The 57,671-nt window shown below is 71.0% G+C and carries 43 protein-coding genes, 1 tRNA gene and 1 pseudogene (1 of these 45 only partly in view); 21 read left to right on the top strand and 24 right to left on the bottom strand.

Translation table 11 applies throughout. The features are described 5' to 3' along the window. Positions 1–91, top strand: partial view of a glycoside hydrolase family 48 protein gene (locus tag ACFYPR_RS12695; RefSeq protein WP_355066806.1) — the 3' portion only. 2,816 nt of this gene lie to the left of the window's left edge; the window shows 91 of its 2,907 coding nt (coding positions 2,817–2,907); its start codon lies beyond the left edge, outside the window; the stop codon is at positions 89–91. A gap of 285 nt (positions 92–376) precedes the next feature. Here the strand turns inward: ACFYPR_RS12695 and ACFYPR_RS12700 are convergent, their stop codons facing one another. Then, complete coding sequence (locus ACFYPR_RS12700; RefSeq protein ID WP_387185512.1) at positions 377–1,141, bottom strand: DUF3159 domain-containing protein; 765 nt, start codon at positions 1,139–1,141, stop codon at positions 377–379. An 83-nt stretch (positions 1,142–1,224) separates the two neighbouring features. Here ACFYPR_RS12700 and ACFYPR_RS12705 point away from each other — a divergent pair, with 83 nt between their 5' ends. Together ACFYPR_RS12705 and ACFYPR_RS12710 are read left to right on the top strand one after the other, a co-directional pair. Further along, complete coding sequence (locus ACFYPR_RS12705) at positions 1,225–2,112, top strand: phosphatase PAP2 family protein (RefSeq protein ID WP_354858533.1); 888 nt, start codon at positions 1,225–1,227, stop codon at positions 2,110–2,112. Between the two features lie 8 nt (positions 2,113–2,120). Continuing rightward, entirely contained in the window at positions 2,121–2,789 is a 669-nt protein-coding gene (locus tag ACFYPR_RS12710; protein WP_355066805.1) for a maleylpyruvate isomerase N-terminal domain-containing protein, read from the top strand. A 116-nt stretch (positions 2,790–2,905) separates the two neighbouring features. Here the strand turns inward: ACFYPR_RS12710 and ACFYPR_RS12715 are convergent, their stop codons facing one another. Next, complete coding sequence (locus ACFYPR_RS12715; protein ID WP_354858538.1) at positions 2,906–3,769, bottom strand: DUF1028 domain-containing protein; 864 nt, start codon at positions 3,767–3,769, stop codon at positions 2,906–2,908. A gap of 38 nt (positions 3,770–3,807) precedes the next feature. After that, positions 3,808–5,025, bottom strand: coding sequence for a low temperature requirement protein A (locus ACFYPR_RS12720; RefSeq protein WP_354858540.1), 1,218 nt, complete (start codon positions 5,023–5,025; stop codon positions 3,808–3,810). Positions 5,026–5,179: 154 nt separating this feature from the next. On the opposite strand from ACFYPR_RS12720, the gene ACFYPR_RS12725 reads away from it, so the two are divergent. Together ACFYPR_RS12725 and ACFYPR_RS12730 are read left to right on the top strand one after the other, a co-directional pair. Next, positions 5,180–6,163: an LLM class F420-dependent oxidoreductase gene (locus tag ACFYPR_RS12725; RefSeq protein WP_354858600.1), complete on the top strand. Its 984-nt coding sequence runs from the start codon at positions 5,180–5,182 to the stop codon at positions 6,161–6,163. After that, positions 6,160–6,951 carry an SDR family oxidoreductase gene (locus ACFYPR_RS12730; protein WP_354858542.1) on the top strand — a complete coding sequence of 264 codons (792 nt, stop codon included), beginning with the start codon at positions 6,160–6,162 and terminating at the stop codon, positions 6,949–6,951. Before ACFYPR_RS12725 ends, ACFYPR_RS12730 begins: the two co-directional genes overlap by 4 nt. Positions 6,952–6,975: 24 nt before the next feature. Here ACFYPR_RS12730 and ACFYPR_RS12735 read toward each other — a convergent pair whose 3' ends face one another. The 6 genes from ACFYPR_RS12735 to ACFYPR_RS12760 form a co-directional block, all read right to left on the bottom strand. Then, positions 6,976–7,779, bottom strand: a complete 804-nt coding sequence (locus ACFYPR_RS12735; protein WP_354858545.1) for a class I SAM-dependent methyltransferase — start codon at positions 7,777–7,779, stop codon at positions 6,976–6,978. Positions 7,780–8,022: 243 nt separating this feature from the next. Further along, positions 8,023–10,473 carry a DUF3488 and transglutaminase-like domain-containing protein gene (locus ACFYPR_RS12740; RefSeq protein WP_387259887.1) on the bottom strand — a complete coding sequence of 817 codons (2,451 nt, stop codon included), beginning with the start codon at positions 10,471–10,473 and terminating at the stop codon, positions 8,023–8,025. Beyond that, positions 10,470–11,633, bottom strand: coding sequence for a DUF58 domain-containing protein (locus ACFYPR_RS12745; protein WP_354858546.1), 1,164 nt, complete (start codon positions 11,631–11,633; stop codon positions 10,470–10,472). Before ACFYPR_RS12745 ends, ACFYPR_RS12740 begins: the two co-directional genes overlap by 4 nt. 14 nt (positions 11,634–11,647) lie before the next feature. Beyond that, a complete protein-coding gene (locus tag ACFYPR_RS12750) occupies positions 11,648–12,643 on the bottom strand; it encodes a MoxR family ATPase (protein ID WP_354858549.1) in 996 nt (331 codons plus the stop codon). A 27-nt stretch (positions 12,644–12,670) separates the two neighbouring features. Further along, positions 12,671–15,295 (bottom strand): fibronectin type III domain-containing protein, encoded by a 2,625-nt coding sequence (locus ACFYPR_RS12755; protein WP_354858551.1) that lies wholly within the window; start codon positions 15,293–15,295, stop codon positions 12,671–12,673. Positions 15,296–15,503: 208 nt separating this feature from the next. Continuing rightward, positions 15,504–17,894 (bottom strand): tetratricopeptide repeat protein, encoded by a 2,391-nt coding sequence (locus ACFYPR_RS12760; protein WP_387259891.1) that lies wholly within the window; start codon positions 17,892–17,894, stop codon positions 15,504–15,506. A 231-nt stretch (positions 17,895–18,125) separates the two neighbouring features. Here ACFYPR_RS12760 and ACFYPR_RS12765 point away from each other — a divergent pair. Beyond that, positions 18,126–18,209, top strand: a tRNA-Leu gene (locus ACFYPR_RS12765). A gap of 378 nt (positions 18,210–18,587) precedes the next feature. Here ACFYPR_RS12765 and ACFYPR_RS12770 read toward each other — a convergent pair. After that, entirely contained in the window at positions 18,588–19,649 is a 1,062-nt protein-coding gene (locus ACFYPR_RS12770) for an integrase core domain-containing protein (RefSeq protein ID WP_387259894.1), read from the bottom strand. Positions 19,650–19,749: 100 nt separating this feature from the next. Here ACFYPR_RS12770 and ACFYPR_RS12775 point away from each other — a divergent pair, with 100 nt between their 5' ends. Further along, on the top strand, positions 19,750–20,364 hold the full coding sequence (locus ACFYPR_RS12775) for a suppressor of fused domain protein (RefSeq protein ID WP_355066800.1): 615 nt from the start codon (positions 19,750–19,752) through the stop codon (positions 20,362–20,364). 204 nt (positions 20,365–20,568) lie between these two features. On the opposite strand, the gene ACFYPR_RS12780 is transcribed toward ACFYPR_RS12775, so the two are convergent. The 5 genes from ACFYPR_RS12780 to ACFYPR_RS12800 all read right to left on the bottom strand — a co-directional run bounded on the left by ACFYPR_RS12780 (position 20,569) and on the right by ACFYPR_RS12800 (position 25,516). Beyond that, entirely contained in the window at positions 20,569–20,898 is a 330-nt protein-coding gene (locus tag ACFYPR_RS12780) for a hypothetical protein (protein ID WP_387259896.1), read from the bottom strand. Positions 20,899–20,908: 10 nt separating this feature from the next. After that, positions 20,909–21,667: an ISAs1 family transposase gene (locus tag ACFYPR_RS12785; protein ID WP_354858560.1), complete on the bottom strand. Its 759-nt coding sequence runs from the start codon at positions 21,665–21,667 to the stop codon at positions 20,909–20,911. Positions 21,668–22,604: 937 nt separating this feature from the next. After that, positions 22,605–23,312 carry a recombinase family protein gene (locus tag ACFYPR_RS12790; RefSeq protein ID WP_387260021.1) on the bottom strand — a complete coding sequence of 236 codons (708 nt, stop codon included), beginning with the start codon at positions 23,310–23,312 and terminating at the stop codon, positions 22,605–22,607. A 16-nt stretch (positions 23,313–23,328) separates the two neighbouring features. Beyond that, positions 23,329–24,279 carry a Fic family protein gene (locus tag ACFYPR_RS12795; protein ID WP_387259899.1) on the bottom strand — a complete coding sequence of 317 codons (951 nt, stop codon included), beginning with the start codon at positions 24,277–24,279 and terminating at the stop codon, positions 23,329–23,331. A 106-nt stretch (positions 24,280–24,385) separates the two neighbouring features. Beyond that, the gene (locus tag ACFYPR_RS12800; RefSeq protein WP_354858565.1) at positions 24,386–25,516 is read right to left on the bottom strand and encodes a LacI family DNA-binding transcriptional regulator; all 1,131 of its coding nucleotides are present in this window, start codon (positions 25,514–25,516) and stop codon (positions 24,386–24,388) included. Positions 25,517–26,081: 565 nt separating this feature from the next. Between ACFYPR_RS12800 and ACFYPR_RS12805 the strand changes: the two genes are divergently transcribed. After that, positions 26,082–28,790, top strand: a complete 2,709-nt coding sequence (locus ACFYPR_RS12805; protein WP_387259902.1) for an RICIN domain-containing protein — start codon at positions 26,082–26,084, stop codon at positions 28,788–28,790. 1,268 nt (positions 28,791–30,058) lie between these two features. On the opposite strand, the gene ACFYPR_RS12810 is transcribed toward ACFYPR_RS12805, so the two are convergent. Next, on the bottom strand, positions 30,059–30,556 hold the full coding sequence (locus tag ACFYPR_RS12810; protein ID WP_354858568.1) for a hypothetical protein: 498 nt from the start codon (positions 30,554–30,556) through the stop codon (positions 30,059–30,061). Positions 30,557–31,507: 951 nt separating this feature from the next. On the opposite strand from ACFYPR_RS12810, the gene ACFYPR_RS12815 reads away from it, so the two are divergent. Continuing rightward, a complete protein-coding gene (locus ACFYPR_RS12815) occupies positions 31,508–32,365 on the top strand; it encodes a hypothetical protein (RefSeq protein WP_387259905.1) in 858 nt (285 codons plus the stop codon). A gap of 592 nt (positions 32,366–32,957) precedes the next feature. Here the strand turns inward: ACFYPR_RS12815 and ACFYPR_RS12820 are convergent. Then, the gene (locus ACFYPR_RS12820) at positions 32,958–33,368 is read right to left on the bottom strand and encodes a hypothetical protein (RefSeq protein ID WP_387183165.1); all 411 of its coding nucleotides are present in this window, start codon (positions 33,366–33,368) and stop codon (positions 32,958–32,960) included. A 23-nt stretch (positions 33,369–33,391) separates the two neighbouring features. Between ACFYPR_RS12820 and ACFYPR_RS12825 the strand changes: the two genes are divergently transcribed. The 3 genes from ACFYPR_RS12825 to ACFYPR_RS12835 all read left to right on the top strand — a co-directional run bounded on the left by ACFYPR_RS12825 (position 33,392) and on the right by ACFYPR_RS12835 (position 35,230). Next, entirely contained in the window at positions 33,392–33,610 is a 219-nt protein-coding gene (locus ACFYPR_RS12825) for an integrase core domain-containing protein (protein WP_387183770.1), read from the top strand. 180 nt (positions 33,611–33,790) lie between these two features. Further along, positions 33,791–34,417: a maleylpyruvate isomerase N-terminal domain-containing protein gene (locus ACFYPR_RS12830; protein ID WP_354858576.1), complete on the top strand. Its 627-nt coding sequence runs from the start codon at positions 33,791–33,793 to the stop codon at positions 34,415–34,417. 246 nt (positions 34,418–34,663) lie between these two features. Next, positions 34,664–35,230, top strand: a complete 567-nt coding sequence (locus ACFYPR_RS12835) for a hypothetical protein (protein ID WP_354858579.1) — start codon at positions 34,664–34,666, stop codon at positions 35,228–35,230. A 566-nt stretch (positions 35,231–35,796) separates the two neighbouring features. Here the strand turns inward: ACFYPR_RS12835 and ACFYPR_RS12840 are convergent. Beyond that, positions 35,797–36,294 (bottom strand): YfbM family protein, encoded by a 498-nt coding sequence (locus tag ACFYPR_RS12840; RefSeq protein WP_354858607.1) that lies wholly within the window; start codon positions 36,292–36,294, stop codon positions 35,797–35,799. 794 nt (positions 36,295–37,088) lie between these two features. Beyond that, complete coding sequence (locus ACFYPR_RS12845) at positions 37,089–37,607, bottom strand: hypothetical protein (RefSeq protein WP_354858581.1); 519 nt, start codon at positions 37,605–37,607, stop codon at positions 37,089–37,091. A gap of 171 nt (positions 37,608–37,778) precedes the next feature. Between ACFYPR_RS12845 and ACFYPR_RS12850 the strand changes: the two genes are divergently transcribed. Further along, positions 37,779–37,994 (top strand): hypothetical protein, encoded by a 216-nt coding sequence (locus ACFYPR_RS12850; RefSeq protein ID WP_354858584.1) that lies wholly within the window; start codon positions 37,779–37,781, stop codon positions 37,992–37,994. Between the two features lie 559 nt (positions 37,995–38,553). On the opposite strand, the gene ACFYPR_RS12855 is transcribed toward ACFYPR_RS12850, so the two are convergent. The 4 genes from ACFYPR_RS12855 to ACFYPR_RS12870 all read right to left on the bottom strand — a co-directional run bounded on the left by ACFYPR_RS12855 (position 38,554) and on the right by ACFYPR_RS12870 (position 42,825). After that, positions 38,554–39,135, bottom strand: a complete 582-nt coding sequence (locus tag ACFYPR_RS12855) for a DUF5317 family protein (protein ID WP_354858586.1) — start codon at positions 39,133–39,135, stop codon at positions 38,554–38,556. A gap of 149 nt (positions 39,136–39,284) precedes the next feature. After that, on the bottom strand, positions 39,285–40,697 hold the full coding sequence (gntF, locus tag ACFYPR_RS12860) for a guanitoxin biosynthesis pre-guanitoxin forming N-methyltransferase GntF (protein WP_387259907.1): 1,413 nt from the start codon (positions 40,695–40,697) through the stop codon (positions 39,285–39,287). Then, on the bottom strand, positions 40,694–41,200 hold the full coding sequence (locus tag ACFYPR_RS12865) for a pyruvoyl-dependent arginine decarboxylase (protein ID WP_354858590.1): 507 nt from the start codon (positions 41,198–41,200) through the stop codon (positions 40,694–40,696). The genes gntF and ACFYPR_RS12865 overlap by 4 nt, the downstream gene beginning before the upstream one ends. Further along, entirely contained in the window at positions 41,197–42,825 is a 1,629-nt protein-coding gene (locus ACFYPR_RS12870; RefSeq protein WP_387259911.1) for an AMP-binding protein, read from the bottom strand. Before ACFYPR_RS12870 ends, ACFYPR_RS12865 begins: the two co-directional genes overlap by 4 nt. A gap of 174 nt (positions 42,826–42,999) precedes the next feature. Between ACFYPR_RS12870 and ACFYPR_RS12875 the strand changes: the two genes are divergently transcribed. The 8 genes from ACFYPR_RS12875 to ACFYPR_RS12910 all read left to right on the top strand — a co-directional run bounded on the left by ACFYPR_RS12875 (position 43,000) and on the right by ACFYPR_RS12910 (position 56,692). After that, positions 43,000–46,506 carry a BTAD domain-containing putative transcriptional regulator gene (locus ACFYPR_RS12875; protein ID WP_387259914.1) on the top strand — a complete coding sequence of 1,169 codons (3,507 nt, stop codon included), beginning with the start codon at positions 43,000–43,002 and terminating at the stop codon, positions 46,504–46,506. A 63-nt stretch (positions 46,507–46,569) separates the two neighbouring features. Continuing rightward, complete coding sequence (locus ACFYPR_RS12880) at positions 46,570–47,289, top strand: IS6 family transposase (protein ID WP_387259916.1); 720 nt, start codon at positions 46,570–46,572, stop codon at positions 47,287–47,289. Between the two features lie 304 nt (positions 47,290–47,593). Continuing rightward, the gene (locus ACFYPR_RS12885) at positions 47,594–48,748 is read left to right on the top strand and encodes a glycosyltransferase family 39 protein (RefSeq protein WP_354857585.1); all 1,155 of its coding nucleotides are present in this window, start codon (positions 47,594–47,596) and stop codon (positions 48,746–48,748) included. A 109-nt stretch (positions 48,749–48,857) separates the two neighbouring features. Further along, complete coding sequence (locus tag ACFYPR_RS12890) at positions 48,858–50,756, top strand: glycosyltransferase family 2 protein (RefSeq protein ID WP_387259919.1); 1,899 nt, start codon at positions 48,858–48,860, stop codon at positions 50,754–50,756. Further along, a complete protein-coding gene (locus tag ACFYPR_RS12895; RefSeq protein ID WP_363940435.1) occupies positions 50,744–51,901 on the top strand; it encodes a glycosyl hydrolase in 1,158 nt (385 codons plus the stop codon). The genes ACFYPR_RS12890 and ACFYPR_RS12895 overlap by 13 nt, the downstream gene beginning before the upstream one ends. Positions 51,902–52,013: 112 nt before the next feature. Continuing rightward, entirely contained in the window at positions 52,014–53,462 is a 1,449-nt protein-coding gene (locus tag ACFYPR_RS12900) for a glycosyltransferase family 39 protein (protein WP_387259923.1), read from the top strand. 479 nt (positions 53,463–53,941) lie between these two features. Continuing rightward, positions 53,942–54,445: a hypothetical protein gene (locus ACFYPR_RS12905; protein WP_387259926.1), complete on the top strand. Its 504-nt coding sequence runs from the start codon at positions 53,942–53,944 to the stop codon at positions 54,443–54,445. A gap of 393 nt (positions 54,446–54,838) precedes the next feature. Next, positions 54,839–56,692, top strand: a complete 1,854-nt coding sequence (locus ACFYPR_RS12910) for a hypothetical protein (protein ID WP_387259929.1) — start codon at positions 54,839–54,841, stop codon at positions 56,690–56,692. A gap of 140 nt (positions 56,693–56,832) precedes the next feature. Here the strand turns inward: ACFYPR_RS12910 and ACFYPR_RS12915 are convergent. Beyond that, positions 56,833–57,049: pseudogene (locus tag ACFYPR_RS12915) on the bottom strand (transposase); the annotation flags it as partial. Positions 57,050–57,671: the final 622 nt, after the last annotated feature.

Consider the following 57,671-nt stretch of genomic DNA (forward strand, 5'->3'; position numbering starts at 1 on the left):
GGAGCCCAGCTTCAACTACCACCGCTTCTGGGCGCAGGCCGACGTGGCCATGGCGTACGCCGACTACGGGACCCTGTTCCCGAACGGCTGAGAGCCACCCGGGGTGGGTGGAGTGCCCCGCCCACCCCGGGGTTCGGCCGGGTCCGGGGGAACGATGGGACCCGGCCGGCGGACGGCCTGACACCCACGGTCAGGCCGGGGTGGGCCGGTCATCTGGCCAACGCAGCGGGTCGACCGGCCCACCCCACCGCCCGGACTGAAGACTGCCGCGAAAAAGCCCAGAAATTCGGGCTGTCGCGGGATCACACCAATGAGGATGACGGAGTAACGTACGTCACCGGAGAGGCCGCTCCCCCCGTGGCGGCCTCTCCACTTTTTATGCCCGCCGAGGCCCCTTCCCGGCCGGCTCGTCGGGCCGGATGTCCGGGTCGCCGGTGACCGGGTGACGCAGCCCCGGGTGCCCGGTCGGCAACGACCGGCGCAGCACCACCCAACTCACCGCGAGCGCCGCCGCGACCAGCGGCCAGGTCAACGCGATCCGGGCCACCACGAGCGCGAGCACCTGCCCACTCAGGTACAGCGGGACGAACACCGCCACCCGCACCACATAGGTAGCCGTCCACACCCAACTCGCCCGGCCGTACCCGCGCAGCAGCGCCGGATCCCGCCGCCACCGGGCCCGCTGGCCCAGCGCCGCGCCGACCAGCACGCCCAGCAGCGGCCAGCGCACCACGATGCTCACGGCCCAGGCCAGCGCGCTGGCGGCGTTCGACAGCAACTGGATCAGAAAGAAATTCTCGGCCCGGCCGGTCCGCACCGCGATCAGCGCCGCGACGCAGACGGCGAGCAGCCCGATCAGCACTGAGCGCGGCCGGTCGCCCCGCCGCAGCCGTACGCCGGCCACCACGACGCCCACGGCGAGCGCCGCGCCCACCCCGGCCCACAGCGACTCGCCGCCGATCAGCCAGCCCAGCGCGAACGCCACCGGCGGCAGGGTGGCGTCCACCGCTCCCCGCCGCCCACCCAGCAGGTCCGCCAGGGACTCGGCCGGGGCCGCTCCGCCGGCCTGCCGACCGGCCGTCGTCGCCCGGTCCGGGCCGGGCTCGACCTGGCCGGACTCCCGCTCCGGTGTGCCGCCCACCGCCACCTCCTCGCCTCCGCCTCAACCTAACCGCCGGGAGCCGGTGGGCCACCGGCCGACCGGCCGGCGCCGGCCGCTACGGTGTGCGGATGCGCGCGACGGCACGGGGTTGGACCGCGGTCTGGTTGGTCGTACTGGCGCTCGTCCAGGCGGCCGCCTTCCTTGCCGTCTGGCGGGTGGCCGTGCACACCGAGATCGGTCAGTGGGTCGACACGGTCGCCCTGACCGGCAACGAGATCGGCCACGACCGCATCGACGGGCCGGTGGACCGGATCCTCAACGCGATGTCGGTGGTCTCCCTGCTCGCCGCCACCGCGATGATCGGCTTCATCGCGCTCATCCGGGGGCGGATCGCCCTGGCCGTCACCGCGACCCTGCTCATCGCCGGGGCGAACGTCTCCACCCAACTGCTCAAGTACGGCCTGAGCCGGCCCGACCTCGGCCTCGACCCGGAGCGCGCCGCGGTGGGCAACAGCCTCCCCAGTGGGCACACCGCCGTGGCCGCGTCGGTGGCGGTCGCGCTCATGCTCGTCCTGCCGCCCAAGGTGCGGGCCGTCGGCGCCTTCGTCGGCGCGAGTTACGCCGCCATCGCCGGGGTGGCGACCCTGTCCGCCGGTTGGCACCGACCCAGCGACGCGGTCGCCGCCTACCTGGTGGTGGGCGTCTGGGCGGCGCTGGCGGGACTGGTCCTGCTGATCACCCAACGCGAGCAGGCCCAGATCGCGCCCGGTGACGCCCACCGCGTCGCCGCGGTCGTGCTCGGTGTGGCCGGCGTGCTCGCCCTGATCGCCTCCGGACTGGCCCTCACCTGGCTGGTGGACCTGCGCGGGACCGGCCCGGAGGAGTTGAGCCGCCGCCCGCTCTTCGTCGGGTACGCGGGCAGCGCCGCCGGCATCGCCGGCACAATGGCGCTGGTGATGGCGCTGGTGCTGACCGTCGTGCACCGGCTGGTGCCCCGGGTCAAGGGTTGAGCCGACCGGTGGACCCGGTTCGCGCGGCGTTCCGTGCCGAGTGCGTACGGCTCACCGAGATCCTGGCCGAGGTGGACGCCGTCGACCTCGACCGGCCCACCCCCTGCCCGCCGTGGACCGTCCGGGAGTTGCTCGCGCACGTGCGCACCGGCGCCGGACGGCTGGCCGACATGCTCGCCGCCCCCGCCCCGCCGCGCGCCGAGGTGGACGCCGCCCGGTATTTCGGCGCGGCGAAGTTCACCCCGCAGGTGGACGCCGACCGCATCGCCGGCGGCCGCCGCGACGCGCGGCAGGTGCACCGGGAGGCGTTGGCGACCGGGTTCGAGCGGGCCTGGCGGGCCGCCGACGCGGCGGTCGCCGTGGCCCCGCCCGATCGGGTGGTCCGGACCCGGCACGGCGACGCGATGCTCCTCACCGAGTTCCTGCGGACCCGGGTGGTCGAGGTGGGCGTGCACGGCCTGGACCTGGCGGCGGCGCTGGACCGCCCGCCGTGGCTCACCCCGCGTGCGGCCGCGGTGATCGCCGACCTGCTCACCGCAGGGCGACCCGCACCGGCCGCGTTGGGCTGGGACCGGCTGACCCTGATCCGCAAGACCACCGGCCGTGCGGCACTGACCGTCCCGGAACGGGCCGCGATCGACGCCGCCGGTTTCCGCTGGCTCGCCTTCGGCCGCTGACCCCGACCGCCGTCGCGAGTCGCCCGCGCTGGCTCGTCACCGGGTGCCGCTGACGCCGCCCCGGCCGGTCAGCCCGCCGAACGGGGCGCGGGAACGTGCGGGGCCGGCCCGGCCGGTCAGCTCGCCGGTCGGGGCGCGGGAACGTGCGGGGCGACGCCCCGCAGGTGCGTGAGCACCACCGGGTCGATGCGCCCCGGCACCAACCGCTCCTCCAGGTTTTCCAGCCCTGCCCAGGAGACCAGCGCCGCCTCCGTCCCGGCGTCGCCGACCGGGTGACCGAGCGCGGTGAGCAACGTCGCCACCTCGTCGGCGACCGCGCCGCTCAGGTCGAGCAGGGTCGCCGGGTCGGGCCGACTGAACAGCATGGTGTGCACGGCCAGCAGCCGACCCAGCTCGGTGACCGGGTCCGGATGGTCGTCCACCCGCAGGTCGATCAGCACGTCGCTGGTGCCGCCGTACCCTCCGCCGCGCTCGACCACCAGCAGGCCGGCGCTCTGCCGGCCGCGCCGGTCCCCGCCGGCCTCGTCACCGGCGCGCAGCGCCGCGACCAGCCGCTCGGCGAACGGCAGCGCCGAGGAGGCCAGCCACGCGTCGCCCAGCGCGTCGACGACCTCCGGGCCGGTGAGGACGTTGCCCTGCGCGGCCCAGCCGTCGCCGGTCCGCCCGCCGGCCCAAGGGTGGCAGGCCGGGCCGGTCCAGCTCGCACCCGGGCCGCTGACGCCCACCACGCCGAGTTGCCGGTGCTCCCGCTCGGCGTCGGCGGCGATCAGGCCGGCCACCACGTCGGCGGCGGCCACCCCGGTGCGGAGCAGCGTCAGCCCCTGCGGGCGGTAGGCGAGGTTGACGTGCGCCTGGGTGGCCAGCGCGCCGACCTCGGCCTGCGCGGCCGGCACCAGCGCCCCGGCGGCGAGGAACTTGCTGGCCACGACGACGCCGTGGCGGCGGCCGTCGGCGGAGCGGGCGACGAGGGAGAAGGTCACCCGCCGAGACTAACCGGCTGTTGGGCGTACGCCGACGGTCAGAACGGGGTCGCGGCGGCCTCCGGCGGCGCGCCCCGCGCCCGGCGGGCGTCGGCGACCGCGACGCCGCCCAGCACGAGCACTCCGGCGGCCAAGGCGGCCAGCCCCGGCAGGAACAGCAGCGGTACGACCACCGCCGCCAGCACCAGGATGGCGATCCACCGCGACGGGGAGACCCGCCCGAACACCTCGTACTCGAAACGGGCCCGGCCGGCCAGGAACAGCGCGGGTCCGCCGAGCACCATGGCCAGCCACGCCCCCGGGGCATGGCCCAGCGGATGATCGATGATCAGCTCGTAGCCGACCGCCGTGGCGGCCAGGCCGACCACCATGACCAGGTGCGTGTCGGCCGCCGAGCGGCCGATGTTCGCCGGGTGGCGGGCCGTCATCACGGCCTCGCCCAGGATCTGCCCGGCGCGCTGGACGTAGATCCGCCACAGCATGATCGACGTGGCCACCGAGAGCGCGAAGGCCCACGCGTGCCCCGACTCGTACGGGCCCTTGCTGTACGCGAAACCGGCCACCAGGATCGTCTCGCCCAGCGCCACGAGAAAGAACTGCTGGTACCGCTCGGCCAGGTGCTCCCCGGCGATCTCCCACTTCGAGACCGTCGACCGGCCCAGGCCCGGCACCGGCCAGCCGCACCGCGCCGCCAGGTACTCGATGAGCAACGCCAGCGCCCAGAGCATCACCTGCCCGTTGATGGGCAGCAACGCCCCACCGATCCAGAACACCCCGCTGACGGCGAACACCACGGTCATCCGCACCTTCAACCGGCGGTACGGATGCGGTCCCAACGCGATCGACAGGATCAGCGGCCGGGTCACCTGCGCGACGACGTACGCTGTCGCGAACGTCAGCCCGGTCTCGCTGAACGCCCGGGGGATCGCGACCCCCATCACCATGCTGGCCACGAGCGCGGTCAACACCACGGTCTGCAGCGGTGCCCGGTACGGGTCGTAGCGGCTGGTCGTCCACGCGGTGCCCTGCCAGACCGCCCAGAGCGCCAGCAGCAACAGCAGCGTCTTGCCGCTGCCGGTGACCGCCGGCCAGCCCAGCTGCGCCGGGCTCTCGGTCAGGTCCTCGAACGCACGCGCGGAGATCCGGGTGAGCGCGAAGACGTAGACCAGGTCGAAGAAGAGCTCCAGGAACGTGGCCCGACCGGGCGCGGTCGCCGCCGGGACCGGCTCCAGGTGTCCCGCCGCCCTGGAACCCATGGTCAGCGGCCTGCGCCGGTGCTCCGGTCCACCTCGAAGTCGTAGCACCTCGGCCGGCACGCGCGGCCGCGAACCGGCGATTCTGCCCACTTCGGGGATCTTGCTCGCAGGCCCCGTCAACGGGCACGATCGATCGGTGACGAATCGATGGGGCATGACGGTGCCGTTGGGCGGGATCCCGCTGGCCGATCACCAGGCGGTCTACGCGACCCTCGATAGCGCCGGGTTCACCGACGTGTGGTCCTCCGAGGTCGCCGGGACCGACGCGTTCACCCCGCTGGCCCTCGCCGCGGCGTGGCAGCCGCGGCTGCGGCTGGGCACCGCGATCACCCCGGTCTTCACCCGCGGCCCCGGGCTGCTCGCCATGAGCGCGGCGGCGCTCGCCGAGGCGGCCCCGGGCCGGTTCGCGCTCGGCATCGGCGCGTCCTCGCCGGTGCTCGTGCGGGACTGGAACGCGGTGCGGTTCGACGAGCCGTTCCGACGTACCCGCGACGTCCTGCGGTTCCTGCGCGCCGCGCTGCGCGGTGAGACGGTGGACGAGGTCTACGACACCTTCACGGTGCGCCGGTTCACCCTCGAACGGCCACCGGCGGTGCCGCCGCCGATCCTGCTCGCCGCGCTGCGCCCGGGCATGCTCCGACTCGCCGGCGCCGAGGCCGACGGGGTCATCCTCAACTGGCTCAGCGCCGAGGACGTGCCGCGGACCCTCGCGGAGTTGGGCGAGCGGCGTGCCGGCTTTGAGGTAGCCGCCCGGATCTTCGTCTGCCCCACCGAGGACGCCGCGTACGCCCGCACGCTCGGCCGCCGGCTGATCACCAGCTACCTCACCGTGCCGGCGTACGCCGAATTCCATCGCTGGCTCGGCCGCACCGAGGCGCTGGCGCCGATGTGGGAGGCCTGGGCCGCGGGGGACCGGCGTGCCGCCAGCGCGGCGGTGCCCGACGAGGTGGTCGACGCCCTGGTGCTGCACGGCTCGCCGGAGCGGTGCCGGGCCCAGGTCCGCCGCTACGCAGACGCCGGCGTGGACGTGCCGGTCCTCGCGCTGCTGCCCACCCCCGAGGTGACCGCCGGCAGCGCGGCCGCGCTGATGACCCTCATCGCCCGGTTGGGCACCGAGCCCGTGGGAGCGTCCCAGTGAATCTGACCGACCGGATCGCGGTGGTCACCGGCGGCGCCGGCGGCATCGGGGCGGCACTGTCACGGCGCTTCGCCGCCGAGGGCGCCGCCGCGGTGGTCGTCGCCGACCTGGACGCCGAGGCGGCCCATGCCGTGGCCGAGGGCATCGGCCCGGTGGCGCACGCCGCCGCCCTCGACGTCACCGACGAGGCCCAGGTCCGCGCGCTCGTCGACGACACCGAACGGCGCTTCGGCCGCATCGACCTGTTCTGCGCCAACGCGGGGGTGACCACCGGCGGGGGAATCGAGGTCGACGACGCGGCCTGGGATCGCGCGTGGCGGGTCAACGTGCTCGCCCACGTCTACTCGGCCCGCGCGGTGCTGCCCGGCATGCTCGCCCGCGGCGGCGGCCACCTGCTGCACACCTGCTCGGCGGCGGGCGTGCTGACCGCGGTGGGCGACGCCGCGTACACCGCGACGAAGCACGCCTCGGTGGGTTTCGCCGAGTGGCTCGCCATCACCTACCGGGACCGGGGCATCCGGGTCAGCGCCCTCTGCCCGCAGGGTGTGGACACCCCGATGCTCGCCGACGGCATCGTCGAGGGCCACCTGGGCGCCCGGGTGATCGCCGCCTCCGGAGCGGTGCTCACCCCGGACCAGGTCGCCGAGGCGACCATCGCCGGGCTGGCCGAGGAGCGGTTCCTCATCCTGCCGCACCCGGAGGTCGCCGACTACGCCCGCCGCCGCGCCGAGGACCCGGACGGCTGGCAGGCCGGCCTCCGCAAGCTGGTCCGCCGACTGACGGCCTGACGGTCTGGGGCTTTGACACACGTCCTAGCGGCCCGGAACGCGCCCGGCGGCCAGGAGGTGCGCGCTCGATCCGATCAGCGCCGGCTCGGTGCTGTAGACGCGGGCCAGATCCAACGCCGCGGAGAAGACCGTGTCCTGCGCCGGCCCACCTGCCGCGGCCTCCGCCGCCGTCCACGCCGGGCCCTCCACCCCGTGTACGACGACGTCGGTCAGCCCTGCCGCCGAACACTCGTCGGTGATCTCCTCGACCCGATGGAAGTACGCGTGGGTGAAGCCGGTCCGTGGATCGTTGGTGCCGTCGGTCAGCAGGTTCCTGGCCTCGTCGAGCAGCCGCTCGTCGAGGCGTGCGGTGGCGGCGAAGTCCAGCGGACCGGCGAAACGGGAGATGACGGCCGCCACGATGAGACCGCCGGGGCGGGTGACCCGGACGGCCTCCCGTAACGCCTGAACCCGGTCGGCACGGTCCAACAGGTGGTAGAGCGGCCCCAGGAGCAGCGCGGCGTCGTACGCGTCGTCGGCGTCGGGAAGCGCTCGCGCGTCGGCGACCCGTGCCTCGACGGGTGGCTGCCCGCCGCGTGCCTGCGCGACGTGACTCGGCACCAGGTCGACGAGACGGACCTCGTAGCCGGCAACGGCGAGGGCCCTCGCGTACTCGCCGGTGCCTCCGCCGATGTCCAGGACACGGGCACCCGGGCCGGGCAGGAGATCCCGCAGGAGCTGCGTCGTGCGGATCCACTCCAGTCGTGCCTGCGGGCGGGCGGAGAGCCGCTGGTCCTCGCGGTAGCGCAGCGTGTAGTAGTCGACGATCTCGCTCGTGTGCTGATCCACCCCCTGATGCTCGTCGTTACGCCGTACCCGCCGCCACCGTGTTTCCGCTCCGGCATGCGGCCGCTACCTCGGCTGCGGGAGCGCATTCACCTCTGTCACGTCCCGCTGGTCGCCCGGGCCCCCGGGTGACAGCCGTGGCCGCCGACTACGGCCGCCGCGCCCGGCTCCGCTCCCCCCGATCCGTCACCGGTGATCAAGAGGTTCGCGTCAGGAACGGGTCCTGAGATGACGCGAACCTCTTGATCACCGCGGGGGGCGGCGGGGGTGGGAGTGGGGGGACCGGCGGGTTTGGCGGAGGGGGGAGGGGTGCACGGACCAGAGCAGGCGGCGCCACCAGGGGCGAGCCGCGCGCAGGTTGGCGACGTAGACCGTGGCCACCTCGGCGGCGCGGGCCGCCTGATCGGCCGCCGCGGCGCCGGGGGCGAAGCCCACCTGATTGAGCAGGATCGCCAGCTCGTCGACTGTCGGCTCGTCGCCGGGCACGCCGCTGCCGGTCGCGTCGCTGCCGTTCGTGCCGCCTCTGGTCGTGGCTGCTCGGGCGTCGGCCAGGGTCTGCCGGGCCTGCGCGGCCACCTCGGTCGCCGCCAGGTCGTCGCCGACCGGGCGGCCGGCCAGTCGCAACGCGTCGGTGACCTCCCGCCAGGCGCCGGCGATGCGCTGGTTGGGGTCACCCCCCGCCAGTCGCTTGCGGGTGAGGGAGCGACGCATCGCCAACAGGGTGAGCAGCAGCGCCCCCACCACGAGCAGCAGACCACCGCTGCCGCCCGCGACCAGCACCGGCGTGGACACGCCACCTCGTGCGGGCGGCCCGTCGGGAGCGGCCACCGGCTCCGGCGACGCGGTCGGCTCCACTGTGGGCGCCGGCGCCTCCGACGGCGGCGGGTCCTCCGGGGTCGGGCGGAAGTCCTCCTCCACCGGCCTCGGCTCGTTATCCGGGCGGGGCAGCGGGTCGAACGCCACCCACCCCAACCCGTCGAAGAGCACCTCCGGCCAGGCGTACGCGTCACCGGCCCGCACCGGCCCCTGCCCACTGCAGGAGAAGCCGACCACCACCCTCGTCGGCAGACCGGAGAGCCGGCCGAGCACCGCGAACGCCGCCGCGAACTGCTCAGACGTTCCCCGCTGCCCGCCCCCGTTGCGCGGACCGAAGAGGAAGAAGGCCAGGTTCGGGTATGCGTGCCCGCTCGGCGCGTCGGCCACCACCCGGTAGTGCTCGGCCAGGAACTGCTCGATCGCCGACGCCCGCGCGTACGGGGCGCCGTTCTCCTCGGCGAGCTGCGCGGCCAACCGGCGCATCGGGTCGGGCACCCCGTCGGCGACCCGCAGCACCCGGGCCACCTCCTCGCCGGCCGGCACGTTCGCGGTGGCCAGCAGGTTGTTGTCCGGGCGTTCCCGGGCCGACGTCACCGTGTACCGCAGCCCCGGTGTCAGTCCCTCCGGCCTGATCAGCGTCCCCGTCGCCGGGTCGTACGCCACCCGCGCCCCGCTGACCTCGCGCGGCGTCGCCACGGCCGGGAGCAGCCGGCCGCTCAGCTCCGCCACGGTGATCTCCTGCCGAACGGTCTGCACCGTGCTGTCCCGGGCCGGCGCGGTGGCCGGCAGGATCCGCCCCGCGTTGCGGTACGTCGCACCGACCCGCCAGGTGATCCCGTCGTAGTCGCTGAGCACCGCCAACCGGATCTGTACGCTGCGGCCCGCCTTCGGGTCGTCCGCGTCGCCGGTCGCCGTCGGGTCGTCCGCGCCGCCGGCCGGTGGGGTGGCGCCCACCGTGCTCACGTCGAGGAGCTTCTGCTCCGGTCGCAGCGCCCACCCGGAGATCCGGATCAGCGGGTTCTCGTCGAGCGTCTGCACCTGCGGTGGCTCCACGTACCGGCGCGGGTCCACCGGCCGCCCGTCGACCTGACCGGCGACCACCGGGCCGAGCAGCGCGACCAGGCCGATCACCAGCGCGACGCCGAGCGCAGCCGAGGCCGCCAGCCGAAGTCGTACCGCCGCGCGCATCCCCGGGGCGAGACCGGCCGTCGGGTCACCGCCGGCCGGCGGCGTACCCGTCGGCGCGGCGAGCCCGACCGCCGCGACCGCGACGAAGGCAACTGTCGTCCCGATCGCCGGTTCGGCGTTCGGGCCGACCACGTAGAGGGCCGCGGCGTAGAGCCCTGCCGCCGGCAGGTAGCCGAGCAGCACCCGGCCGGTGCGCAGCGCCACCTCCGCCCCGGCCAGACCGGCCAGCCACGCGGCCACCACCGGAACCAGCACCGTGTCCGGTGTGGGCTCCACCGGAATCATCGCGGTGAGCAGCCGGGGAATGCCGTTGCGTGCGGCGTCCGCGCTCACCTCCAGCAGGCTGCCCGGCAGGTCGGCGCGGGCGGCGGCCAGCCGCAACGACCACAGCGTCCACCCGGCCAACGCCGCCACCGACACCGGTGCGACGAGCCAGGACGGCAGTCGTCGGGCGGCGACGCTGACCAGCACCGAGCCCACCGCCGCGCCGATCACCAGCCGGGTCAGCAGGTCGCCCGCGTACACCCGGCCGAGCACCACCCCGGCGAGCGCGGTGAGCGCGATCAGCGCCAGCGGCACGACGGCCGCCCGCAGCGCGCGGACCACCCGCCCGGTCGCGTCGCCGGCTGCCGACGGCGCCTGCCGCGGGTCCGTCGCCACGTCCGGCGCGCGCTGCGGCTCGACACCCGTCACCACCGGCGCACCCCGTCCCACTCGGCGGCGAACTGCGCGCCGTCCACCGCGTCGACCACCACCAGGCCGGCCGTGCCCGCCGGCGTCGGCTCGGCCGCGCCGAACACCCCGACCACCACCGACGGGTACGCGCCGCGTAGCGCGCCGACATGTCCCAACCCGTCCCGCCCACTCGGGCCGGTCAGGAAGATCAGCGTGTCGCCGAGCCGGTCCTGGCGCAGCCGGGTGGTGACCGCGCGCAACGCGTCGTCCTCGTCGGACAGGTCGGCGGCGGCGAGCCGGTCCAGGGGCCCGACCTCGGCGTCCCCCGCCGGGCCGCGCTCGATCAGCTCCGGGCCGACCAGCAGCATCACCACCGGCAGGTCCGCGCGGTGCGCGGCGGTGACGACCGACGCCGCCGCCTCACACGCGGACTCGAACGACTCGGCCACCCCGTCGGACCGGTGCGGATGCGCGGCAGAGCGGTTGTCCAGGAGGACGACAAGGCGGGGCAGGCTGGTGTCCACGTTCTCGCGCACCATCAGCTCGCCGACCCGGGCGCTCGTGCGCCAGTGCACCCGACGCAGCTCGTCACCCACCACGTACTCCCGCAGCGAGTCGAACGTGATCGACCCGTGCGGCACACCGTCCACCCGGCCGTCGAGGCTGCGCCCCGCGCCGGTGGGCACCGCCGTGAGCGGATGGACCCGGGGATGCACCCAGACCGGCGTCGTCTCGCCGTACGGGCGGGCCAGCGCCACCAGACCCAACGGGTCGCGCCGGGTCACCCGCAGCGGACCGACCGGCACCACCCCGCGACGGTCGGTCGGCACGTCGTAGCGGACCTCGGTGTCCCGACCGGGTCGCAGGCGCAGCAGCGGCACCGGCACGACACGGCTCCCGCACCGGTCCTCGGCCAGCAGGTTCGCCGAGCGCAGCCGGCCGGCGTTGCGCACGGTCAGCGTCATGCTCGCCGGCTCCCCGCGCGCGACCCGGTCCGGGTCCGCCCGGCGGCCGACCACCAGCCGGGGCCGCCAGGCCGCGGTCAGCGCCGCGTAGCCCACCGCCGCGCCGGCCGCCGCGCCGAGCAACGTCAACTCGGGGTACGCGAAGCGGAACCCCAGGCCGAGCAGGACGACGGCGGCGACGAGCAGCCCGATTCCGCGGGCGGTGATCCCCATGGCGCTGCTGCCGGTCAGCCCTGCACCGGGGCGGGCTGCCCCGACGGCAGCGGCACCGGCACCGAGGCGATGGCCTGGCGCAGCACCTCCGCGGCGGTCACCCCGCGCACCTGCGCGTCCGGGGTCAGCAGCAGCCGATGCGCGAACACCGGTTCGGCGAGCGCCTTCAGGTCCTCCGGCATGATCCAGCCCCGACCGTCGATCAGCGCGTACGAGCACGCCGCCCGGGTCAACGCGATCACGCCCCGAGGGCTGACCCCGACGCGTACCTGCGGATGGGTGCGGGTGGCGGCGGCCAGCCGGACCGCGTACGCGTAGAGCGGCTCGGCGATGTGCACCCGACGGGCCATCCGGACCATCTCCCCGACGGTCGCGGTGTCGGTGACCGGGGCGAGCGCCTCGGGGGAGCGGACCGTCGCACCGCGCAGCACCTCGACCTCGACCGCCTCGTCCGGGTAGCCGACGGACAGCTTCACCAGGAAACGGTCGAGCTGCGCCTCGGGCAGCCGGTAGGTGCCGTCCATCTCGACCGGGTTCTGCGTGGCGACCACCAGGAACGGCGCCGGCACCGGGTGCCGGACACCGTCCACCGTGACCGTGCGCTCCTCCATGACCTCCAGCAGCGCCGACTGGGTTTTCGGCGACGCCCGGTTGATCTCGTCGGCGATCACGATGTTGGCGAACACCGGCCCCGGGTGGAACTCGAAGTCCCGGCTCGCCTGGTTGAAGATGGTCACACCGGACACGTCCGAGGGGAGCAGGTCTGGCGTGAACTGGATGCGCCGCCACTGACCCTTCACGGTCGCGGCGATGGCCCGTGCCAGGGTCGTCTTACCGACCCCCGGCACGTCCTCCAGCAGCACGTGACCCTGGGCGAAGAGCGCGGTCAGCGCCAGCCGGACCACCTGCGGCTTGCCGAGCACCACCGCGTTGACGTTCTCGGCCAGCCGGGCGGCCAGGGCGGCGAAGCCCTGCACCTCCGGCTGGGTGAGCGGCTCGTGGGTGTTCACGGTCGGCGGTGCTCCTCGGCTGGTGGTTCAGCAGGTGGGCAGGACGTTGATGTTGTCGCCGCCCTCCAGGTTGAGCCAGGCCCAGGGAATGTAGTTCTTCCCGCTGTACTCGACCTGCACCCACCAGGTGCTCTGCTTCTGGTTGTTGTAGATCCACGAGTCGACGTTCTCGCCGGACTTCTTGCAGTACGCCTTCAGTCGGGTGCCGGGCTTCGCCCAGCCGGCCTGCTGGTCGTTGTCCTGCCGGGTGACCTTGAAGATCTCGTTGCCGTTGCGGCCGTCGACGTCACTGTTGCAGTACGTCCGCTGGTCGCCGTCGGGCCCGTTGTTGCACGTCGCGATGCCGTACAGCGGCTCGGTGCTCTCAGCCTTCTGCGCGGTGCCCTTGCCGGCGGCGTTGCTGGCGGTGACCGTGAACGTGTACGCCGTGCCCGGCGTCAGCCCCGTCATCGTGATGCTGGAGCACGCCCCGGCCTTCGCCGGCTCACCCGACGTACTCAGCGAGCAGGTGGCCTTGCCGCCGCCCGCGTCCACGGTGAACGTGACAGTCGCCGACGTGGCCGTCGCCGACGAACCGGTGACGGTGACCCGGGGCGCGGCGACCGTACGGGCCGTGGCGGTGGCCTCCGGACCGGGCCCGGCCTCGTTGACCGCCTTCACCTTCACCGTGACGTTCTGGCCGTTGCCCAGCCCGGTGACGGTGGTGCGGGTCTCGGTCACCTCGCTCGTCCTGCCACCGACGTCCACCAGGTACTTCGTCACCGGCCGGCCGTTCGCCTCGGCCGGCGACCACTGCACGGTGACCGCGCCGGGCTGGTCGGCGACCGTCCCGGCCTGCAGGTCGAGCGGCCGGCCCGGCGCCGCGAACGGCACCACGGTGTTGCTCACCGGCGACGCGGCCGAGCCGGCACCCTTGTCGTTGACCGCCACGACGGTGAACGCGTACTGGGTGCCGAACTCCAGCTCACCGGCCGGCACCACCAGCTCCGTCTTCGTCGACTCGCCGGCCGGCGCGTTCGTCCCCGCCGACGTGGCCGTCACCGCGTACTTGGCGATCTTGTTGCCCTGCCCGTTCGCGGCCGGCCACTTCACCACCACCGTGCCGTCCGGCCGCTCCTGCGCCGTGACGCTGGCCGGTGCATCGGGCACCGCCGCCGTCGGGGTCACCGGGTTGCTGCTGCGCGCCGGGCCGTCACCCTTGGCGTTGACGGCGTGCACCGCGAAACGGTACGTCTCGCCGTTGGTCAGCCCCTTGACCTCCACCGAACGCTGGTTGGCGCCCACCTCCAGGCGTTGACCGGCACCCTGCACGACGTACTTGATGATCTCGGCGCCGTTCGCGGCAGCCGGCCGCCAACTCACCCGAGCCTGGGCGTTGCCGGCGGCGGCGGTGACGCTGCGCGGCGCGCTCGGCTTGCCCACGCGGGGCTTCTTTGGCGGGGGCGGCGGCGGGGGAGCCGGCGGCGGGTCACCGCCCAGCACGTCGTTGGCGTACTTGTCGACCTCGCGCACCTGGTGCTTGTCGTCCACCACCCGGGCCGTCGCCGAGTCGGGCGAGTTGATAAAGAGGTGGTTTTCCCGCACCTCCATCTCCAGTGGCCCGTTCGCCCTGCCCTTGATGGTGTCGACCAACTGGCCGCCCGCGTCGAAGGAGTAGATGGTGCCGGTCGCCTCGTCGGCGCAGTAGAACCGGTCGGCCCAGGCCACCGCCGGGCTCAGCCGGTCGCCGCTGCCCGGCACCGTGAACGCCCGCTCCTCACCGACGTCACCCACGACCAACACCCGCCGCTCGGCCGGTACCGTCACCGGCACCCGCGGACCGGAGGTGCGGGTCGGCATCGCCGCCGGGCCGGGCAGTGTCAACGGCGTCGGGCGGACCTCACCGCGCTGCACCCGCACCAGCCGGGCGGCCGTGCGGTCGAGCACCGCCACCCCGTCGTCCAGGGTGGAGACCACCAGCTCGTGGCTGGCGTCGGCCACGTCGTACGTCTCGACCCGCTCGGGGCTGAGCCCGCCACCCGCCGGCGCGGCCGAGGCCGGCGCGGACGGCAGCTTCGCGGCGGTGATCGCCGAGACGGTGCCCTCGCTGGGCACCGCGATCCAGAGCCGGCCCTCGCCGTCGAACGTGCCGCCGGTGATGCCCGGGGGATAGCGCACCGGCTCGCCGACCGGGCTCAACGACCGCGGGTCGAGCTGCCGCACGATGCCCTGCACGGCGTCGACGACGAACGCCGCGTCCTCGTGCAGGGCGACGCTCACACCCAGGCCGGGGGTGGTCGGCGTGGTCGCGGTGAGCTGCAGGGTGGCCAGGTCCAGCGAGCTGATCTGCCCGGTCTGCAGATCACGCAGGATCAGCAGCCGATCGGTCTGGGCGACCTGCATCGGATGCCGGCGGGCACCGGGAACCTCGGTGCGGGTGTCCACCCGGGCGGTGACCCCGTTGACCCGGGCCAGCTCGCTGCGCACCGCGCTCCACAGCCACGAACTCGCGTCGTAGTTGGCCACCGCATTGTCCGCCGCACCCAGCCCCAGGACGGTCAGCCCCATGGCGGCCAGCAGTGCGGTGACCGTGCCGACCGTCACCAGCCCGCCGCGCAGTCGGGACCGGGAACGGGGGGCGTCGGTCCGCTCGGCGTCGTCGATGCTGGCCACAGCCGGCTGCCTTCCCTGAGTCGTGGCAGGTGGCGTACGCCTCGCGGCGACCCCTCCCCTGAGCCGGGTGCCATCATATGGCCCGGCCGGGAACGGGGGAACCCGCACCGTCACCCCTGTGGATACCGAGCGTGCGCAGTGGACGCCCAGCTCAGCTCGACGATCGCGAACCCGACTGTGTCGACTCGGCGGCGTGGACCGGTCGCGATCAGCTTGGCGGCGTGGACCGTTCGCGGTTGGTGCAGACCTGGCTCGACGTGGCGAAGCTGTCCGTGGAGTAGACCGCGAGCACCGTGAAGCAGTAGTCCACCCGCGAGCTGAGCCCGTTGACGGTGTGGCTGGTCCGCCCCGGTTCCACGGTGGCCATCACCCCGAGCGCCAGACCGGCCCGTCCGCCGGCGACCATGAACGGCACCGCCCCTCCGGACGGGTCCGTCCAGGTCAGGGTGATCGTCACGACGTCGTCGCGCAGCTTCAGGTCACCGGGAGGAGGGCCGGTCACCGCCGGCGCCGCCGTCACCGCACCCCCGGTCGGGGGCGGCGCGTCGTCGCGGTTCAGCACCACCGCGCCCAGGCCGGCGACCGCGACCAGGGCAACCCCGGCCGCCACCGCCGCACCGATCAGCGTCGCCCGGCTGCGGCCCGCCGAAACACTCTCATCGGCGTACGCGGCCGAGTAGGTGTCCTGCTGGTACCGCTGCCCCGGGTACACCTCGTGGCTCTGCTGATAGGGCTGCCCCGGGTACTGCTGACCGGACGGGTACTGCGCGGCGGGCGGGTGCGTGAGGGTGGCCGGCGGCCCGTAGGTCACGGGCGTCAGGGACGCCGCCGTCGTGTCCTGCGGCGGGGCCGGTGCCGGCCCGACGGCCGGGAACACCTCCGTGGACGCGGACGCGAACCCCGACGGCTCGCCCTGCACTGTCGACATCGTCGCGCTCGCGACCAGCATGCTCTCGCCGCCCGCTGTGGACTGGCCGTCCATGGTGGTCGCGCTGCTTGGTGTCGCCTCGCTGTCCGGTGTGGTCCCTGCGGCGTCCGTACGGGACGGGTCCTTGGGGTCGCCGCCAGCCGTGGGCAGCGGATGCGGGGGCGCGCTGCTGCTCCAGGGCGGGGCGGTCAGTCCCCAGGGCGGCGCGCTCACCGGCGGCGCGGAGACGGGTGGTCCGTAGCCGGGTGGTCCGTAGCCGGGTGGTCCGGACACCGGCTGGGCGTGGGCCGCCGGTGGGCCGGAGGCGGGGTGGGGCTGGTCGGGCGGTCCGGAGACGGGTTGACCGTGGTCGGGCGGAGCCGACACTGGATGCGAACGGCCCACGGCCGGTGCGGAGGCTGGGCCGACGTGCACGGGCGGCGCGGAGACCGGCTGCGGCGCGGTGGGCGTCGCGGCGACCGCGTGGTGCAGGGGTGGCCCGCTCACCGGCCGGGAGGGCGCCGCGCCTGGAGTCGTCGGGATCGCCCCGGAGTGCCCCGGCCCGTCAGTCGTGCGGGTCGACCCGCTCGGCCCGGTCGCTGCGATCCGGGCGGCCTCCTCGGCCAGCAGGGGCTCGATCTGCCGTACCTGAATGGTCGGGTCGGCCCACCGCGGAGCCGGCGGTTGGGGTGCCGACGGCGTGGCGGAGGGCTGCGCGGCGGCTGCCGGGGCCGGGGTCGCGGGGTGGGCCGGAGGGTGAGCCGGAGCCGCGGCCGCCGCCGCGGAGAGCGGCGCCTCGACGACCGGGTGGGTCGGCTGATCACTCGTGCGCTGACGCGGCGGTGCGGGTGGTGGCTGCTGCCGGACGTACGGCGTCGGCCGGCCGACCGCCCGAGACAGCGGCGCGACCGGTGGCCGGGGCGACGCCGCCGGCTGCTGCTCGGCCCGCTGGCGCGGCGGCACCGGATGGGTGGGAGTGGCGGGCGTCGGCGACATGGCGGACGCAGGCGGTATCGGACGGGCGGGGCTGGCTGGCGTCGGCGACATGGGGGACGTGGCCGGTGCCGGATGGGCGGGGGTCGGGGGAGGCGGTGGGGCCCAGGGCGAGGGGGGAGCCGGACGGTCGCCTGCCGCCGGGCGCATCGCGGCCAGGGTCGCCAGGGACAACGTCGGGCCGGTCAACGCCGATCGGGCGCCAGAGTCCGTCGTCGTGGCAACGGCGGCGGACGTCGGCGGCCCGACGTCCGGCCGGTTCGGGCCAGGGTTGGCCGCGCCGAGGTAGTCGCGGGCAGCGCGTACCGCCGGGTGGTGCTCACCGAGCACGGCGGGCCCGGCGCTGGCGACGCGCGTGTAGTTGCGGCGAGCCTCGTGCCTGTTGCCCAACTCCTCGGCAACCTCGGCCAGTTCGAAGGCGAGCGCGAGCATCATCGGCTCGGAATGGTCCCAGCGCCGCTCGCCCGCCGCGAAGGCCTCCTCCAGCACCCGGCGAGCGGCAAGTGGGTCGTCTGCCTCACGGTGCAGGCGGGCCAGCAGGTGCGCGGTGTGCAGCGTCTCGGGATGGTCCTCGCCGTACGGCGGACGGGCGGACCCGACAGCGTCCGCGAGCAGCTGCCGGGCAGTGCCGAGGTCGCCCTCGGTACGCAGTGCGAGGGCCCGTTGCTGGATGGCGGCCAGAGGAGAGGGATGGGACACAGGGCAATGCTGCCCGTCACCGGGCCGCCGACGCTACCCGGGCTCACGCCCGATCCCGCTTCGGTGACCTCGCGTGACGGGTGTGAGCAGGGGCGGGAGGACGACCCGGCAGGGACCAGTGGGCGATGTGCATGATCCACGAGTGCCGTGTACAGTGACTCCCCGTGCGGCTCGCCGTGCCGACCTCGGATGGAAAGATCATCTGGGCGGCGAGGTAGGCTGAACGAGCAGGTCCGGGTGGCGGAATGGCAGACGCGCTAGCTTGAGGTGCTAGTGCCCGTATAGGGCGTGGGGGTTCAAGTCCCCCCTCGGACACGAGTACGTCTCATATGTGCGACGTAGACGTAGCGGTGGTCAAGGATGCTTGACCACCGCCGAAACCCATCCGATGTAGCGTCTGGCGCTACTCTCAGTGATCAGCGGCGGGCGAGCCCCGCGCTGACGCGCGGCGGCTCTTCAGTGATCCCCGCCGTTGTCCTGCCGAGTCCGGCACCGGTCGTGGGCGTGGCTCCTGGCACCCCTGCGGCAGCCATGAGGTGTCCTCCGCTACCGCTTCCGAGTCTTGCAGTCACTCGAAGCCGTACAGCCCTCTATGGACTGGCAACGCTCGATTCGCGTGGTCGGATCGCCGATCGGTCCTGTACCGTGCCAAAACTGTGCTTCGTATTCGTGACCTGGGGATTTGCGAGTGGATCAAGCGGCTCGGCGGTATTCGTTGATCGCGCCACCGAGAACCCGTCGCCGGCGGATCGGCCTTTCGATCGCGATGACCGCGCCGGGGTCGTAGTCGGGTGGATGCTGGTTCAGGCTCTGGTGTGGCCGGTGCCGGTCGAAGTGGTCCTCGTAGGCGCGGAGCACGGTGCGGGCGTGCTGTTCGTTGTAGATCAGTACCCGGTCGGTGCACTCGGCCCGGACGCTGCGCACGAAGCGTTCCGCGAAGGCGTTCGCCCGAGGCGTACGTGGAGGAGTCTTCACCACCTTGATGCCTTCGGCGGCGAACACGGCGTCGAACGACGCGGTGAACTTGGCGTCGCGGTCGCGGATCAGGATCCGGAACCGTGTCATCCGATCGCCGAGGTCCAGCACCAGGTTGCGGGCCTGCTGGGTAGTCCAGCCAGCAGTCGGATGTTCGGTGACGCCGAGGATGTGCACCCGCCGGGTCGTGATCTCCATGACGAACAGCACATACAGCCGCCGCAGCGTGACGGTGTCGATATGGAAGAAGTCGGTAGCCAGCAACCCGGCTGCCTGAACGCGCAGGAACGTCCGCCAACTAGTGTCGATCTCACGCGGGGCGGGACCGACCCTCGATCCGGCGAGGATGCGACGGATGGTGCCGGCGCCGACCCGATGGCCGAGCCCGACGAGTTCACCTTGGATGCGCCGATGCCCCCAGCCGGGATTCTCCCTGGCCAGCCGCAAGACCAGGTCCCGCAGATCGTCGCTGATCGGTGGTCGTCCGGGACGGTTCGGGTAGGTCCAACGCCTGCGGACCAGGCGGCGGTGCCAGGCCAGCAGGGTGGCCGGGGTGACGATCCGATGTTTCCACAACTCCCGCGGCAACGCCCGGACCAGCGCGGACAACACCGCCCGCTCCGGCCACGACAGCCGCGGCCGACCGACCTGACGCCGCAATACCGCCACCTCATGGCGCAGCACCAACAGCTCGGCGACCATCGCCGACTCGCTACGCGTGGCCCGCGGCAACCAGCCGAACACCCGCACCGCACTCAGGTACAGCAGCCGAACCAACACGCCTGCCATGATGCGTCACCGTCGCGAAACAACAGCTCACGCGCTGTGCGACGAGTTTTGGCACCGTACAAGCCTAGGGAGCGAACAGAATGGGGCGATCATGGTGAAGTTTGGCCGCCAGAAGGCGGAACCGCAGGACGTCGAAAGTCATCTCCGCCAATTTCTCGGCAAACCCTTCAGCACCCTTAATGAGGCTCTTCCTGATGGGGCTGTGATTCGTCTTCACGGATTCGCCGAGGTGCCCAACGACGGCCAGGTGACCATGGTCACGGATGGGTTGGCCAGCCTCGCCCGCCAGCACGGCTGGGCTCGTCGGGACGGTTATGCTCAAGAGTTGCTCTTCGTGTTGGACGGCCAATTCATGGGCCCCGATATGCTGGATTTTGTGATGTCCTGCGCGGCGCGTTACGCGCAGCAGGGGCGACTCCTTTCGTGGGACGAGCCCGTTCGCCTGGACGTCGACGTGCCGTCCAGCTCCGGGATGAGGTTTCTCCTACCTACCCCGGCGGCCCTCTTCGAGGAAGATTTCCAGTTCGCAACCGGCCCTACGGGCGAAACCAACTTTTGCCTGTTGGTACCGGCCTACGAGGTGGAGGCTGACCTTCTGGCGTCCCGAGGGCCCGAGCATCTCTTTGATGTCCTTGATGAACAGGACGTCGACGTTTCCGACCTTCGGCGGTCGGCACTGCGTATTCGTGGGCACGGCCTCACGTAGGAGTCACGGCCCGTTCATTCGTCATCTCTGATCTTCTCCCTGGCGTCGCACTGGGTTGCCACGGCTCGTTGACGAAGGAGGGCGCTCCCATCCGTCGCACCGGCCCCAACCCAGGGCCCCGGCAAAGTCGTCAGGTGATGCCGAGCAGTGCCAGCGGGCGGGTGCTGTCGCGGGCGTGATGCCGGTTGGCGGCGGCGATGTTGGCTATTCCGGCGGTGCGCAGGGGGCACCGATGGCGGCGTTGCGTAGGGCGGCCATGACCTCGGGCCCGGTCCCGGTGCGGATCTGGCAGCGATCGTCGTCGTAGGTGACGTCCCGCACCCAGTGGTCTTTGTTTTCGATCGACCAGTGGCCGCGGATCCATGCGGCCAGTTGCGCCGGTCTCGCTTGGTGCACGCGCAGGTCGGTGATGGCGTAGACGGTCTCGGTGGTGAAGCGTTTCGGCTGGTCCAGGCGCCGCCTGCGGCGGCGGATCTGCAGCGCTTGAGCGGCGTGTGGGAAGTCGATGCCGGTGGAGACCGTCAGGACCTTCAAGGTTCGGATCTCACGGCGGCCGTGCCCACGGGCGGTGTCGCGGGTGGGCGTCGGGAACGGCCCGCCAGGGCAGGCCGGCGAGTTGGGCATGCAAGCTCGGCTGGTTGCCCTTCACGGTCAGGATCCAGTGTGCGCCGCGTTCGGCGAGGTAGTCGACATGCCCACGCTGACAGTGCAGCGCGTCGGCGGTGATCACGGTGTCGCGCAGGTCGCCGATCTGGTCGAGCAGCGGCTGAAACCGGGTGATCTCATTGGTCTTGCCGTCGACGTCGGTACTGGCCAGGACCACGCCGACAGCCTGATCACAGGCGGCCATCACATGCCGGGCCGCGTTGTCGGTGGTGCGCGAGCCGCGCAGGGTTTTGCCGTCGACCGCGATCGCTCGCCGGGACGTCGACGTGCCGGCAGCAGACCGGCCGGCAAGCCAGACGCTGACCGCCGCGGTCAGTAGCTGCGGGTCCATGGCCTGCAATAGCCGGCGGATCATCGCCTCGGAAGGGCGTCGATCCGGGGCCATGCCCAGCGCGAGCGCGGTCGTCGCCGGCACGTCGGCGATCCACTCAGCGATCGCGGTGTACGACCGGTGGCCGGCCACCACCGCGCACACCGCAGCAGTCACCACCACCGTCAGCCGGTGCCGGACACCGCGACGGGCCCGCGGATCAGGCAGATCGGCCAGCGCTGCAAGCAGCCCGCCAGCGGCTTCGGACACGGTCAGAGCCGGTGCACACGACACCGACGAGATCAGCGATGATGGCAGCGCGGGCATGACTCACTTCGGCGATCAACACGGCGTAGGAACCCTGATGATCTTCCGATACGTGCCGATCGACAGTATCTATATCGGTGACCGGGTTTCTGCAGTAGACCCAGAGACGGGCGCGGTGACCGCCCAGTCCGTTGTGGATGTCTACGTAGGTAACGGAAGTCGCCACATTGTCGACCTCGACGTCGATGACAATATTCCGGGTAAGCTGCGGGCTACCGCCGAGCATCCCATACGCCCAGGTGAACATCGGCCACGCTCCAGACCGCGATACCCTCAGCATGTGCTGGCCCGTGATCAACGCAGCCCTGAACGACTTGGCGGCCACCGCAACATGACACCGAGGCTGCGGCTCACCGCTCGACGTACTCGACATGCCTCAAGAGATCCATGCGCCAGCAGGCCCAGCCCATGTCGGCCGGGTGACCATCGCAGACCTCCAACAAGGGCGGTGAATTCGTGCATTGAACCGCGAAGAATCCGGGTGCTATGGCTGCCAACAGGTCGACCCGCTGAAGCGCACCAAAGGCAGAGATGCTTAGCGGCGGCTCGCCGACGCCTGATGATTGAGCGGCCACAGGGGATAGCTGCACTTTCATCCTGGCTAGTCGATGACGGAGCGAGTCGCCGCGCATGTTCAATATGCTATTCGCGCTCACGCACGGTGATCTGGATTGTGGGATCGATCCAGGCCTGGCCGTACCGTAACCTATGAGCATGCGCACCCTGAGTGGCGCACGGGTGATACGTACAGGAGTTCGAATCCCCCCTCGGACACGTTATTTCCCCACGAAGCGTGATTTCTCTTCGCGTTTCGAGCGATCCCCGTCCCGTTGGGCGGGGATTTTTGCTGCGCGGGGCAGGACGCTCGTCGGGGCGGTGAGCGGGAAGACCTCCGTGTCAGTTTCGATGGTCCAGGCGTCGTGGTCACACACGATGATCATGTTGTTGAGCCGCAGGTAGCCGGCGACGCTGTCTGGATCCTGGTCGCGCATCGCCGGGTGGTGCCGACGCAGGCAGCTGTGGTGTCGAATCCTGTCCAGGAGATGGTCTCTCGGACGTAGAGGGTCTTCTGTCGTCTCGATGAGGTGGGTCGGGTGCAGGTGTTGCCGTGTCGGCAGCGGTAGCCGGCACGGTCGTGGACCCAGTGGGAGTCCATGATTCGGCCGCACACGCCGCAGCAGATCACTCCGGCCAACACATAGCAGCGGGGGATGCCGTCGGCTGGGGTCGGTGCGCTGTGGATTGCCTGGACGGCGACGAAGTGTTCTTCGCTGACCAGCGGAGTATGCGCGATCTCGCGGGAGATGACCCAGTCAGTGGAGGCGCTCCACCGTTGGATCTCGTGGTGTCGATCGAAGGTTCCCTTGTCAGGGAGGGCATCACGGTCGGTGCGTTGACGGTTCCAGACCTGCCGCCCGGTGTAACGGGGGTTGGCCAGGATCGCCGCGACAGTGGTGAGCATCCACTGATGGCCGCTGCGGTGGGGATTACGCGCTGGGTCGACGCCGGACGGGCACAAGACGCCGTTGTCGTTGAGGGCGCGGGCGATGCTGGCCACGCTCCGGCCGGCGAGCCGCTGCTCGAAGATCCACCGTACGTGGGGTGCGGTGGCAGGGTCGGGCGGCTGACCGGCGCGGACTCGCAGTGCCGGGGCTTGCGCTTCACCGTCGGTACGGGTCGATGATTTCCTTTGGGCGCAGCGCGGGGGCGGCGAGGTCGCGGAGTGTCGGCGAGGTGAGGTAGAACCTGCCTCGGGTCTCGCCGTGCTGTTCGAGCATGTCCGCCCGGACGAGGGCGCGAAGGTCGCGGGTTGCTTGGTCGTCGGTGAGGTTCTCGTCGCGTTGATAGAGGGTGCGGCGTATTCGACCGCCGGTCGCGGCGAGGTGTAGGGCGCTAACAACCCGCTCGGGCAGCCCGTTGCGCCGGACCCAGGTGTCCAGCAGTTCCCAGAGCTGCGCGGCTTGGTCGAGGCGTTGCCGGACCAGTTGGGCTTGTTGGTGGTGGGCGCTCAGGCAGAATCGGATCCACTTGCTGGTGTCGTTGTCGGGCTGCCAGGTCGGGCCGCCGACCTCACCGAGCGCGTCGTAGTAGGCGTAGGTGTTTCGGCCGACGCCGAGCCACTCCTCGATGGAGGAGAACTCAGGGGCGAGGACGCCGTCGCGGGCGAGTACGAGGGTGTGGAGGCACCGGGACATTCGGCCGTTTCCGTCCCGCCAGGGATGGATCTTGACCAGGTTCAGGTGGGCCATGGAGGCCCGGACAAGCAGCGGGGTTTCCGGTTCGCCGTCGGCCAGCCAGTCGATCAGCTCGGAGATCAGCGACGGGACGTCGTCGGTGTCTGGCCCGGTGTAGACGCGTCGGCCGGTGTGCGCCTCGTCGATGTGGATGTCTCCTGGACGGTAGCGGCCCGGCCACTTGCTGAGGTCATGGCGGAGCATCATGAAGTGCAGCGCGTTGAGCAGCATGTGCTGCCAGGTGAACTCGCGTGAGCGGGCGAGTTGTTGCACGTAGGTCAGGGCGTCCCGGTAGCCGGTGATGACCCCCCAGGTTTGCGGGCTCGTCTCTACCGGTTCGTCGCCGGCGACGGCCGCGGCGGCGACGTCCAGGGACACCTGGTAGCCCTCGATCGAATTCGAGCCCTGGATGGCGCCGCTCCTCAGCGACGGCCGGTGCGGGCCTCGGGTGACGTGCCGCCGTAGGTGGACAGATCGACGCTGATCAGGGCTGGGTGGATGGGACTTCGCTGCCGGCGGGCTGACCGTGCGGGCCACCGTGGGCATGGGGGATCGCTCGGCGGCCACGTCCCGGGATCGGCCGGGGCGGTGGTGGCGCCGTCGAGGCGCGGACGACGAGCTCGACCGGTTGGTCGGCCGCCGGTGGAAGCTCGACGTCCGGCTTCTCGATGACCTGTACCAGCAGCGCGAGGCCCTGCCGCGTGACCTCGTCGAACGGCTGCCGCACGGTGGTGAGCGGGGGAGTGACGTAGGCGGCGACCGGGATGTCGTCGAACCCGACGACGCTGATGTCCTCGGGCACGCGGCGCCCGGCCTCGAGCTGCGCGCGGATGAGACCGATCGCCATGTCGTCGTTCGCGGCGAACACCGCGGTCACGGTGCCGTCGCCGGCCAGTTCCCGGCCCGCCGCGTAGCCGGACGCGGCCGACCAGTCGCCCTCGACGACCGGCGGCTCGTCCGCGCCGTGGGCTCGCAGCGCCTCGCGCCAGCCGGCGAGACGGTCCCGTGCCGAATACCACCGCTGCGGGCCGGCCAGGTGATGGACGGTCGCGTGCCCCAGCTCCAGCAGGTGCTCGGTCGCGGCCCGCGCGAGCCGGCCCGCGCCGACCCTGGCGGTCACCACCTGCGGCGCGGCGAAGGTGGGCGGCGCGCCGAGGACCAGGACCGGCACGTCGACGCTGATGAGGCCGACGCCCTCGTCGATCGGCTCGGAGATGACGACGCCGTCCACGCCCTGGCCCAGCAGCGACGTCAGGGCGCTCGCGATGCCGCCCGGGTCGCCCTCGATCGTGGCGGCCACCCGCAGCGTGTAGCCCACCTCCCGGACCGCCCGCTCGATGCCCATGAGCCACGACGCCGGCCCGTACAAGGCGCTGCCGAGCGTCACCACGCCGATCGACCGGGTCCGCCCGGAGGCCAGCGCCCGGGCCGCCTGGTTGCGCCGGTAGCCGAGCTCCGCGGCGGCGTCCAGGACCCGCCGGCGCACGTCGGCCGAGACATACTGCTCGTCGTTGAGGACCCTGGACACCGTCTTTTGGGAGACGCCGGCCAGCCGCGCGACGTCCACGCTGCGCGGCGTCGGAGGGCTTCCACCCGGCCTCGCCAGTCGCGTCATGGCACCTCCCGCCGCCGGCCATCGTCCTCTATGATTGCGCTGTCATGTCTACGCAGTCAGACGCTCGCCATCAAGATCCCGTAACCCGCCCGTGACGCTGGCGAAGCACGTTTCTTACCAGCACCCTAACCCCAGTTTCGAACCGAACAGGTCAGGCCGGGCCGCCCGCCGACTTCACCGAAGACGGCAGTGCTGCTGTCCACGCCTTCGGCGTGTCACGCGGCCGGGCGCCGCAGAGGCGAATCGGTTCGCTACTCGATCGGCGCCGCGTCGGTGGGCCGGCGACACGGAGTGCCTGAGCGCGATGCCCTAGCACTCCGGAAGGGTCGTACTATCGGCGGCCACTCGAAGCTTGCGAGGCGTCAGGAGCAGGAAGTAACCGTCTTGAAACCTTGACTTCACGCTCGATGCACCCATTAATACGTACCTATGTATCTGGCCGCAACCACCCTTCCCGGGTGGTCGGCGACGCCGGCAGCTTTGTCGAATCGATTCGAGTATCGGCCTTGAGGCTGTGCCCTGAACCGGTGTTGCGGAGTTGGCGGATGAGTCACAGGAGGTAACCGTGCATCGTACGAACGTCCGCTGGGGTGGCCGATTGTCGGCGTGGGCCAGAGGGTTGGCCGCGACCGTGGCGCTCGCCCTGCCCCTGACGCTGGGTGGCCTGACCCTGGCGCCCCCCGGGTCGGCCCTGGCCGCGCCGGTCGAGACGCAGAGTGTCGCGGCCGCCGGACTTGACGGTGTGGCGGCCGGTAGCGCCGCGATCACCTCGATCGATCTGAGCGGAACGTGGACCTTCACGCCCGCGGGCCGGGCGGCGACCACGATCACGGTGCCCGGTGGCGGCTGGTACAAGCAGGGCTTCACCGACGTGAACGAGGCGGTGTACTCGCGCAGCATCACCGTGCCGGACTCGGGGCAGCCGCAGTCGACCTGGATCGAGTTCGGCGCCGTCAACCACCAGGCGACACTGTCGGTCGACGGCCGCGTGGTCGCCACCCAGACGACGGCGTTCACCCCGTCGAACTTCGACATCAGCGCATACGCGGCGCCCGGCACCACCCACACGATCACGGTGAACGTGAAGGGCCGCGGCGCGTTGAAGGCATCCAACGGCCGGTACCTGGTGCCCGACGCCGCCACGTGGTCCGAGGCGATACCGCAGGGGATCTTCGGGTCCGCGTTCCTGCGGGTGTACCCGGCGGTGTACGTCAGCGACACATTCGTGCGCACGTCGGTGGCGAACAAAACGCTGACCTACGACGTGACGGTGCGGAACACGTCGGGCAGTTCCCGGTCGGTGACGTTGACCGGGTCGCTGTCGTCCCACAACGGAACGGCTTTCAGCTACCCGGCACTGCCCAGCCGTACGGTCACCGTGGCGGCCCGCTCGACCGTGATCGTGACCGTCGGGCCGGTCGCGTGGAACCTCGACAGCACCTCGTACTGGTGGCCCAATGTGCCGTACCGGTCGGGGTACCGGGCGCAGTTGCACGGGCTGACGGTGCATGCCGTCACCGATGACGGGCACACCAGCGACGCCACGTCCCGGTTCGGGTTCCGGGAGGCCACCCAGAACGGTGACTACTACTACCTCAACGGCGTGCGCGTGAACTTCCGCGGCGACAACCTCCAGGGTGGCGACTATGACCGGATCAACAACGGCGGCAAGGGCGACGCGTACCACACCCTGCCCGGCTTCCTGCCCCCGTCGTCCGGCAACGGCGGCTGGCCGCAGGCGGTGGACAACTACCAGCGGCTGAACTACAACGTGGTGCGCATCCACCAGGAGCCCGGGAGCCCGTACATGTTGGATGTCGCCGACGAGATGGGCCTGATGATCATCGACGAGGTCGCGATTCGCGGCTCCCAATCCTCGCAGGAGTGGCAGAACTCCGTCGGGCGCGACAACATGGTCAACCACGCCCGTGCGCTGGTCCTGCGCGACCGCAACCACCCCGCGATCATCCGCTGGAGTCAGAACAACGAGCCGAACCAGAGCGGCCAGGATTCCGAACAGTTCGAGAAGGACCTGTACGCGGCGATGAACGGCGCCGACGGCACCCGGCCGATCATTGTCGAGGTGGGCGTCGGCGGGAATGTCAGCCTGTATCCCGGGATGACGTACGCCAACTTCGCGGTGATCCCGCACTACGTCGACGGCTTCGGCAGGTACGGGGAGGGCCTGATCACCGTGAATGGGCGGCCCGACGGCGAGGGCGAGTTCATCTGGCCGGCATGCAACAACAAGCAGGGCTTCGAGTGGTTCGCCACGGCAACCCTGGCCAAGCGCGGCAAGGGCGCCACCGACCTGCGCCCCTACACGCTGCTGTCCGCCTGGGCCAGCGTCGTGCCCGGAGTGCGGTCCACCGACTTCACCCCGGAGGAGGGTGGCCACCCCATCTACGGCGCGGACAACCTGCCCGACCCGTGGAGCAACCCGCAGATCCAGCGCGTGCAGGCGGCGTTCAACCCGGTGGCCGCGGTCGACCTCCCCTACTGGTCCGCCTCCGGCAATTCGGACTCGAACGGCACCTTCCCGCTGCCGCAGGCGGTACCCAGCTACGCCCGAAACGCCACGGTGACCCGCAACATCACCGTCTTCAACGACGACTTCACCAACACCTCGGTGGGCTTCACCTGGACCGCCCGGCTCGACAGCCCGACCGGCACCCTCGTCGCGTCCGGCAGCACCACCCTGACCATCCCACTCGGCTCACGGGTCACCCAACCGGTGTCCTTCACCGCCCCCGCCACCGGAAGCCGGGTGTACCTGCAGCTGTCGACCGCGAAGTCCGGCAGCACCGTCTTCACCGACGCGGTCGAGTACCTCAACCTCAGTGGAAGCGGCGGAACCGGGCCCGCAGCAGGCACCTACCGCATCGTCAACCGCAACAGCGGCAAGCCCCTCGCCATCGCCGGCAACTCCACCGCCGACGGCGCCAAGGCGGTCCAGCAGAGCGGCACCCCCACGTGGACGATCAGCACCACGCAGGACGCCTACACCCTGCGCTACACCGCCTCCGGAAAGGTGCTGGACGTCAACGGCGGCAGCACCACGGCGGGCCTGCAACTGCAGCAGTGGTCAGCCAATGGCGGCACCAACCAGATGTGGTACCTGCGGCCCACCGGTGACGGCTACTACACCATCGTCAGCCGCAGCAGCGGACTGGCAGCCGACGTCTCCGCCGCCTCGACCAGCGACGGGGCGCAGGTCGTGCAGTGGACCGCCAACGGCGGGACCAACCAGCAGTGGCAGTTCGTAGCCTCCTGACCAGTGGCAGAGGTGAGTGTCAAGTTCGGCCGCCGGTAACGGGCTGCCGATTGTCGCGCCGACTCGGGGGCACGGTTTGTGCCTCCGAGTCGGGCGCGATCCCATCATGGTGGGACACGAGCTACCGATCCGGACAGACGCGGGCCAGGTCCGCTCGCTACCCGTACGTGAGCCAGGCCCGGGCGTCGCGGCTGAGTGCACGGACGGTCGAACGCGCGTACTGGCAGTTGGAGTCCGCTGGCTACTCCCGAACCATCTTGCGGACGCAGCTGAGCCACCGAGATCAGCGATGACTACATGCTCTACATCTGGCGCGCTCAAGAGGGACGGCCTCTCGGCGTACTTGACACACCTCGTGGGGTAGTGCGCAGCATGTCGTGGCAAGACGCCCTCATCATCGCCTACGACGACGGCACGATCATGAGCTGGGACGTACGCAATAACCCCGCGCAGGTTCCGGCTGAAGGCAGTGAGCCACATGCCCTCAACAGCGAACGATATGGCTTGCCGCCAAAGCCAGTCGACTAAAAGTTCACCAGCGTGCAAAACGGCTCTCGTGGTGGCCCGCCGATGTCAGACAGAGAGGTCGTAGCGGACTGAATCCAACTTGATGGCTGCACACTTACACATGGTTATGGCGGTCAGTCTTGAGTCAGCCCTGGCCGTACCGTAACCTATGAACATGTGCACCCCAGGTTGGTACACATATGATGCGTACAAGAGTTCGAATCCCCCCTCGGACACGAACCATAACCCCACGGTGCGCGCTGAGATCCACTGCAGCGCGCACCGTTTGCGTTTCGGTCTCGTAGGTGAGTCGGAGTCCGAGTTGCCGGTGGACCTCGGCTTTGTCGTCGGGGTCGGCTTCGCGCAGCACGGTGGCGATGTCGCCGAGCGCGGTCACCAGGGCCGAAATCTCTGCTCGGCTCATCCGGCGCGGGGTGGTGCCCGCGATGGCGCGTTCGGTCTGGGTCTGCGCGATCCGGGCGGTGACAACCGCCGGGTCGGCGCACTGCGTGCCTCGGGCGGCGTGGTGTGGGAGAACCGACGGTATGGTTCCCTGTACGTCATCGACGCACCCGGGCTACGTCAACAGCTCCGCCGACAAATCCCCGTGGTGCACGTTGGCCAGGTTGACGCGGTTGATGCTGTCCGCCTGGCCTTCCCCGACGTTCGGTGGACCGTGGTTGCTCTTACCTGTCCCCGAGACGTGGCGGAACGAACGAGTCGTCAAGGTGAGCTTGACGCCGTAGGGCGTGGCGGTTCGGTCACCGGGGCGGCTCGACGTCAACCAACTCGGCGTCCAGCAGATCGGCTGCATCCTCGACGATGGCCACGAATTCCTCCGGTGGGATCCTGGCGACGAAGACCTTGCCCAGGTCATCCGGAAAGGGATGGTCTGGCCGCCAGAACGCGAAGCCGATCACTAGGTCGTCGTCAAGGTAGGCGTACATGGAGACGTTGTCGACGGTCTCGCCCCACTGCATGAACCAGAACTGCTCCCGAAACTCCGTGTCGTCTGCGTGGAGCAGCCGGAAGATCTCCTCCGGCGTGCGGCCCGGGAAGGGACAGGGCTTGACGTCGCGTCGGCGCACCTGCGCCGCGCTCGACCGCATAACGCGGATGAAGAACGGGAGGAAGGCGTAGTTGTCCTCGGTGGGCAGTCTCTTGCCAGCCGCCCAGAGGTCGACGACGCGGATTTGGTGCGGCTCGACCTCGCCGATCTCCACCGCGAACGTGGCCCGGTCACCGAAGCGTCGTGTCATCAGCCCACGGGCGCAGTCATAAGGAAGGCCGTGCCTGACGGGGTAGCTTGCCATCCCTCGGCCAACGCCTTGCGGACAATCGCAGCGACCGCCGACGGGAGAACGGGCACGGCCGACCCGCCAATCCAGTTACTTGGATGGTCCTGAGGCATGCTGACCAGCAACACCCTGGCCTTGCAATCGACCTGTTCTACAGCGACAGCGAGCGGTCGCTCACACAGCCCTTGGACATAGGTTGGTTTGCCGCGCACTCGCCACCTGTAGGTGACCCCGTCAACAGTTATGAGTCGAGAGCCCTTCTTGACCAACGACATGACAACCCTCCTCGACGCCAGATGGCCGTGCCCGTAGCATGCCCGATGCGGCGGTCAGTATGGGGTAGCGCGGGACGCGACCAGCGAGGCAGACACGCTGCGTGCCGCCTGCCCCAGAATGTCTCTATGCGTCGTTTAGATCAACGCGGTTTCCAAGCTGAGCGTGGGCCGCGGCCCTAGTCACCTTGCTTGGGCTGGAAGTAGCGCTGATTGATCCGTGCAGCGCCGCCGGGCTTCCCAACCAGAATCTGACGCCCCTGCGTGAGGGTAGCCGTAGACCTGCTGAGAGGCTGCCGGGCATAGCAGGTGCCGCAGAACGCACGGATATGCGAATCGGGCTTGCCGCACGGTACCTCCGGGCACCAGGTCAATTACCGCTGGTCCAGCCCGCTCATGCCGATGAGGGTGTCGGCGCGAACTTCGCTGCCGGTTCGAGTTGCGCTGTGGACTCATGCTGATGCGGTTCTGTAGGTCGAAGCCCGAGTACCGATCTTTGCCAGGGAGCCGGCGCCATTGGCGAGGGGGGTCGTGCGGCTGCCCGGGAGACCAGGCTGTGGAGCCGCTGTGAGCAGGCTTATCGCTGAGTCCGGTCCGGGCTGTCGGCCGTTCTGGCACACGTGGGTCCTACTATCGTGGAATGTCCGTGCCTGCTCGTCCGCCGTTGCCGCCCGACGTCGACCCCAATTTGTGGTTCGACACCGAGCGATGCGGACGGCACTACCTCCTCGACGGCAACCCGCACACGTTCGCCGGACGCATGTTCGCCTATTGCGCAGAGCGCGGCATCCGTACCCAGGTGTCGAAGGGGGAAATCGGCGACTGCTCCGAGCAGACCCGGTACTTCGTACGGGGGTTCCTGTCTGGCAATGAGCTGCCCCCGCCGGTGTCCGGCGACGGCACCGAACCGGCCCATCTCGCCTGGCGCGAGGCGGCCGCTCATTTCCGCAACACCGGATACTGGCTCGACGTCGACGCCGCCGGTGACATCGATGCCGCCCCGCCGGAGGACACCGAAGCGAATACCGATGGCGGCGTTGTGACCGAGGCCGAGGCGGAAGAACTCCCCACCGAACTGCAGGCCTTGATAAGAGAACAAGCAACGGCACGCGTGGCGCTTGTGGTCGACGTGTCGACCAGCGACGCGGACCGTGCCGTTGAGGTGGCCACAACACTCGCCCAACGGGTCGGCAGGCGGACCTGTGACGGCCCCGGCCCTGTCGAGGTCAGTCCGCCGGTGTCGTTCACCCGGGTGTATGCGCTGGTCGGCGTCACCGGACACCGCCCATGGGTGGCGATGCAGACAGCGATGACAGCGCTGGGCCGCAGCGGCTGGGCTCCCTCGGCCGCAGTCGAGAGCGAGCAGTACGTGACGGCGGAGTTCAGGGCGTACCGCGAGCTCAACCGAGGTCTCGACGCGCTAGGAGTGAGCGCGGTGGAGATTCACGCCGGCTATGGACTGGGCCACGACCCGTCCCGTACGCCGGGCAGTCGGTAGCAGGGCGAGTGACGACGGCAGCCAGCCCGGCTACCGCCCCGCCCTCGATCGGGCAAGGTCACCGTGCTTCGGATCGGTGCCGCGCTCACTCTTCTGCCGCGGACAAGGCGCGTCGATCGTGAGCGTGCTCCCCGATCGACCGATGCGGCTGCGGGAGCCAGCGCTGGCGCCAACCACAGCACTGGGCCCGAGCTCACAATCGGTCGGCGGCCCGGTGCCGCCCTGGTTTGGGGGTGCAGGTTGGGAGCACCTCTCGCTGCCTCAAACACGCATAGCGCGGCGCAGCATGTCGGGCCGTCGAGTTTCGTCGCCGCACGGCCGACTGTCATCAACGAGGAGCGATCCGAGTGGCATCCCTGGGGGCGCCGGCGTGCCGCTATCTGGGACGGCTATCCCACAGGCAACACCCTGACCAGGCACCTCTGGTTGGTGACCTCTTTGGCGTGCACGAAGGTGTCAGCGCCCCCGCGCGGAGTGCTCGCCGTTGCTGTCGCCTCCGTGGCTGCCGGTTCCACCGTGAGCACTCGACGTGCAGTGCGGTGTAGGTCCGGCGTTGGTCGAGGAGGCCCCGAGATTCGGGCTTGTCGGGCCGTCAGGCATGTGCCGAGGCGCGCCAGAGGCGAAGTGCTCGGTCGCGAAGCGGCTGGGAGAGTTCGCGCGAGTCCTTCATGTCGGCCAGTACGTCGCGCAGATCCCGGGTAGGCCAGCCGGCGTCCAGCCAATCGAGTGCCAGTGCCGGCCAGTAGCTTCCCCATGCGGTGAGCGCGAACCGCACGAGGGCGGGAAGCGGTGTGTCGGCTATAGGCACGTCAGACAGCTCCGCACTGACGTCGTTCGGGGTGCGCTCCAGCAATGGCAACAGCCACACGAGCCGGTCCCCGGCCGGGTAGACCAACCCGTCGGCGGCGCCATGGATTAGCCAAGTGCCGACACCATCCCGCACCAGGAGCAGGCCGTTGTTGATCCTTAGCCTCGGATGGAGACGATCGTCGGCAGGGCCCATGCCGAACAGCCTGTCATGCCCTGATAAGGCGCGGCGTCGACCCGTCGGTAGGCTCGGTCGGCGACGCCTATGACAACGCCCTGGCCGAGTCGACGATCGGCATGCTCAAGACCGCGCTGATCAAACCACGTCGGCCGTGGCGGACCTGCGACCACGTCGAGATCGCCACCCTGGAGTACGTCGACTGGTACGACCACCACCGCCCCCACAGCGGAGCCGTGGACCTACCACCAACGCCCTGACCAGGTACTTCAAGCTGGTGACCTCTTCGGCGGATGCGAAGAAGTCAGCCGTGATTCTCCCGGTCGTCGGTCGGGCGACGTCCGCTCATGCCGATGCGCCGGCGCTCCAGCCCACGAACTGCCCCTCGCGGGCAGGAGCACCCATGACAACAGGCGCCCGCGGGGCATAGCGTGCACCCGATGATCCGACCTGCCTTCCTCGACGCCGCTGAGACCGCAGCAGCTCTGTTGCGCGAACCGATACTGGCCGAACGGTGGTCCACGCCCAGCGCGTTGGCCGACTTCTCGACGGGCGGCCTGGCTCGTCATCTTGCCTACCAGGTAACGCACACGGTGGCCTTCCTTAGCGCCGCGCCCGGACAGTCGGCGATCTCGGTGCTGGAGCATTTCACTGGCAACACCTGGGTGACGTCAGGCGTAGACAGCGCTGACAACATCGGCATCCGGCGCCGCAGCGAGCAGGCAGCCGCGTCGACGACCGCCGCGGACCTGGCGGACACCGTCGATGCCGCGTTGACCCAGCTGCGGGCCGTAGTGCCAGCACAACCTGTCGACCGCATCGTGGACCTCGGCGACTGGGGTCTGAGGGTCGATGACTTCCTATTGACCCGAGTCATGGAGCTGGTCGTGCACGTCGACGACCTCGCTGTCAGCCTCAGCCTGCCGACGCCGTCGGTGCCGACGGCAGCGGCCGAAGCGACGATCCAGCTGCTGAGTAGCCTCGCCGCCTGGCGACACGGTTCCCTGGACGTGATACGCGCACTGGCTCGGCAAGAACGAGCTCCCAGCTCAATCGCCGCCCTCTGAATGCCGGAGACCCTCTTGCATCGCCGAGGTAGCGGGCCCTCATCTGCCGCCGACCGTGCGCGCTGCTGCGGAGCGTCCGTCACCCCCGGTAGCTGTCGGAGGTCGTGCCGATTTGCAGCATGTGGCGGCGGCATCGGGTGACCGGGGCCGTGGCGGCCGACGATCTGTCCGAGGTCGCGGCAGCGGTGGCCCTGCATGGCCCCTTTGCGGATGCGTACGCTCGGCTTGAAATGACACACTCCAGAAGTGGAAAGCCTTCAGTGCGCGTCGTGCGGGAACGAGTTGAGCGTTCCGCTGCGGCTGGTCGAGCTGCCCGCCGGACCGCACTGGTCGCTGCTGGACCACCACCATGTGAACCCTCCGCGGCTCCAACCCGGCACCTATGCGATCGACGCGGCCGTCTACGGCCGTGATCAGGTCGTCAACACGTTCGTGCTCTCGCCCGGCGACGTCCGTGGCACACGATTCGTCCACGACCTCGTTCAGGTCGGCTGCTGGTCTCTCGTGGGATGGAACCCTTGCGTAGCCTGCGAGAAGTGCGGCGCCTTGGTCGCTTCTCGGACCGACGACTGCGATGTGGCCCAGGAGACGCGCTTTTATCCATTTATGGTCGTCCTGACGACCTGCGACGATAAGGCGGGCATCATCCCGGACCCGTTCGCGTTGATCGCTGACTGGGACAACGAAGCGCCCGACACCAGACGATACGGCTGGGTGCCCAAACCCGTCCGGCAGCGGCCGGAGCTTACGGCCACTCGCTGGAGCGGCCGAGATGTGAAATCGGATCTCTACCGGGACGACCCACCTGCCTGACCAGACGGCCGGGATCGGTCCACCAAGCGGCATACGGGATCTGCCGGCACCTCGACAGGGGCTATCGGACTCATCGCCGAGTCGCCACCTGCGCACTCATCTGCCGCGCTGGTCCGGGGACCGGTGTCGGGAATCGGCAACAGTGGCACACTTCGCTCGTGAACACGACGGTTCGCTAGGAGTGGAACACGCGCCTGCGGTCAGCAGCGCGACCATCACCGCGGCCAGCGCGCGACGTCGCGCGTGCACGTTCGTGCCGCTCACTGGGGACCTCCGGCGGTAGACAGCAGGCCCCGTCCTCGACTCGGATCAAGCGGACCGGTGGAACGCGGAGTCGGTGTGCCGTCCACGGCGACACCGCCACTCACATCGAACGTGAAGCCTCGAAGGCACGCCGGGAGCCGGGGAGGCTGCTCGATGACCCCAACCTGCGTGGGCGAGGACGGCTGCGCGAGTTGCCTTGACGAAAGTTTCGCCGACCGAACGTTCGACGGCTATCGGACGGTGTTGGCCGCCGGTGCCGGCAGGAAGGGAGGGCCTGCCGGTCGTGTGTGCGAGTGGCAATGTCAAACAATGGCAAGTAGTACCGCCTGGTTCTGGGCGGCGGCCGAGCGGTAGAAGCGGCAGAGGTCGGCGAAGGCCGGCGCGAGGAATTTGTCGAAGTCGTCGGCGCCGCGATCCCACCCACCCGGGTAGATGGTTGCGGCCGCTAGGGCGTCCGGGTCGAAGCGGGAGCGCAACGCGTCGACGTCCAGCATGTCGAGCGCGGCGGCGACGACGCGGACCGTCTCCACGTCGAGGAGGCGTGGCGGTCCGTAACCGCCCTCCTCGCCGATGTCGTCGCCGCCGAGGACGGCCGCAGCGGCTGGATCGTCCACCTCTCCGGCTGTGCCGGCCAGCAGGTAGTGCAGGGCATGCCATGACTTGTGCAGATCCAGCTCGGGATCGGGCATCTCTGCGTCTTCATCGTCGAGGTCGCCGAAGAGCAGCAAACTTACGGTCGCCGGATCGTCCAACACGGCCCGCAGTTCCTCGGCCGACAGCCGACGCCCGATCAGCTCCATGCCCACGAACAAGTCCTCCCGACAAACCTGCTCGCTTCCTGTTGCGGAAGCGCCTTGCTGGTGGCGCGGCACGATACCGGCGCCTGGTTCGGCGGTGAAAACCAACCTGGGCAACACATGCTCTACCCGTACGGCCAGAGCGTCTCGGTTCCGCAGGCAGGCGTGACACGGGCGTGCTGTAGCCGTCGTGGTGGGCCACCCACACAGTCCCGTCGGCGTCAGCGCGTGGCGGGAACGGATGGCTTGCGTACGTGCGCTGCCAGAGCCTGCCTCCGGCCAGGTCGACCGCGGTGAGGACGGTGGTGTACAGGTTGCGTGTGCTCGGGCTGCGGCCCGCATAGCTGGTGAGGTAGATCGGCCCGTCCGGGTCAGCGGCCGCTAGGCCCCGGACCTGCCCAGGCACGTCGATGATCTCGGGGTCCTTCACCTTGCCACCTCCTCAGCCGTGCGATGGCTGGCGCCGGCTTTCATGCTTGCTCGCCGGCCCCAGCCGGGGCGGTCAATTCGCATCGACGTGCAACAGCGGCATTGTTGCGCCAGCGTCGGTGCTGATCCGGCCGACTGAGACTTGAATCCCACCGGCAAACCTGTGGGCAGGTCTTCCTCGACGGTGACCTCTTCGGCGAGCCCGAATGGGCTGGGCGTGAAGACCGGTGGGGACGACGTCCGTTGTACCGCGTGGGACATATTCAACCGGCCGGGGCGTGCCCATCAGTACAAAGGCGTCGGTGGGGCGGGCTCCGCTGACGACTTGAGACATAACGCAGTGCCGCGGGTTCCGGCTGGCCCATAGTCTATGCGCAGTAGTCGCAGCGGCTCGACGCGGGCAACTCGGTGTAGCAGCTCGGGCAGCGCGGTCGGGGCACAGGCTCCTTCGCAGCCTTGCGAGCTGCCCGACGCTCGGCCACTTCTTTAGTCAGCTCAGGTCGGCCACCATCAGCAGGCAGGCCGACAGCGTCGTAAGTCCGGTAACACAGAAGGCGATGCTCGGCGGCGTAGGCCTCGATATCTTCGCCGGGGACACCCAGGACCGATTTTGGTGCCCTGGCGTAGCCATCCCCGATCGTGCCGTCCTGACGTACGCACAGCGACGTAAGCGGCGGCCCACCCGCAGCCTTCGCCAAGATGGCGACCTCCTCGAGGAGTTTCCCGATCCAGTTGGTCAACAGCATGCGCGTACGGATGCCTGACCGCTCCTGCACGTGCTCGCCGAGATCCTTGTATTTGATGACGGCGTTGTACCGGCGTGCCGTCGTGACCAACTCCTCATGGGCGAGCGGTACCCACGCTGCGAGCGCATCCACGAACGCCACGGGCGAATTGTCCGCCACGCGATAAGTGCCTGGCCCCGTCGTCACGCTTTGACCCTACGGCTCGCCGCAGTCAAAGTCGAAGATCGCCGCGAGGGAGCCCGGTCGCAAGCATGAGGTCGACCGAGGTCGAACCTTGCGTGACGCGCGCGGTGCGTGCGACGAGACGGCTCGGTGTTTCAGCTGGGGTGGCTGCTGGCGAACGGCGTCGGCCCGCTCGAGACGGTCGACGGCATCGAGCGCGTGCCCGAGCCCATCGCAGCGTTGACGACAATCGCACAGCGGCACACCGGCTCCGCCCGACGGCCGACCGCAGAGGTGATCGCCGCCGCGCAAGCCCAGTTCCCCGCCTTTGAGGCACTGCTCAACGCGCACGCACCGGCGGAGTAGCCCTGGAGTTTGACCTGTCAATGATGGAAGCCGGATCCTCATGATCGGCAAGACAGGCCCTAGACGGCAGCTACAGGAGTTGGTGGCAGCGAGTGGGGCGCGTTCAGGATTGCTGACCCTGGTTGCGCAACGGCCGGGCTTGGTCGACACCGCACCAGGCCCGGCCGCTGCGTCACGCGGCTAGGAAATGTTCCAGCGCCGGTTCCAGTTCACGCTGCAGGTCCATACCTGCGGTGGTGCGCCGATGTCGTAGCTGACATCCTTGACGCCGAGGCACTTCTTGCCCGTCATGGTGACGAGTTGCAGCCAGGGGTCACCCGGCGTCGCCGGAGCCGCGATCCATTCCTGCGGATTCGTACGCTTCAGCCTCCGTGCTCATGTGGTGCACCGACCGTGTAGAGAAGTGTGGCGAGCGACAGGAGCGCCACAATGATGCGGATTCTCATGCCGGCCCCTCAGCTTCCTTCTGTCATTGGTGCGCCGATGGTGTAGAGCAGCAGGGCCAGCGACGCTAACGTGAGCATCGCGTAGGCGGCCTGGCGCCAGACGGTGGACATGGTCATGTTTCACCTCCCGTGATGTGCTGGGGTCCCGGATCGGGTTGGTCGTGGCGGCGACGCATCGCGAGCGCCGTCAGCGCGACGGTCCCGGCGCCAATGAGCACGTCGCCGGGACTGACGAGCTTCTTCAACGGCGTGACCGGGATCGTGTCACCGAGGAGCGCGAACCGGGTCGCATCGTCCGCGGGTTCGTTCTTGGGCGTGGTGAGATCCGGCCGTAGGCCGACCGCCTCAGCCCCGCTCGGCTGGTATGGCATGCGTCCGTTGAGTGCGACCGTCACTCCATTGGCGAGCGCACCTACCGTGATGGCGACGCCAGCGACGCGGATCGCGAGCGGCCATCTGGGAAGGTTCATGGCCAGCCACCACAGGACCAGGCCGAATACGACGACCAGCGTGCCGGGATGCCGCAGGGCAGCCACGTGGTACTGCGCCGCCTGGACGACGGCGGCCAGCCACAGGAGCCACACGGCCGAGAGTCGGATGCTCCGCAAGCCGGCGATTCGACCCCCGCTGGCGTAGCCGACAAGGACACCCACCGTCGGCGGTGCGATGAGCAAGATCAGACTGTGGATCGACATGGCGCCACCGTGTGGGCCTCGACGGCCCTGAGTCCGGTCATTTGCGGTCCCTATCGTGGAGTTCCCCTCAATAGACCAAGTCCAGTGTGGATTGCCGGATCTGATCGCGGCATGGTTCTTCCGTCCATCGGTTCACTGATGATCGGGCTTCACGCGTAAGGGTTGAGGTTGCGTCCGCTGGAGTGGGGTGTACGACTTGCCCGTGATGGGCCGACCATGTGACGCGGAGCGGTGAGGCGGAAGTGGGGTGGCCGGGGACGCTTGCGGGCAGAGCACAGGACGATTGCCGAATAGCCGTGTGAGCTCTCCCGGGCGACCTGCCGTACCTCAATTGATCCGTCCAGCGGCCCGAATTCGGGTCGCAGCACCGCCCGGAGGTCGTGTTCGTCGACATCCGCACTGGGAAAAGTCTTCTCCCCGACGGTGTAACCGCGGCAGCGGCGCAGGGCCGCGGTGACGAAGAGACCCCCGGGCCGGACCAGGCCAGTGATGTGGCGCATGAAGAACTGCCAGGTCGCCCGGTCGGCGGTGGCGGAGTCCGCGCAGTAGGCGCTGACCACCGTCGCGTATCGGCGGTCCATCGGGCGGGGCTGCCGGGCGTCCACCCGGATCAGCGCGGTGATCTTCTCCCGGGCGAGATCCTCACGGATCGCCACGTCCTCGTCGGTCGGGCAGCTGACCCCCTCACACCGCAGGGTGTAGCGGACGAACGGGCGCCAGTCGTGAGCATCGTGCTCGCGGTCGATCCACCGCTGGATCTCGTTGAGATTCGCCGGCAGGTAGTCGCCCAGGTGGATCTCCGAGGCCACCTCGGCGGCCGCGAAAACGTGATGCAGGGTGGGCCCCACCCCGAAGAACAACACGGGCTGACCACGTTCCGCGCGTCGCATCGCCTCGACGAGGAACGCGATGGTGGCGATCTCGTCCGGTTCGACGGTGCGGTAGTAGCCGGCGAGGTACTCCGCCGGTATCCAGTCCGTGTCGAATGACGCGTACCGGCGGCGCCGCCGGGTCAGGAAGGCTCGGGTGAGGCGGGCGAGGCCGTACTCGTACAGGGCGGCGCCCAGGTTGGCGCCGCCGAGGAACACGAGTGCCTCGTTCGAGGTGATCGAGTCGCTGAAGGCGGCGATCCCGAAGGCGCCCGCGTAGTAGGGCACCTCCTTGGCGACCTCGGTACCGGCGTACCCGAGGGCCGCCGCCAGGCGCGGTGCGCGGACACCGCTCGCCCTGCGCCGGAGCACGTCGTACAACGCCTTGGACAACACGTTGGTGCTGGTGCCCGTCGTCGCCAGGAGCGTCCAGTTCGCCCGCACACCGGTCCGCAGGCCGAACCCCCAGACCGCGTAGGTGGCGACCAGAAACGCCACCGTCCCGCGGTGGTCGAGGCTGCTGAGCAGGCCGGACGCGACCAGGCACGCGCCGGCCGCCACCACGCTCGCCTCCAGCGCGTAGGCCGATGCCGTGGTGGCGACGAGGCTGAAGACCCAGTTCCAGAGCTTGCGGTGCGTCGTCGGGGCACGGTCCGCCCGCCGGCCCACCGGAGCCGCACCGATGTCGTTCATACCGGTGCCGCCGCTCTGGCCGGTCGTCGGCCCGGCTCCCAGGCCATCGACTGGAACACCGCGACCACCAAGGCGCAGACCGGTCGCCCGGTGCAGCGGGCGCCGGCGACCGCGATGCCACGCGACGGGAAGCTCGTGCCGCGGTTGCGGCACAGCGCGTCCAGGGACGTGGTCACCAGCCCCCGCAGGCTCACCTCGTCGTCGGCGTCGTGTTCTACCAGCAGTCCGCGCCCGCAGTCGTCCTGCACCCAGCCGAGACCAGCCCAGGCCTGTGCGTCCGGCACCGCCGTCCGCGCCCGTGCCACCACGCAGTACAGCCGGTCGCCCCAGCTACCCGGTGTACGGCCGATCCGGTCGACCTGCTCGACGGAGCTGGCGGGCGGCAACACCGAGCTGAGGTAGATCAGGTTCCGGTCGGCGACACCGGCCGCCACCAGCGCGGCGTCGAAGGCGGCCAGCTCGGTCGGGCCACGGCCGACGGCTCCGGCCACCAGGATGTTCATCGCTGTCCGCCGTCCGCGCGGACTGCGGGCGGGGAGTCTTGCACTGTCCGCGCCCGTTCCGATCCGGTGCGCTCGGCCTCGACCAGCACCCGGCGGGAAAGCTTGCCCGACGGCGCCCTCGGCACTGACGAGGTGAACCGGACGGCGCGGAGCCGCTTATAGGGAGCGACCCGCTCGGCCACGTAGGCCAGCAGTTCCGCAGCTGTCGCCGGTCCCCGCAGCACCACGTACGCGACCGGCACTTCGCCGGCGTCCGGGTCGGGCCGGGGTACCACGGCCACGTCCGCGACCGCCGGGTGGGTGAGCAGCAGGTGTTCCAACTCGGCCGGCGCCACCTGGTACCCCTCGTACTTGATCAATTCTTTCAACCGGTCGACCACGTACAGGTAACCGTCCTCGTCGAAGTAGCACAGGTCCCCGGTGCGCAGCCAGCCGTCGGCGTCGATGGTGGCGGCCGTGGCCTCCGGACGGTCGCGGTAGCCCCGCATGACCTGCGGGCCGCGGATCCATAGCTCGCCGGCGCGCCCGGCACCAAGGTAGGCACCGCCGTTCGGATCGACGACGCGCGCCTCGGTGTTCGGCACCAGTCGACCGACCGACCCGCGCCGCGGCTGGTCGAGTGGCCCTACGGCGACCATGGCGGTGGCTTCCGTCATGCCGAGGCCCTGGCTGACCACACACCCGAGCCGCTCGGCGCATCGCTGCTCCACATCGGCACCGAGGGGAGCCGCACCCACGCCCAGACTCCGCAACGAGGACAGGTCGTGGTCGTCCACCAGTGGATGATCGGCCAGCGCGGTCGCCATCGGCGGCGACACGATACTGACCGTCACCCGGTACTCCTCCATCGTCCGAAGGAAGGCTTCGAGGTCGAAGCGCGCCAGGGTGACGACGGTCGCGCCGGCCGCCAGACTGCACGGCAGCACGACGTTGAACCCCATGACGTGGAAGAACGGCGCCGCGGCGAGCACCACGTCGTCCTCGCGGAAACCCATCACCGCCTGGCTCTGGCGAACGTTCGTCACCACGCTCGAGTGGGTCAGCTCCACTCCCTTGGGCAGGCCGGTGGTGCCGCTGGAGTACGGCAGGGCGGCGAGTCCGCGATCGGGGTCGTCCGCGAGCGTCGCCGGCGGGTGGTGGTGGGCGATCAGTTCACGGAACGACGTTGCGCCGACCGCGTCCCCGAAGACCAGCACCTCCTCGACGCCCGCCCGCTCGGCGGCGGCCACCGCGCGGTCCAGGAACGGCGGCACGGTGACCAGCATCCGCGCCCCGGCGTCGGCGAGCTGACCGGCCAGCTCCTCGACGGTGAGCATCGGGTTGGCGCCGGTGATGATCCCGCCGGCTGCCATCGTCCCGTAGGCGGCCAGGGCGAACTCCGGCGAATTGGGGCTGTAGAGGGCCAGCACGTCACCCGGGGCGAAGCCTCGGGCGACCAGGCCGGCCGCGACCCGCTCCACACCGGTGGCGAGTTGCCGGTAGCTGATCGTGCGGCCGGTTGCGCCGTCGATCAGGGCCGGCTTGTCGCCGAGGCGGGCGGCATGCCGCAGTACCAGCGATGGCACGGTGGTCCCGCCGACCTGGACGTCCGGCAGATCGCTGCGGGACGGATGAACAACGGCCATGGCTACTCCTTCACCGTTGACGCCGGCACCAACCTGGGCAGGTTGCCGCTGGTGGGCCCGGGTTCCGACACTCATGAGCCGACCGTAGGGAGCCGCCGTGTGCAGACCGTTTCCCGACCGTTTTCGCAGCGTGGAAAGCGATAGAGTTCTTTCCGGACGACGACGGTGGTGGCTATGCGGAACCAACAGTTGCGTGTCCGGGTGCTCGGCGGGGCCGAGCTGACGATGGATGGGCGTCCCCTGGTGGAGCTGGCCTCCGCCAAGGCGGCGGCGCTCCTGTTCTACCTGGCGGTTACCGGCACCGCGCACTCACGCTCGGCGCTGGCCGGGTTGCTCTGGAGCGACCTTCCGGAGCCGACGGCCCGGGCCAATCTGCGGCTGGTGCTGACCAAGCTGCGCCGGGTCGTCCCGGAGCAGGTGGCAGTGAGCAGGCAGACCATAGCGCTGGCGGACAGCCGGCAGGTGTGGGTCGACGTCGTGGAGGTGAGCCGGGTGGCCGCCGCCCACCAGGACGACGACGAGCTGCTGGAGGCCGTCCGGCTCTGCCGAGGCGACTTCCTCGAGGGTTTCGGCGTCCCGGGAGCGCCGCTTTTCGATGATTGGCTGACCGAGCGGCGCGCCGCTGTTCGGGCGGACATGCTCGCGCTCATGGACCGTGCCGTGCAGCGGGCCAGAGACCGGCGGGATGCTGCCGGCGGGATTGAGGTGACCCGCCGCCTGCTGCAGCTGGAGCGCCTGCACGAGGAGGCGCACCGTGCGTTGATGTGGTTCCTGGCCGTGGGCGGTCAGCGTAGCGCCGCGCTCGCCCAGTACGAGACCTGCCGCTATCTCCTTCGGGAGGAGTTGGGTATCGAGCCGGCGGCGGACACGCTTGCCCTCCGTGACGAGATCGCCGCCGCCCGTGGGTTCACCGCGCTGGGTGTTGACCCGCTCGCGTCCGCCGCTCGGCAGGACGTGGCCTTGGCGGCCGGGTCGCCGACGACCGATCTGCCTCGCCCGCTCACCGCGCTGGTCGGTCGGGAAAGGGAGCTGACGCGCCTGCATGAGCTTCTCGATGATCCCACGTGCCGGCTCGTGACCCTGGTGGGTCCCGGCGGGATCGGAAAGACCCGGCTGGCGGTAGAGGTCGCCGCGTATCGGCAGGGGCGTCGTCGTGACGGGACGGTGTTCGTGTCGTTCGTTGGCACCAGCCCGGCCCGGCCGGCCGAGGCCGCCGATCTGGTCGTCGCCGGTCTCGCCCGCGCGCTCGAGATCGACCTGGCTGTGCCCCGCGAACCGCTGGACCTGCTCGCCGAGCAGTTGGCCGGCCGCGAGCTGCTTCTCGTGCTCGACAATCTGGAGCATCTCCGCGACAGCGCGGGGGTGCTCGCCGAACTCCTGAGGCGAGCACCCGGCGCGCAGCTGTTGGTGACGTCCCGGCGGCCGCTGGGGCTGGGTGTGGAGTGGCTGGTCGAGGTGCCAGGTCTGCCGTACCCACCGCCGGGCGCCGACGCGGACGCCGCCGGCTACGAGGCGGTGCAGCTCTTCCAGGAGCGGGCCCGGCTGCTGCGTCCCAACTCCCCCGCCATCGACGGCACCGCGGGGGCCGGCCGCGTGTGCCGGCTGGTCGCCGGTGTGCCGCTGGCCATCGAGCTGGCCGCCCGCTGGGTGCGCTCCGCCACCCCGGCCGCCATCGCCGATCGGCTCGCCAGCGGGCTCGAACTGCTCGAGACCACCGCACCCGACGTGGAGCGGCGACACCGCAGCCTCCGCTCCGTGATCGACTGGTCGTGGCAGCTGCTGACCGACGAGGAACGCCGGACCCTACGGCGGTTGTCGGTGCTGCGCCGTAGCTTCGACCTCGCGGCCGCCGGCGCCGTGGCGGGCGCCGGACTGCCGATGCTGGCCAGCCTCGTCGACCAGTCGCTGATCGCGGTCGGCGAGGACGGCCGCTACGAGATGCACGAGCTGCTCCGGCAGTACGCGGCCGAGAGCCTGGCCGCGGACCCCGCGGAGGAGGCGCGGACCCGGTGGCGCCACGCCGAGCACCACGTCGCACTGCTGCCCCCGCCGGGCGAGGCCCGCACCGAGGGCGGGCCGAGTCTGGAAACGGAGCAGGAGAACCTGCGCGCCGCCACCGAATGGCTCATCCTCGGCGGCGACCCGATCACGCTCGACGCTCACCTGGTCCGGCTGTGGGCGGTGTACCAGCGCCTGGGCTGGTTCCGGGAGGCTCAGGCCTTCTTCCGCGCGGCCCTGGAACGTCACGTCGCGCCCCTGCATCGGGCCCGCTGGCACCGCATGCTCGGCGAGACGCACCAGCAGATCGGGGAGGCGAACGCCGCTCGGTACCACCTGGAGCGGGCACTGGACCTCCTGGTCGGCCGCGTCCCGACGTCGACGTCGGGACGACTGGGGATGATCGCGTCACAGGTGATCCGCCGGACGCTTCACGGCCTGCGGCCGGGTGGTGTCGTGACCCGGGGTGCGGACCGGCGTGAGGCGGCCCGCGAACGCGCTGCCGCCTGCTTCACGATCGCCGAGGTTTACTGGGTACTCGATGAGCACCTTCCGGTCCTCGCCGCGTCGATCTCGTCGCTGAACGCTGCCGAACGCGCCGGGGACCTCGATCTGATCGTGCGGGCGCAGGCTGGTCTCGGGATGATCATCGGCACCGTGGGGTTGCACCGGCTCGCGGGCCGCCACCTTCGCGCCGCGAGCAGCGCCGTCGAACGCACCAACGATCCGCTCACCGCCTGCTGGGTCGGCATTGTGGGCGGGCTGCACTGGACCGGGGTCGGCGACTGGGCCGCCGTCGACCTCGGCGCCGACCGGGTCCTGAAACTCCGGCGCCGGACACCGATGCACCGGTGGGCCGACGAGGTGCTCCTGATCAGCGCATTCAGCCGGTACCTCACCGCCCGCTACGCGCAGGCGGCCGCAGCGGCCGCCGAGGCGATGGCCTCCGGCCGAGACCGCCGCGATCCCGTCGTACACCTCTGGGGTCTACTCGTCCTGATCGAGACGGCCCTGCGCGCCAACCCCGACGACCCGGCGCTGGCAGGCTGGTTCGAAGAGGCCGCACAGCTCTTGCCGGCAGCGGCCAGGATCGACGCGGCCCGCCTCCACGCCGCCGTGGCTCGCCAACACCTTGCCAGCGGGCAGCCGTTGGACGCGTGGCAGGCGATCCGCACCGCCGACCACCTGATCGGCCCACATCCGTCGTTCGAGCAGTACGCCATCGAGGCGCACGCCGGCATTGCCGAGGTCTCTCTGGCGCTGCTCGAGCTGGCGGATCCGCATCGACGATCGGCGCGCGGAGCGGGCGAGCCTGACCCGGCCGAGCTGCGCGAAAGCACCGCAGTCGCCCTGCGCCGGTTACGCCGCTACGCCCGCACGTTTCCCATGGCCCGTCCGAGGGCGCTCATCTGCCTGGGCTGGTACCGATGGCTGGGCGGCCGGGCCGAGCCCGCCCGGCGGGCGTGGGTCCGGGCAGCCCGCGAAGCCGGGCGACGTCAGATGCCCTACGAGCTGGCACGCGCCCATTACGAACTCGGCCGTCACCTCGTCGCGGGACAGCGGTCAGCCCTCGGGCTCGACCGGGCTGAGCACCTTGAGCGAGCGATCGCCGAATTCGGCCTTGCCGGATGCCGAGCGGACCTGCGCCGAGTTCAGGCGCTCGCCCGGCGGACCGGCTCGTAGCCCGCATCGCAATACCAGGCTCCGTTGCGTTGAGCGTCGCCAAGATCGAGGCAGACTTGAGCAGTGAGGTCGTCGACCCGACCTCACCCATGGCCGCCTCCGACGTCCGCGTTCGCCGGCTTCCGGTTCCCGCCGGAGGTGATCGTGGTCGCGGTCCGCTGGTATCTGCGGTTCAACCTGTCCTATCGCGATGTTGAGGAACTGCTGGCCGAACGTGGGGTCGAGGTCGATCACGTCACGGTCTACCGGTGGGTGCAGCGGTTCACGCCGCTGCTGGCCGACGCCGCCCACTTCTGCCGGCACTCACCAGGCGACAGGTGGTTCGTCGACGAAACGTACGTCAAGGTCAACGGAGTGCGGCGGTACGTGTACCGGGCGGTCGACCAGTACGGGCAGGTCATCGACATGCTGGTCTCGGCCCGCCGGGACTCCGGCGCGGCCCGGCGGTTCTTCCGACGAGCGCTGTCGACGTTGAAGGTGACACCCGGCGAGGTCGTCACCGACGCCGCGGCGGTCTACCCCGGCGTGCTCGACGAACTGATCACGTCCGCGTGGCACCACGTCGAACGGTACGCGAACAATCCGATCGAAGCTGATCACAGTCGGCTCAAACACCGGTTGGGATCGATGCGCGGGCTACGGACGGACAAGACAGCGCAGGTGATCATCGCCGGGCACGCATTCATGCAGAACCTACGACGCGGCCACTACGAACTCGCCATCGACGCCCCGCCCACTCTGCGGGTCGCCGCTGCGTTCACCGAACTCGCCCAGGCGATCTGACCGCGGACCCGACCCGGGTTCAACACGTCCGCCGATCCGATTACGCAACGGCGCCCCGAGGCCGGGCTGGCTGAGGTAGACCTCAAGGTCCGGGTGATCGCTCATTTGGGGCTTATGCCGCATCCGAGTCATCTGTCCGGTTCTGTTCCCTATGCTCCAGTTGACACCCGTACCCGATCCAGGAGTCCGGCCGGTCCTGCGCCGCGTGCTGCCCACGCCGCGCGTACGCCCGGCTCACGTCGCCGTGGGGCGCGCCCCCGCCGCGGTGTGCACCGCCGGATCCGACAGAGATGCGTGAGACACGATGAAGGACGCGGACACAATAGTCCTGCCCCGGCTGGCGTCGACGGAGGTCGACGTCGAGGACCCCTGGGGTGAGGACCACGCGATCGTCACCCAGGCGACGACCGACACCGGCCGGTGGCGGGTCACCGCCTGGCTGGTGCCGGCACTGTTGACGGTCGCGCTCTGCCTCCTGCGGGCCGGCGTGGCCACTCCGCCGGGCGGCGGCACCCCGGGCCTCGCCGGTTCGCCGCTGCTGCGCTTGTGGGCGGAGGTGCTCGGCGCGTCCGGCCCGGCGATACGGGTGGTGTCGACGGTGGCCGTCACCGCCGCCGCGGCCCTCGTCGGGCTCCTGGCGGCCCGACTCTTCACGCCGCGGGTGGGCCTGCTGGCCGGCGTGATCTTCGCGCTGCTGCCGACGTCGACCCGGTACGCGCAGGAGATCCAGCCGTACGCGCTGACGGTGTTCGCCGCCGTGCTCGCCACGCTGCTGCTCGTGCGGGCGGTTGACCGGCCGACGGTCGGACGCTTCGCCGGCTACGGCGCCGCGGTGCTGCTGCTGGGCCTTTCGCACGGTCTCGCGCTGCTGTTGCTCGCCGGGCACGGCTGGTCGATGTTCGTCTTCCGACGCGGGGTGGTCGGCCGGTGGTCGGCGGTCGCGATCCTCGGCGCACTCCCCGCGGCTGTCGCGCTGGGGCTTCCCAGTGGCGTGGTCGGCGGCGGGATCGCGCGGGGGTCGGAGCCCACTCTGGACGTGCTGGCCGCGACGCCCCGGAACCTCTTCGGCGTCACCGCCCTGGGGGTCGTGCTGGCCGGGTTGGCGCTGTTCAGCCTGCCGCTGCGACGCTCCGCCGCCCTCTACACCGCCTGGGCCGTGGTGCCGCCGCTGGGTCTGCTGCTGGTCGCGCAGGCGACGCCGGTCTGGATGCCGGAGGTGCTGCTCTTCACGCTGCCCGCGTGGGCCACCCTCGGCGCGGTCGCGCTGGCGCGGGTGCGCGCCCGGTGGTGCGCGGTCGCCCTGGTGGCGATCGCGGTGCTCGGCGCCCCGGCGCAGCTGGCCCGGTCCACGCCCGGGGGGCGCGAGCGGGCGACCGGCGATCTCACGAGGGTCGTTCACTTGTGGACGCGACCCGCCGACGGTGCGACGGCACGCGAGGCGCACCCCGCCGGTGGCTGAGGAGAGCGCGGCTCATGGTCGTTTACGTAACCAGCCCGCTTTAAGCAAATTGTCCGAATAGCATCAGCTCCGGTCGAGTTCGAGTCGGGCAGAAATCCATGGGGGCAATGTGGTCATCGCCAGCGATAGCCGGCGGTCTCCCGTCGCCGGGCAGGGCATCGCCGTCGCTCCGGCCCTGACCTCGATCGGAGGGTCGTCGGAGCCGCCCGACCGTCGGCAGCGCAACGTCCGGGCGCGCCGCGCCTACGCGGCGTGCGGTACGACGGCCGGCCCGCTGATCGCGCCGGGGCACGTGGCGGCGCCGGTCCAGTTCCGGCCGGCCCTGTCGCCCGCGTCCCGGCTGATCCTGACGCTCCTGGTTCTCGTCAACAGTGCGGCCGGGCTGCTGTTCGTCGGGTGGCTGCTGCTTCCGGCGCACGTGCCGGGGCCCGGCGTGACCGGGATCGGCAGCTGGCAGACGACGGCGGCCCGGCTCGGCTTCTGCGTGGTCGTCGGCGTGGAGTTGATCCGCCTCGCGCAGAACGTCGTGATCTGGGTCTTCGCGTTCCATGCCAAGGATCCGGTCCCCGTCGATCCGCCCGTCGGCCTGCGGGTGGCGCTGCTCACCACCATCGTGCCCAGCAAGGAGCCGCTCGACGTCGCCGAGCGGACCCTGCGGCGGATGCGGCAGATTGTCTACTGCGGCCAGGTCGACGTCTGGATCCTCGACGAGGGGGACGACCCCGAGGTGAAGGAGATGGCCGCGCGGCTCGGGGTGCGGCACTTCAGCCGCAAGGGCCGGCCCGAGTACAACCAGCCGAGCGGCGAGTTCCGGGCCAGGACGAAGTCGGGAAACCACAACGCCTGGCGGGCCGAGCACGAGCACGGCTACGACGTGGTCGCCAACGTCGACCCGGACCACGTGCCGTTGCCCGGCTTCCTGGAACGGACCCTCGGCTACTTCCGCGACCCGGACGTCGCCTTCGTGGTGACCCCGCAGGTCTACGGCAACATGCACCAGAACTGGGTCGCGCACGGCGCGTCGGTGCAGCAGTACCTCTACAACGGACTCATCGCGCGCGGCGGCAACGGGCTGGACGCGCCACTGCTCACCGGCACCGGCCACCTCTACCGACCGGCGGCCTGGCGCAGCGTCGGGGGCTACCAGGACTCCATCATCGAGGACCACCTCACCAGCATCCGGGTCCACGCCGCCGTCAATCCGCACACCGGCAACCGGTGGAAGGGCGTCTACACCCCGGACGTGGTGGCCATCGGGGAGGGCCCCACCTCGTGGGCCGACTACTTCAACCAGCAGAAGCGGTGGGCGGCCGGCATCTGCGAGATCCTGGTCCGCCCCGAGCTGCGCGCACCGCGCGAGCTGGGCACGCGGCGCCGCTGGCAGTACCGGCTGCTCCAGTTCTACTACCCGAGCGTCGCCGTCGGCCTCCTGCTGGGCAACCTCGCCACCGCCCTGTACCTGCTCACCGGCGTCGGCACGGCCCAGCTCGACGTGACCGTGTGGTCGGTGCTCTGGGCCGGCACCATCGGCACCTGGTTCGCGCTCTGGCTCTGGCTGCGCCGCTTCAACATCGCCCCGCACGAACGGGAGGAGATCGGTGTGGTCGGCATGGCGCTGGCCCTCTTCACCGGTCCCGTCTACGTGGCCGCCGCGGTCGGCGCGCTGCTGCGGCGCAAGCTCGCGTTCGTGGTGACGGCCAAGGGCAAGCTGCGCACCACCGAGTCGCTCGGCACCTTCCGGCTGCACTTCGGCTGGGCGGCCATCGCCGCTGCCGTGCTCGGCGCGAGCTTCCTGCTGGACCACGGCCTGACTCTGCTGTGGGTCTGGCCGGTGCTGACCCTCGTGACCGGCCTGGGCCCGCCGCTGATCGCCATCGTCTCCGGTGTGACGCGCCGTGGGCGACACCGCGACGACGCGGCCCGCGCCGCCGCGCGTACCCGTAGCGAGGACCGCCACCCGCCGAGGACGCGGGTGCCGGCGGAACGGAGTGTGCCATGGCGAGGCTGACCCTGCCGCGGAGCATGCTGGCGCTGATCACCGCGCTGCTGCTCACGTACGCCTTCGTGATCGCGCCGCGCACGGCGTCGGGAGCCCGGGGGGAGGCCGCGGCGACGGCCGCACCGAGCGCCCCGGCGACGGCCGCACCGAGCGCCCCGGCGACGCCCGCACCGCCGCCGCGCCCGGAGCCGGTGCTCTTTCCGCCGGCCGGGAAGACGTTCATCGGCGTCATGACGAACGAGGGTCCGTACGACTTCACGCCGGTGAATGCGTTCGCCGCCGCCGCGAAGCGTCAGCCGCAGGCGATGCTCTTCGGCGCGGGATGGGCGTCGGCGGCCTTCGACCGGGTGCTCTTCGACCGGATCCGCGACCGGGGCATGCTGCCGATGCTGGCGTGGGAACCGTGGGACTACCGGCTGGACGAGACCTCCCGCAAGAAGGGCTTCAGCGCCCGCAAGATCGACAGGATCCGCTCGGACCAGCCCCGGTACCGGCTGGCCCAGATCACGCGGGGGAGCTTCGACCCGTACCTGCGGTCGTGGGCGCAGGGCATCAAGGCCCTCGGGTACCCGGTGGCCATCCGGTTCGCCCACGAGATGAACGGCGACTGGTACCCGTGGTGCGAGACGGCCAACGGCAACCGGCCGGGTGACTACGTCAAGGCCTGGCGGCACGTCCACGCCGTGTTCGAGGCCGCCGGGGTGCAGAACGTCATCTGGACGTGGAGCCCGAACGTCAGGTGGGACGACTCCACCCCGAAACTCGCCACGCTCTATCCGGGCGACGACTACGTCGACTGGGTCGGGCTCTCCGGCTACTACGGCACCGGGGCGCTCTCGACGTACCGGTCCTTCGACGCGATCTTCAGCCCGACGATCCGGGAGATCCGCGGCTTCACCCACAAGCCGCTGGTCGTCACCGAGACCGGCGCCTCCGACGGCAAGGGGCGCAAGGCCGAGTGGATCCGGCAGGCCTTCGAGCTGCTGTCCGGCCACCGGGACATCATCGGCCTGATCTGGTTCGAGGCGCGCAAGGAGGTCGACTGGCGGATCGTCAGCTCACCCGCCGTCGCCAAGGCCTTCGCCCGGGCCGTCGCCGCCCCCCGGTACGACGTCGGCTGGTCGCCGGCGATGGTGCCGCGTACCCGGGTCTAGGAATAGGCCGTCCGCCGCCGTGAGCGTGTCCCAGCCCGTCAGGTCGGACCGGCAACCCGCCGCGCCCGGCCGCGCGGCGCCGGCCGCGTCGGCGCGCCGGGCGGGCGCGCCGGTGTCGCGTACCCGCGTCGCCCTGCCCGTCAGTCTCGTCGCGTTCGCGGTCGCGGCCCTCGGCAGCGGCGGCCGCGAGATCTGGTTCGACGAGTCGGTCAGCTGGCTGACCACCACCCTCGCGTGGCCGGATCTGCGGCATCTGCTCGGCAACATGGACCTCACCCACGCCCTCTACTACCTGGCCCTGCGCGGGTGGACCGCGCTGGCCGGGGACTCCACCCTCGCCCTGCGGTTCCCGTCCATCGTCGGCACGGCGGTGGCCGCCGGCGCGCTCACCCTGCTCGGCGCGAAGCTGTACGACGGCACCGTCGGGGTCACCGCCGGCCTGCTCTTCGTCGCGATCCCGTCGGTGTCCCGGTACGGGCAGGAGGCCCGCTCGTACGCCTGGGTCGTCGCCCTCACCGTGCTGGCTACGCTCGCCCTGGTCGGGGCGCTGGACCGGCCCTCGTGGCCGCGGTGGGTCCGCTACGGCGGCTGCCTGCTGGCGTTGACCTGCCTGCACGCCGTCGCGGCGACGGTGCTGGCAGCCCACGCGCTGCTGGTCGGCTCGGCGGTCCGCCGCGGCGGTGCCCGGCGGGCCCGGTGGGCCTGGGCGCTCACCGTGCTGGTGGTCGCCGTGGCCGCGGCGCCCCTGCTGTACGCGGCGTCCCGCCAGGCCGACCAGGTCTCCTGGATCACCCGCGACCAGGCGGCGCTCGCCCGCTTCCCCCGGGAGCTGTTCGGCTCCCTCCCGGTCGCCGTGACGTTCGTCGGGACCGGCCTGGCCGGCGCCGCCGTGCTCTGGCGCCGGCGGCGCGCACTGCTCCTTCCGCTGCTGGTCTGGGCCGTGGCGCCGGCGGTGTGCTGCTACCTGAGCCACCCGCTGGTGCACCTCTTCCTGGCCCGGTTCGTGTTGTTCACGCTGCCCGCCTGGGCGCTGCTGGCGGCGGTCGGGATCGCCGTGCCGGTCGCCGCGCTGCGGCGCGCGCTGCCGGCGGGCGGGCCTGCGGCGGTGCTCGTCGCGGCCGTGCTGGCCGTCGCCGGGGTGGGCCTGCCGGGGCAGGTGGAGGCCCGACGCAGCCCGGTGCCGGGGGAGGCGGACTACCGCGCAGCCGCCGCCGTGATCGACCGGCGGTACGAGCCCGGTGACGGCATCGCCTACTCCGGTTGGCGCGGGTGGAGCGCCCCACTGCCGATGGCGTACCAGTTGCGCACGGCGCCGCGGGACGTTTTCCTCGCCGTGCCGCCCGGCCGGTCCGGCGGGTTCTGGGCGATCGACTGCGTCGATCCCGCTCCCTGCCTGGGCGACGTCCGGCGGATCTGGCTGGTCGTCGGCGGGGCGGGCGACCCGTACGAGGGCATCCCGCCCGCCCGGGCCGAGCTGCTCCGCCGCGAGTTCGCCGTCACCGGCACCGACCGGTTCGTCGGGGTGGCCTTGGTGCTGCTGGTCCGCCGTCCCGGTCCGTGACCACTGGGGCTACCTGTCCGGTTGTGGGTGTGACCCGTGGACGCCAAGCCCGTCGCGGTGACCGTGCAGGCGAACAGGCCGGACACGGGCCAGCTGATCCCGCACGGTGTGCAGGGCGCCCAGTCGCGCATCTTCGCGATGAAGGCGCTCGCGGCGCGTCCTGTTTCACCGTGGAGGCGAAGCGGGTCGGTCACATCGACGTGCCGCTCTGGGCCGTCCGTGCTCTGTGAGGCCATGACTAAATTCAGCCTCATTTGCCGTATTGACCTTGGGATTGACAAGCATCCTCACGAGCCGCGTATTCGGTCTTACAGCCCTCGGTCCTGGTTGCAGGCCGGGCGGTGGAAGATGAGGCTCCGACGTGGCGATCTCCCTGCCCTGCCTGAAGCTCACATTGCATCACGACCGCGACGCTCGTGGCTTGTTGGAGCGGCCGGGTCTCACCTGGACCCCGGCCGCCTGAGGAGAGAGGCAACGCTGTGCGAGCAATCCCGCTGTTCGTCGTGGCGCTGGTGCTCTGCGGGTGTACTGCACCAGTCCCGCCCGCCGCCGGCCCGGCCTCGCCGGCTGGGTCGGCGCCGGTGCCGTCTTCGCCGGCCGCGTCGGTGCCGGCCTTCCAGCAGAGCCTGCCCGGCAGCGCCCGACGCGAGTGCGTCGCGGTGCCCGGCGACGCCATGCTGGTGCGCTCGGGCGACTTCATCGCCGGGGACTTCGTGGAGTACCGCCGGCAATGGCACCCTGACCTCGGCCCCGACCTGGGCAAGCTGTTCTGGCTGCCGGCCCGCCCCCAGCTCAACGCCGCGCTCACCGTGACCGCGACCTCCGGCGGTCGCACCGAGACCTACAGCGCCGGCTCGCTGGCGACCAACGACGCCGGGCAGGCGATGTACCCCAGCGGCATCCCGTTGCCGGCCGCCGGAACGTGGAAGCTCGTCGCGCAGGCCGGCGACGGGTGGGGGTGCTTCGAGCTGACACTGCCCTGACCGGCGTTCGGCGCGCGCCCGAGCCTCCACCTCACCCAACCCTGGACGTACACCACCAACGCCGACGTCGACGTGATCTGCTTCGACAACGCCGGCGCGGTCACCCCGCACGGTTCCTGGCCACCTTCACCTCCCGGCTCTGAGGCCGGGCCGCATCGGCCGTGGCCGTCCTCACCTCGCCGCCACCGCGGCGAGGACGCCGGGGGCGGTGATCGACGCCGACGAGCCGACCGGCCACCCGCGACGCCGGCACGGTCCACATGCGCACCGATGTGGGCAGCACCAGGTAGGTCGCGCACCTGGTCGAACTGGGATGACCGCTGGCACGGCCGTCCGACATGGAATATCGCATTTCGGTTACAATCGGCCTAAAAGGTGCGTACGGTGCCGGACATGGTCTCTCGCACCTGGCGCAACCTGTTGGTCGCAGCTCTCGGGATGGGCGTGCTCGCCGGTGCCGGTCAGCTCGGCATCGCGTTCAGCTTCGGCATCGTCCAGCTCACCGGCGTCTCCACCGGAGCCACCGTCAACCAGTGGCCCGCCCAGCTCGCCTGGGTGGGCTGGTTCGCGGCACACGCCGCAGTAGCCGGCACCGTCGTCACCGCACGACTGGCCCGCCGATACGGGGTGCTGGAAAGCACCGGCAGATTGGTGGCCATCGCCGCCGCTGCCGCGCTGGGCGCCACCGTCATCGCGCCACTCTGCGTCCGGCCGGCCCAGGCCGCCGATCGTTTCTCTGTGGACCCGATCTGGGCCCTCGGCATCTGCGCGATCGTCGGCGCGCTGGTCGGCGCGGGGGCCGCGATCGCCGTACTGCTGAAGCCGCCGCTGGGCTGGAACATGGCGGCGGTGGGCGGCGTGGTCTGGCTGCTGGCGCTCATCTCGGTCGTCCCGGCGCTCGCAACCGCCGGGCCGTTGCCCGCCGTACGGATCGGCGTGCTGGAGCAGGCCGGGCTCGACGCCGACGCGGCACACCGCCAGGCTCTCTTGACTCTGCCAGCGGTGGCCCTGCTCGTCGGCGCGGCGACCGGCGGGCTGGCCCGTTGGCGCAGGCATCCGCCTCTGGTCAACGGCGCGACCGGCGCGACCGGCGCGGTGCTGATCGCGTTCGCCTACCTGACCGCCGGTCCCGGCGGCGCCGTCGACCGGTACCAGATCACGCCCTACTACGGCGCGCTGCTCGCCGTCGCCGCCGGCGTGCTCGGTTCGGCCGCCGCCGCGTTGTTCCGCTGGCCGTTCCTGTCGCGTACCTCCGAAGAGCGGGTCGTCGAGCCGACCGACATCCTCCGTCCGTTGTCCGACCCCGCCGTGCCGCGGGCCATGACGCCAGGCACGGGCGCGGCCGACGAGCCGGAGCCCGTCGACCTGGCCGGCACGGGGAGGTTCGTCGGCGTGATGGCAGCGACGCACGCGACCGCGACCGAACCGCTGGGCTACGGTGCGTCGGCCGACTCCGCGACGCGGACCGCCGCACCGACCGTTACCGCCGCACCGGCCGCATCTGGCGACCTCGCCACACAGGCCGACTTCGCCACACAGTCCGACTTCGCCACGCCGGAGACATCGCAACCGGCGCCCGCGACGGCGGCCCACCTTCCCGCAGGACCCGGCGGGGACGGCTCTGGAACGGCGGGGGCCGACAACACCGAACCCGTCGGGGCAACCGCCGCCCCGGGGACCGGCCGGATGTACCAGCCGCCGAAGATCGACCGGAACCGAGTTCAGGCAGTTCGGCCAGTCGTTCCGGCCCGGCGGGTGCCGTCCTCGACCGAGCCCGGTCCGGGTGCCGAGGCAACCCACTCGGCCGGCACGCAAGAGGGCGTCGAACCGGCTCTCCCACCTCGGCACCGGCCGCCCCTGCCCAACCTGGACCAGGCCGCGAACTGGGATGCCCTCGCGAACGCCCGGCGCGCCGGTATCCGGCCCACGGCCGATGCCGCGCAAGCCGGCCCCGTAGGGGCCGTTCCGGTCGCCGCAATCCCTGCGCCGGCCGCCCCGGCACCCGTTGTCAAGGCGCAACGGACCAGCGAGCGGGCTGGCGGCCGGCTGGGCCTGTTCCGGCGCAACAGATCCCGGGCCGACGCGGACGGCGCGGGCACCCGGCCGGACCGCGAGCCGCTGCCGAGGCAGGACGCGGAGTTCGTCGACTGGGTGAGCGGGCTGGGCAGGTCGGTGGTGGACAGCGAGCCGGCTCGGGAGAGTCCTCGCGGGTCACTCCGCTCCGCCGGCCGCCACCACGGCGACTGACCGGCTAGGGCGTGTCCTGCCGATCATGGATCGGCAGTCCGCGTCATGACATGCTTCAGCCGTGTACCGGACCGAGGATCAACGGCGCTTTCAGCGTCTGGTCGAGGCGCTATCGGGACGGGCGGATCCCCAGGCTGAGGCCGAGATGGGCGCACCCCTGAATCCCCGGCTTGGTCGGCGATCAACACGTCGGGGCGTTTACGGGGCCGTCCGGGTCCAGGTTCGTGACCCGGATCGCGTCCAGTAGCGCCAGCAACTGCGGGTTGTCGCCGGCCTGGCCGGGGTGAGCAGGATCGACAGCGGCCGGCCGCGTCCGTCGACGGCGAGGTGGATCTTCGTACGCCAGCAGCGGCGCGATCACCGCCCACGCCTCGACAGTCAGTTCACCACGACGCACCACCGGCACATCGTCAACGATCAACCGCTACAAGATCGGCAGGACACGCCCCAGGCGGCTGGGCTGGCCGCCCGCCGAGTTCAGGCTGTCAGACGGTTCCGGTACGCGGTGGCTGAGGTGGGAAGCCTTTCGCGATGATCAGTCGATCAGCCTGCGCCGAGCTATTGCAGTTCCGTGATTTGCCCTGGGCAGGGTGCGACAGCCGCGGCACCAACGTACTCATCCGGGATCGCCGCCCCGCCGCCATGGCCGGAACATGTCGCCCACCGCACGAAGGATCGCCGCCTTCTCGCGGGGTGGGACGCCTTTCGTCACGATCAGTGCGACCACCGTCTTGGCAAGCACCGGTAGACCCACAGCGGCGGTCGCGACCCAAGGGCTGTACGTCACAAGTCGCTCAAGGTCCACTGGTCCCACCCCGCCGCTTCCCAGTCGCAGTTCCACCGGTTCTGACCACACCTTCGCGCTCACTCGGCGTGGTGGCGCTCTGCGGGACAGGCCGGGACATAATCGAGGTGGATCGCCTGGTAGGACAGGCTGCCATCGGAACGCCACAGAGAAACCGCAGACACCGCTGGGACG

Source organism: Micromonospora sp. NPDC005254, assembly GCF_042872525.1.
GTDB lineage: Bacteria > Actinomycetota > Actinomycetes > Mycobacteriales > Micromonosporaceae > Micromonospora.

Excerpts from the sequence above, each read along its gene's own strand:
- ACFYPR_RS12840 (WP_354858607.1), bottom strand. The coding sequence starts at position 36,294 with ATGGAGCTGATCGGGCGTCGGCTGTCGGCCGAGGAACTGCGGGCCGTG.
- ACFYPR_RS12870 (WP_387259911.1), bottom strand. The coding sequence starts at position 42,825 with ATGGCCGTTGTTCATCCGTCCCGCAGCGATCTGCCGGACGTCCAGGTC.
- ACFYPR_RS12725 (WP_354858600.1), top strand. The coding sequence starts at position 5,180 with ATGACGGTGCCGTTGGGCGGGATCCCGCTGGCCGATCACCAGGCGGTC.
- ACFYPR_RS12800 (WP_354858565.1), bottom strand. The coding sequence starts at position 25,516 with ATGACGCGACTGGCGAGGCCGGGTGGAAGCCCTCCGACGCCGCGCAGC.
- ACFYPR_RS12820 (WP_387183165.1), bottom strand. The coding sequence starts at position 33,368 with ATGGGCCCTGCCGACGATCGTCTCCATCCGAGGCTAAGGATCAACAAC.
- ACFYPR_RS12895 (WP_363940435.1), top strand. The coding sequence starts at position 50,744 with ATGGCGAGGCTGACCCTGCCGCGGAGCATGCTGGCGCTGATCACCGCG.
- ACFYPR_RS12745 (WP_354858546.1), bottom strand. The coding sequence starts at position 11,633 with ATGGGGATCACCGCCCGCGGAATCGGGCTGCTCGTCGCCGCCGTCGTC.
- ACFYPR_RS12875 (WP_387259914.1), top strand. The coding sequence starts at position 43,000 with ATGCGGAACCAACAGTTGCGTGTCCGGGTGCTCGGCGGGGCCGAGCTG.
- ACFYPR_RS12815 (WP_387259905.1), top strand. The coding sequence starts at position 31,508 with ATGTCCGTGCCTGCTCGTCCGCCGTTGCCGCCCGACGTCGACCCCAAT.
- ACFYPR_RS12865 (WP_354858590.1), bottom strand. The coding sequence starts at position 41,200 with ATGAACATCCTGGTGGCCGGAGCCGTCGGCCGTGGCCCGACCGAGCTG.
- ACFYPR_RS12785 (WP_354858560.1), bottom strand. The coding sequence starts at position 21,667 with ATGCCCGCGCTGCCATCATCGCTGATCTCGTCGGTGTCGTGTGCACCG.
- gntF (WP_387259907.1), bottom strand. The coding sequence starts at position 40,697 with ATGAACGACATCGGTGCGGCTCCGGTGGGCCGGCGGGCGGACCGTGCC.
- ACFYPR_RS12885 (WP_354857585.1), top strand. The coding sequence starts at position 47,594 with ATGAAGGACGCGGACACAATAGTCCTGCCCCGGCTGGCGTCGACGGAG.
- ACFYPR_RS12910 (WP_387259929.1), top strand. The coding sequence starts at position 54,839 with ATGGTCTCTCGCACCTGGCGCAACCTGTTGGTCGCAGCTCTCGGGATG.
- ACFYPR_RS12830 (WP_354858576.1), top strand. The coding sequence starts at position 33,791 with ATGATCCGACCTGCCTTCCTCGACGCCGCTGAGACCGCAGCAGCTCTG.
- ACFYPR_RS12810 (WP_354858568.1), bottom strand. The coding sequence starts at position 30,556 with ATGACACGACGCTTCGGTGACCGGGCCACGTTCGCGGTGGAGATCGGC.
- ACFYPR_RS12720 (WP_354858540.1), bottom strand. The coding sequence starts at position 5,025 with ATGGGTTCCAGGGCGGCGGGACACCTGGAGCCGGTCCCGGCGGCGACC.
- ACFYPR_RS12855 (WP_354858586.1), bottom strand. The coding sequence starts at position 39,135 with ATGTCGATCCACAGTCTGATCTTGCTCATCGCACCGCCGACGGTGGGT.
- ACFYPR_RS12775 (WP_355066800.1), top strand. The coding sequence starts at position 19,750 with ATGGTGAAGTTTGGCCGCCAGAAGGCGGAACCGCAGGACGTCGAAAGT.